52 protein-coding genes and 1 riboswitch (2 of these 53 only partly in view) are annotated in these 56781 nt (G+C 65.7%); of the genes, 25 read left to right on the forward strand and 27 right to left on the reverse strand.

From position 1 onward, the window contains the following. The 3 genes from QCE69_RS32755 to QCE69_RS32765 form a co-directional block, all read right to left on the reverse strand. A protein-coding gene (locus tag QCE69_RS32755) for a helix-turn-helix transcriptional regulator (protein ID WP_309935074.1) crosses the window boundary here: on the reverse strand, positions 1-125 show its 5' portion. It extends 139 nt beyond the left edge of the window; the window shows 125 of its 264 coding nt (coding positions 1-125); the start codon lies at positions 123-125; the stop codon falls past the left edge of the window. Between the two features lie 133 nt (positions 126-258). Further along, positions 259-1833 carry an aldehyde dehydrogenase (NADP(+)) gene (locus QCE69_RS32760; protein ID WP_309935075.1) on the reverse strand — a complete coding sequence of 525 codons (1575 nt, stop codon included), beginning with the start codon at positions 1831-1833 and terminating at the stop codon, positions 259-261. Positions 1834-2043: 210 nt separating this feature from the next. Next, positions 2044-3564, reverse strand: coding sequence for an MFS transporter (locus QCE69_RS32765; RefSeq protein WP_309927543.1), 1521 nt, complete (start codon positions 3562-3564; stop codon positions 2044-2046). Positions 3565-3852: 288 nt separating this feature from the next. Here QCE69_RS32765 and QCE69_RS32770 point away from each other — a divergent pair, with 288 nt between their 5' ends. The 3 genes from QCE69_RS32770 (at position 3853) to QCE69_RS32780 (ending at position 6585) form a co-directional block, all read left to right on the forward strand. Next, entirely contained in the window at positions 3853-4338 is a 486-nt protein-coding gene (locus QCE69_RS32770; RefSeq protein WP_309926814.1) for a universal stress protein, read from the forward strand. A gap of 102 nt (positions 4339-4440) precedes the next feature. Further along, the gene (locus QCE69_RS32775; RefSeq protein ID WP_309935077.1) at positions 4441-5160 is read left to right on the forward strand and encodes a helix-turn-helix domain-containing protein; all 720 of its coding nucleotides are present in this window, start codon (positions 4441-4443) and stop codon (positions 5158-5160) included. Positions 5161-5298: 138 nt separating this feature from the next. Beyond that, the gene (locus tag QCE69_RS32780; protein ID WP_309926820.1) at positions 5299-6585 is read left to right on the forward strand and encodes an SUMF1/EgtB/PvdO family nonheme iron enzyme; all 1287 of its coding nucleotides are present in this window, start codon (positions 5299-5301) and stop codon (positions 6583-6585) included. An 18-nt stretch (positions 6586-6603) separates the two neighbouring features. Here the strand turns inward: QCE69_RS32780 and QCE69_RS32785 are convergent, their stop codons facing one another. Beyond that, the gene (locus QCE69_RS32785) at positions 6604-7458 is read right to left on the reverse strand and encodes an NAD(P)-dependent oxidoreductase (protein ID WP_309935079.1); all 855 of its coding nucleotides are present in this window, start codon (positions 7456-7458) and stop codon (positions 6604-6606) included. An 86-nt stretch (positions 7459-7544) separates the two neighbouring features. Here QCE69_RS32785 and QCE69_RS32790 point away from each other — a divergent pair, with 86 nt between their 5' ends. Beyond that, a complete protein-coding gene (locus QCE69_RS32790) occupies positions 7545-8144 on the forward strand; it encodes a TetR/AcrR family transcriptional regulator (protein ID WP_309935081.1) in 600 nt (199 codons plus the stop codon). Positions 8145-8161: 17 nt separating this feature from the next. Here the strand turns inward: QCE69_RS32790 and QCE69_RS32795 are convergent, their stop codons facing one another. Then, complete coding sequence (locus tag QCE69_RS32795) at positions 8162-8950, reverse strand: alpha/beta hydrolase (RefSeq protein WP_309935083.1); 789 nt, start codon at positions 8948-8950, stop codon at positions 8162-8164. Between the two features lie 113 nt (positions 8951-9063). Between QCE69_RS32795 and QCE69_RS32800 the strand changes: the two genes are divergently transcribed. Beyond that, positions 9064-9960, forward strand: coding sequence for a LysR family transcriptional regulator (locus tag QCE69_RS32800; protein ID WP_309935085.1), 897 nt, complete (start codon positions 9064-9066; stop codon positions 9958-9960). Between the two features lie 3 nt (positions 9961-9963). Here the strand turns inward: QCE69_RS32800 and QCE69_RS32805 are convergent, their stop codons facing one another. Next, the gene (locus tag QCE69_RS32805) at positions 9964-10878 is read right to left on the reverse strand and encodes a LysR family transcriptional regulator (protein WP_309935087.1); all 915 of its coding nucleotides are present in this window, start codon (positions 10876-10878) and stop codon (positions 9964-9966) included. A 121-nt stretch (positions 10879-10999) separates the two neighbouring features. Between QCE69_RS32805 and QCE69_RS32810 the strand changes: the two genes are divergently transcribed. From QCE69_RS32810 to QCE69_RS32820, 3 genes are read left to right on the forward strand one after another with little or no spacing between them, the layout of a single operon-like run. Continuing rightward, positions 11000-12427 (forward strand): M20 family metallopeptidase, encoded by a 1428-nt coding sequence (locus QCE69_RS32810; protein WP_309935089.1) that lies wholly within the window; start codon positions 11000-11002, stop codon positions 12425-12427. Between the two features lie 9 nt (positions 12428-12436). Beyond that, on the forward strand, positions 12437-13729 hold the full coding sequence (locus QCE69_RS32815; RefSeq protein WP_309935090.1) for an MFS transporter: 1293 nt from the start codon (positions 12437-12439) through the stop codon (positions 13727-13729). Between the two features lie 20 nt (positions 13730-13749). Continuing rightward, positions 13750-14805 (forward strand): serine hydrolase, encoded by a 1056-nt coding sequence (locus QCE69_RS32820; protein ID WP_309935091.1) that lies wholly within the window; start codon positions 13750-13752, stop codon positions 14803-14805. A 4-nt stretch (positions 14806-14809) separates the two neighbouring features. Here QCE69_RS32820 and QCE69_RS32825 read toward each other — a convergent pair whose 3' ends face one another. The 4 genes from QCE69_RS32825 to QCE69_RS32840 are packed head-to-tail and all read right to left on the reverse strand — an operon-like array spanning position 14810 to position 19397. Further along, positions 14810-15976, reverse strand: coding sequence for an ATP-binding protein (locus QCE69_RS32825; RefSeq protein WP_309935093.1), 1167 nt, complete (start codon positions 15974-15976; stop codon positions 14810-14812). A gap of 24 nt (positions 15977-16000) precedes the next feature. Beyond that, a complete protein-coding gene (locus tag QCE69_RS32830; protein WP_309935095.1) occupies positions 16001-17011 on the reverse strand; it encodes a GAF domain-containing protein in 1011 nt (336 codons plus the stop codon). A gap of 23 nt (positions 17012-17034) precedes the next feature. Beyond that, positions 17035-18000 (reverse strand): 2-hydroxyacid dehydrogenase, encoded by a 966-nt coding sequence (locus QCE69_RS32835; protein ID WP_309935097.1) that lies wholly within the window; start codon positions 17998-18000, stop codon positions 17035-17037. Positions 18001-18041: 41 nt separating this feature from the next. Continuing rightward, on the reverse strand, positions 18042-19397 hold the full coding sequence (locus QCE69_RS32840; RefSeq protein WP_309935099.1) for an MFS transporter: 1356 nt from the start codon (positions 19395-19397) through the stop codon (positions 18042-18044). Between the two features lie 134 nt (positions 19398-19531). Between QCE69_RS32840 and QCE69_RS32845 the strand changes: the two genes are divergently transcribed. After that, complete coding sequence (locus QCE69_RS32845) at positions 19532-20683, forward strand: citrate synthase family protein (RefSeq protein ID WP_309935100.1); 1152 nt, start codon at positions 19532-19534, stop codon at positions 20681-20683. Positions 20684-20776: 93 nt separating this feature from the next. Here the strand turns inward: QCE69_RS32845 and QCE69_RS32850 are convergent, their stop codons facing one another. The 4 genes from QCE69_RS32850 to QCE69_RS32865 form a co-directional block, all read right to left on the reverse strand. Further along, positions 20777-22990: a TonB-dependent receptor gene (locus QCE69_RS32850; protein WP_409021253.1), complete on the reverse strand. Its 2214-nt coding sequence runs from the start codon at positions 22988-22990 to the stop codon at positions 20777-20779. A gap of 276 nt (positions 22991-23266) precedes the next feature. Then, the gene (locus QCE69_RS32855) at positions 23267-24490 is read right to left on the reverse strand and encodes a PepSY-associated TM helix domain-containing protein (RefSeq protein WP_309935102.1); all 1224 of its coding nucleotides are present in this window, start codon (positions 24488-24490) and stop codon (positions 23267-23269) included. Positions 24491-24677: 187 nt separating this feature from the next. Beyond that, complete coding sequence (locus QCE69_RS32860; protein WP_309935104.1) at positions 24678-25052, reverse strand: H-NS histone family protein; 375 nt, start codon at positions 25050-25052, stop codon at positions 24678-24680. 105 nt (positions 25053-25157) lie between these two features. After that, positions 25158-26030, reverse strand: coding sequence for a LysR family transcriptional regulator (locus QCE69_RS32865; RefSeq protein ID WP_309926853.1), 873 nt, complete (start codon positions 26028-26030; stop codon positions 25158-25160). A 138-nt stretch (positions 26031-26168) separates the two neighbouring features. Here QCE69_RS32865 and QCE69_RS32870 point away from each other — a divergent pair, with 138 nt between their 5' ends. After that, entirely contained in the window at positions 26169-27413 is a 1245-nt protein-coding gene (locus tag QCE69_RS32870; RefSeq protein WP_309935105.1) for an MFS transporter, read from the forward strand. A gap of 10 nt (positions 27414-27423) precedes the next feature. Here QCE69_RS32870 and QCE69_RS32875 read toward each other — a convergent pair whose 3' ends face one another. Together QCE69_RS32875 and QCE69_RS32880 are read right to left on the reverse strand one after the other, a co-directional pair. Further along, positions 27424-27900, reverse strand: a complete 477-nt coding sequence (locus QCE69_RS32875) for a YbaK/prolyl-tRNA synthetase associated domain-containing protein (RefSeq protein WP_309927546.1) — start codon at positions 27898-27900, stop codon at positions 27424-27426. 14 nt (positions 27901-27914) lie between these two features. Beyond that, complete coding sequence (locus QCE69_RS32880) at positions 27915-28883, reverse strand: threo-3-hydroxy-L-aspartate ammonia-lyase (RefSeq protein WP_309935106.1); 969 nt, start codon at positions 28881-28883, stop codon at positions 27915-27917. 193 nt (positions 28884-29076) lie between these two features. Between QCE69_RS32880 and QCE69_RS32885 the strand changes: the two genes are divergently transcribed. Further along, positions 29077-29709 (forward strand): PAS domain-containing protein, encoded by a 633-nt coding sequence (locus QCE69_RS32885; RefSeq protein WP_309926858.1) that lies wholly within the window; start codon positions 29077-29079, stop codon positions 29707-29709. A gap of 14 nt (positions 29710-29723) precedes the next feature. Here QCE69_RS32885 and QCE69_RS32890 read toward each other — a convergent pair whose 3' ends face one another. Continuing rightward, positions 29724-30608, reverse strand: coding sequence for an NAD(P)H-binding protein (locus tag QCE69_RS32890; protein ID WP_309935108.1), 885 nt, complete (start codon positions 30606-30608; stop codon positions 29724-29726). Between the two features lie 105 nt (positions 30609-30713). Here QCE69_RS32890 and QCE69_RS32895 point away from each other — a divergent pair, with 105 nt between their 5' ends. Next, positions 30714-31145 (forward strand): helix-turn-helix domain-containing protein, encoded by a 432-nt coding sequence (locus QCE69_RS32895; protein WP_309926861.1) that lies wholly within the window; start codon positions 30714-30716, stop codon positions 31143-31145. A 7-nt stretch (positions 31146-31152) separates the two neighbouring features. On the opposite strand, the gene crcB is transcribed toward QCE69_RS32895, so the two are convergent. Then, on the reverse strand, positions 31153-31545 hold the full coding sequence (crcB, locus tag QCE69_RS32900) for a fluoride efflux transporter CrcB (protein ID WP_309935110.1): 393 nt from the start codon (positions 31543-31545) through the stop codon (positions 31153-31155). A 57-nt stretch (positions 31546-31602) separates the two neighbouring features. Next, positions 31603-31664, reverse strand: a riboswitch (Fluoride riboswitch). Positions 31665-31871: 207 nt separating this feature from the next. On the opposite strand from crcB, the gene QCE69_RS32905 reads away from it, so the two are divergent. Then, positions 31872-32783, forward strand: a complete 912-nt coding sequence (locus tag QCE69_RS32905) for a sterol desaturase family protein (RefSeq protein ID WP_309935111.1) — start codon at positions 31872-31874, stop codon at positions 32781-32783. Positions 32784-32853: 70 nt separating this feature from the next. Here QCE69_RS32905 and QCE69_RS32910 read toward each other — a convergent pair whose 3' ends face one another. Beyond that, on the reverse strand, positions 32854-33051 hold the full coding sequence (locus QCE69_RS32910; RefSeq protein ID WP_309935112.1) for a hypothetical protein: 198 nt from the start codon (positions 33049-33051) through the stop codon (positions 32854-32856). Between the two features lie 274 nt (positions 33052-33325). Then, the gene (locus tag QCE69_RS32915; protein ID WP_309935113.1) at positions 33326-34828 is read right to left on the reverse strand and encodes an MFS transporter; all 1503 of its coding nucleotides are present in this window, start codon (positions 34826-34828) and stop codon (positions 33326-33328) included. 167 nt (positions 34829-34995) lie between these two features. Between QCE69_RS32915 and QCE69_RS32920 the strand changes: the two genes are divergently transcribed. Beyond that, positions 34996-35487: a hypothetical protein gene (locus QCE69_RS32920; protein WP_309935114.1), complete on the forward strand. Its 492-nt coding sequence runs from the start codon at positions 34996-34998 to the stop codon at positions 35485-35487. A gap of 29 nt (positions 35488-35516) precedes the next feature. Then, positions 35517-36140 carry a superoxide dismutase gene (locus QCE69_RS32925; protein WP_309935115.1) on the forward strand — a complete coding sequence of 208 codons (624 nt, stop codon included), beginning with the start codon at positions 35517-35519 and terminating at the stop codon, positions 36138-36140. Positions 36141-36183: 43 nt separating this feature from the next. Here the strand turns inward: QCE69_RS32925 and QCE69_RS32930 are convergent, their stop codons facing one another. Next, positions 36184-36624 (reverse strand): hypothetical protein, encoded by a 441-nt coding sequence (locus QCE69_RS32930; protein WP_309935116.1) that lies wholly within the window; start codon positions 36622-36624, stop codon positions 36184-36186. Between the two features lie 172 nt (positions 36625-36796). Next, on the reverse strand, positions 36797-37420 hold the full coding sequence (locus tag QCE69_RS32935; protein ID WP_309926872.1) for a TetR/AcrR family transcriptional regulator: 624 nt from the start codon (positions 37418-37420) through the stop codon (positions 36797-36799). A 285-nt stretch (positions 37421-37705) separates the two neighbouring features. Here QCE69_RS32935 and QCE69_RS32940 point away from each other — a divergent pair, with 285 nt between their 5' ends. The 4 genes from QCE69_RS32940 to QCE69_RS32955 all read left to right on the forward strand — a co-directional run bounded on the left by QCE69_RS32940 (position 37706) and on the right by QCE69_RS32955 (position 45081). Continuing rightward, positions 37706-38824: an efflux RND transporter periplasmic adaptor subunit gene (locus QCE69_RS32940; RefSeq protein ID WP_309926875.1), complete on the forward strand. Its 1119-nt coding sequence runs from the start codon at positions 37706-37708 to the stop codon at positions 38822-38824. Further along, a complete protein-coding gene (locus QCE69_RS32945) occupies positions 38821-41952 on the forward strand; it encodes an efflux RND transporter permease subunit (protein WP_309935117.1) in 3132 nt (1043 codons plus the stop codon). The genes QCE69_RS32940 and QCE69_RS32945 overlap by 4 nt, the downstream gene beginning before the upstream one ends. Beyond that, positions 41949-43436, forward strand: coding sequence for an efflux transporter outer membrane subunit (locus tag QCE69_RS32950; RefSeq protein WP_309935119.1), 1488 nt, complete (start codon positions 41949-41951; stop codon positions 43434-43436). The genes QCE69_RS32945 and QCE69_RS32950 overlap by 4 nt, the downstream gene beginning before the upstream one ends. Before the next feature lie 70 nt (positions 43437-43506). Next, complete coding sequence (locus QCE69_RS32955; RefSeq protein WP_309935120.1) at positions 43507-45081, forward strand: methyl-accepting chemotaxis protein; 1575 nt, start codon at positions 43507-43509, stop codon at positions 45079-45081. On the opposite strand, the gene QCE69_RS32960 is transcribed toward QCE69_RS32955, so the two are convergent. Then, complete coding sequence (locus QCE69_RS32960; RefSeq protein WP_309935122.1) at positions 45078-46397, reverse strand: chloride channel protein; 1320 nt, start codon at positions 46395-46397, stop codon at positions 45078-45080. The two genes, QCE69_RS32955 and QCE69_RS32960, sit on opposite strands and share 4 nt — an antisense overlap. 183 nt (positions 46398-46580) lie before the next feature. On the opposite strand from QCE69_RS32960, the gene QCE69_RS32965 reads away from it, so the two are divergent. Both QCE69_RS32965 and QCE69_RS32970 read left to right on the forward strand, forming a co-directional pair. Continuing rightward, the gene (locus QCE69_RS32965; RefSeq protein ID WP_309926883.1) at positions 46581-47087 is read left to right on the forward strand and encodes an AraC family transcriptional regulator; all 507 of its coding nucleotides are present in this window, start codon (positions 46581-46583) and stop codon (positions 47085-47087) included. Further along, positions 47084-47500 (forward strand): VOC family protein, encoded by a 417-nt coding sequence (locus tag QCE69_RS32970; protein WP_309926884.1) that lies wholly within the window; start codon positions 47084-47086, stop codon positions 47498-47500. Before QCE69_RS32965 ends, QCE69_RS32970 begins: the two co-directional genes overlap by 4 nt. A gap of 18 nt (positions 47501-47518) precedes the next feature. On the opposite strand, the gene QCE69_RS32975 is transcribed toward QCE69_RS32970, so the two are convergent. Together QCE69_RS32975 and QCE69_RS32980 are read right to left on the reverse strand one after the other, a co-directional pair. Next, on the reverse strand, positions 47519-48541 hold the full coding sequence (locus tag QCE69_RS32975) for a sulfate ABC transporter substrate-binding protein (protein ID WP_309935124.1): 1023 nt from the start codon (positions 48539-48541) through the stop codon (positions 47519-47521). Positions 48542-48631: 90 nt separating this feature from the next. Then, positions 48632-49264, reverse strand: a complete 633-nt coding sequence (locus tag QCE69_RS32980) for an alpha/beta hydrolase (protein WP_309935125.1) — start codon at positions 49262-49264, stop codon at positions 48632-48634. A gap of 178 nt (positions 49265-49442) precedes the next feature. On the opposite strand from QCE69_RS32980, the gene QCE69_RS32985 reads away from it, so the two are divergent. After that, positions 49443-50222 (forward strand): GntR family transcriptional regulator, encoded by a 780-nt coding sequence (locus QCE69_RS32985; protein WP_309935126.1) that lies wholly within the window; start codon positions 49443-49445, stop codon positions 50220-50222. Between the two features lie 9 nt (positions 50223-50231). Here QCE69_RS32985 and QCE69_RS32990 read toward each other — a convergent pair whose 3' ends face one another. Further along, on the reverse strand, positions 50232-52055 hold the full coding sequence (locus tag QCE69_RS32990; RefSeq protein ID WP_309935128.1) for an ATP-dependent DNA helicase RecQ: 1824 nt from the start codon (positions 52053-52055) through the stop codon (positions 50232-50234). Positions 52056-52199: 144 nt separating this feature from the next. Further along, positions 52200-54059: a dihydroxy-acid dehydratase gene (ilvD, locus tag QCE69_RS32995; protein WP_309926893.1), complete on the reverse strand. Its 1860-nt coding sequence runs from the start codon at positions 54057-54059 to the stop codon at positions 52200-52202. A 308-nt stretch (positions 54060-54367) separates the two neighbouring features. Here ilvD and QCE69_RS33000 point away from each other — a divergent pair, with 308 nt between their 5' ends. The 3 genes in view from QCE69_RS33000 to QCE69_RS33010 are tightly spaced (at most 43 nt apart) and all read left to right on the forward strand, a layout consistent with a single transcriptional unit that may run on beyond the window. Next, a complete protein-coding gene (locus QCE69_RS33000; protein ID WP_309935129.1) occupies positions 54368-55498 on the forward strand; it encodes a hybrid-cluster NAD(P)-dependent oxidoreductase in 1131 nt (376 codons plus the stop codon). A gap of 43 nt (positions 55499-55541) precedes the next feature. Continuing rightward, positions 55542-56726 carry a Xaa-Pro peptidase family protein gene (locus QCE69_RS33005; protein WP_309935130.1) on the forward strand — a complete coding sequence of 395 codons (1185 nt, stop codon included), beginning with the start codon at positions 55542-55544 and terminating at the stop codon, positions 56724-56726. A 12-nt stretch (positions 56727-56738) separates the two neighbouring features. Beyond that, positions 56739-56781 carry the 5' end (the start) of a dimethylsulfoniopropionate lyase gene (locus QCE69_RS33010; RefSeq protein ID WP_309935131.1) on the forward strand. The gene runs 548 nt beyond the window's last position, so only the first 43 of its 591 coding nucleotides appear in the window; its start codon is at positions 56739-56741; the stop codon falls past the right edge of the window.

Genomic DNA, 56781 nt, shown 5'->3' on the forward strand with positions numbered 1-56781 from the left:
GTCGATACCCGGCTCTGGCTGATGCCCAGGCGCGCCGCCGCTTGCGCCTGCGTCAGGCCGGCGCGCCTGCGGCCGGCAGCGAGCACATGGCCCATGTGTCCCACGGTTGCAATGACTTGATGCATGGCGGGCAATATCTGCGAGAAGAATAAACGCATTTTATGCGTCACGCAGATATGCGTCAAACCGCGCTGATTATCTGTGTCGCGCATAAACGTCGTTTATTCTCGACACAGATAATCGCCCGCTAGCCTCGCTTTAGTTCGGCCCGAGCTCGCCGTCCCTGAGCCGCCACAACGAGAGTGGATTGTCATCCGCGAGCGCGGCCGGCAGCAGCGCCGCAGGCAGATCCTGATAGCACACCGGGCGCAGGAAACGCTCGATCGCCATCGCGCCGACCGACGTCGAACGGCTGTCCGAGGTCGCCGGAAACGGGCCGCCATGCACCATCGCGTACGACACCTCGACGCCGGTCGGGAAGCCGTTCGCCAGGATGCGCCCGGCCTTGCGTTCCAGCACCGGCAACAGCCGCCGCGCGAGGTCGATGTCCTCCTTGTCCATCAGCAGCGTCACGGTCAACTGGCCTTCGAGATGGCGCGCAACGGCGCTCATCTCCGCTTCGTCGCGGCACACGACGATCACCGAGGTCGGCCCGAAGATCTCCTCGGCCAGTTGCGGCCGCGCGAGAAACTCGTCCGCGCTCACGCGATACAGCGCCGGCAACGCGCCGCTGTGCGCCTCGCTCTGCGTGCCCGTGGCAATGCGCGTGGCGCTTTCGTCGCGCTTGCCGACGCCGTCCGCATAAGCCGCCGCGATGCCCGCGGTGAGCATGGTCTGCGTGCCCTTCTTCTCCAGCGCGGCCGAGGCACTGTCGATGAAGTCGTCGAGACCGGGGCTGTCGAGGCCGATCACGAGGCCCGGATTGGTGCAGAACTGGCCGACGCCGAGCGTGACCGAATCGATGAAGGCGGCCGCCAGCGTGGTGCCGCGCGCGTCGAGCGCGGCGGGCAGCGCGAACAGCGGATTGACGCTGCTCATCTCGGCGAAGACGGGAATGGGCACGGGACGCTTCGCCGCGATATCGACGAGCGCCAGCCCGCCGCGCCGCGAACCGGTGAAGCCGACCGCCTGAATGGCCGGATGCGCGACGAGCGCCTCGCCGATCGCATTGCCTTCGCCGACCACCAGCGAAAACACGCCTTCGGGCAGGCCGCTGTCGGCGACCGCCTTCTGCACCGCGCGCCCGACGAGTTCGGCGGTGCCCAGATGCGCCGGATGCGACTTCACGACAACGGGACAGCCCGCCGCGAACGCCGACGCGGTGTCGCCGCCCGCCACCGAGAACGCCAGCGGGAAGTTGCTGGCGCCGAACACGGCAACCGGTCCGACGGGAATCTTTTGCAAACGCAGGTCGGAACGGGGCAAGGGCTTGCGCTCGGGCTGGGGGGAATCGAGCGTCGCGCAGAGCCAGCGGCCCTCGCGCACGAGCGATGCAAACAGGCGCAACTGCCCGACCGTGCGGGCCCGTTCGCCTTCGAGACGCGCCTTCGGCAGCGCGGATTCGGCCATGGCGCGCTCGATCAGCGGATCGCCGAGCGCGATGATGTTGTCCGCAATCGCCTCCAGGAACTGCGCACGCGTTTCGAACGGGGCGTTGCGGTAGGCGTCGAAGGCGGCGTCCGCGAGTTCGCAGGCGCGCGCGACTTCCGCCGCGCCGCCGCCGCCGAAGGTCGGCTCCAGGTCCGCGTTGCGCGCGGGGTCGAACGCGCGGAGCGTGGCGTCGGTGCCCCGCACGGCCGATGCGCCGATCAGCATCTCTCCGGTGATCTTCATGTCAGCTCCTCATGGTGATGGCAGGGGGAGCGGCCAGCCTTGCGCTCGCGCCGCCCGCTAATGCGAAGACTCGCGGGTTGCGCCAAGCGTTCCATGCAATCCGCGATGGAAAGGGGTGAAGCAAACGCGATGCACGGTCGCGGCGGCCAGACGTGCACACCTGCACCAGGCAGAAGCTACAGGCCCTGAGAACGGCGCGTCAATGCGGGCTCAGGCCTTCGCCGCCGGCTTGCGGAACGTGATGTGCGCGATGCGCCGCACCAGCAGCACCGCGACCAGCGCGGCGACGGCCGTCAGCATCACGCCGATGTGAATCGACTGCACGAGGGCGTCGCGGGCGGCGTCGAACAGCGCAGGCGCGTCCAGGCCGGCCGCGTTGAGTTCGCCGAGCAGATGTTCGCGCAGCGCTTCGTCGACGAGAATGCGCGGATCGGCCATGCGCGGCAGCCACTGTGCCGAAACCTGCGGACCGAGTACGCTGACCGTGCGCTCGACGACGCTCGCGTAATGATGCGCGACGATCGTCCCGACAATGCTCGTGCCCATCATGCCGCCGACCATGCGGGTCGATTGCAGCAGCGCCGTGGTGATGCCGAAGCGCTCGCGGCCCGCGATCTCCTGCCCGAAGATGTTCATGTTGTTGAGGATGAAGCCCAGGCCGATGCCGATGGCGGCCATCGGCAGTTCGATCCAGACATGGGGCGTCGAGATGCGGGCGAACGCCAGCGCAGCGGACGCGACCAGCAGCAGCGTAAAGCCGATCGACAGGATGTTCACCGGCTTCTTCATGTGAATCACGATGCGCGTGTTGATGAAGCTGCCTAGCGCGATGCACGCGGCGATGGGCGTCGCGAGCAGGCCCGCCTGCTGCGGCGACAGGCCGAAACCGCCCTGCAGCAGCAGCGGCGCGAAGAAGATCAGCGAGAACATCACGAAGCCCGCCAGGAACGACAGCGTGAAGAGCGTGTTGAGCTGGGCGTCGCGGAAGATGTCGAGCGGGATGATCGGATGCGTCGCGCGCCGCTCGCAGATCAGCAGCGCCGCCGCGCAGACCGCCACGCCCGCGCCCAGCGCGATGTTGCCGGTCGTAAAGCCGTCCTTCGGCAGCGCCTCGATCAGCGCCTGGAAGCCGCCGAGCACGAGTCCGACGAGCGCCGCGCCAGTCCAGTCGATCTTCACGCCGCCCGCGCGCGGCCGGTGCAGGTTCGGCAGGTGCGACCAGATGAAGTACAGCGCCGCGATGCCGACCGGCAGATTGACGAGGAAGGTCGAGCGCCAGCCCCAGTGCTCGCTCATCCAGCCGCCCAGCGAAGGCCCGGCCGCCGTGCCGATGCCATACGCCGCCGCGAGCACCACCTGCCAGCGCACGCGGGTGCGCGGATCGGGGAACAAGTCGGGAATCGATGCGAACGCCGTGCCCACCATCATGCCGCCGCCCACGCCTTGCAGGCCGCGCGCGAGCACGAGGAACAGCATGTTCGGCGCGAGTCCGCACAAGACGGAGGCCAGCGTGAACACGATCACCGCCGCCACCACGAAGCGCTTGCGCCCGAAGTAGTCGCCGAGCCGTCCAAACACCGGCACCGTCACCACCGACGCCAGCAGATAGGCGCTTGCGATCCACGCGTAGAACTCGAAGCCGTGCAGCTCGGCCACGATCGACGGCAAGGCCGTGCTGACCACGGTCTGGTCGAGCGCGACCAGCATGTTGACGAGGCCGATGCCGAGCATCGCGTAGAGGGCGGTTCTGAAAGCGAGGGCGGGTGCGGCGGGCGGCGTCTGGGTCACGGTGAGTCAGGCAGGCAGGCGGAAGAAATGCTACAAGGAGATCGCGGCCGCCGAATTAAGCGGCCGCTGATGCCGAGAAGGACGAATTGTACGGCCTGCCTTGCGCGGGATCGACCTTTCGCCAAAAAGCCGCACGGCACGGCAAGACGCGCGCCTTATCATCCGAAGGCACGGCGGGACACACGCATCGCCCGCCGTACGCCACTCGATCGTCTTCAGGGGGAAATCGTCATGTTCCAACGCATTCTCGTCGCCATCGACGGCAGCCGCACCTCGCAACACGCGTTCGAGGCCGCGCTCGATCTCGCCGCCACGCATCACGCGGTCATGCAGCCGTACTACGTCGTCGAGACGGGCCCCATGTACATGGACGTGCCCGGTTACGATCCGACCTCGCTGCAAAAGAGCCTGATGGAGCAAAGCGCGGAACTGGCGCGCGACACCACCGCCGCCATGCAGGCGCGCGGGATTGCCGGCGATGTGGTGACGGTGGAGGCCACCGCCAGCGATGACGTCGCGACGCTCATCATCCAGGCGGCCGCGGCCTTCAACGCCGACCTGCTGATCATGGGCACGCACGGCCGCAAGGGCTTCCGGCGGCTGATCCTCGGCAGCGTGGCCGAACGCTGCCTGCGCCAGGCGACGCTGCCGGTCTTGCTGATTCCATCCGCCGCGGGAGCCGACGAGGAAGCCGACGAGAAAGCCGCGGACGCCTGATGTAAAAATTGCTGTACGGGTTGCAGCCTGCGTCAATTTTCCACGCTGGGGGCGGAAAGCAGCGTGGGAAAATCGTTTGTCTTTCATCAATAAACGAAGCCCATGAGCGCACTGTCCGACACCCACCGCGCGCGGCGCAACGCGGCAAATTGCTCCACCTGCGCCATGCGTCATCTCTGCATGCCTGAAGGACTCTGCACCAGCGACGTCGCCAAGCTGGAAAACATCATCTCCGTCACGCGCAAGGTCAAACGGGGCGAAGCGCTGTTTCGCGCCGGCGACCGTTTCGACGCCCTGTTCGCGCTGCGCGCCGGCTCGCTCAAGAAGGTTGTCGCGCAGGACGGCGGCCGCGAACAGGTCACCGGCCTGCTGCTGGCCGGTGACGCGGTCGGCTTCGAGAGCATCGAGGAAGGCGTGCATACCTGCGACGCCGTCGCGCTGGAGGACAGCACCGTGTGCGTGGTGCCCTACCCGCTGTTCGAGCGCATGTGCCGCGAGACCGACGCCTTGCAGAAGCGCCTGCACCGCATGATGAGTCACGCGCTGAACCGGGAAGTGAATCACGTCGTCAGGCTCGGCATGCTGCGCGCCGACGAACGCGTCGCGCGCCTGCTGCTCGACATTTCCTCGCGACTTTCGCGGCGGGGTTATGCGGCGTCCGAGTTCACGCTGCGCATGACGCGCGACGACATGGGCAGCTATCTCGGCATGACGCTCGAAACCGTGAGCCGCACGCTGTCGCGCTTCGACCGCTCGGGGCTGATCGAAACGCAGGGCAAATTCATCCGCATCCGCGACTTCGACGGCCTGCGCGCCGTCTGATCTCCGCCCCGCCTGGCGCGGATCCGCCGCCGATTGTTTCCAGAGTGAGAATAATCGGCGCTCATTTTTCAGTTGGCACGCTGCTCGCTACGCATTAGGCTCTTTAGCCTAGCTGGCCTGCCAAGGAGAATGAGCGAGATGAATCGCGAACCTTCACTGCGTCACCCTCTGCTCGAACGCCTCGCCGAGGCCCGACGCGTCACCGACGAACTTTTCGGCGTCGTCAAGCCCGAACATCTGTATGACAGGCCGATTGCCGAGCGGCATCGGATCGTGTTCTACATCGGGCATCTGGAAGCCTTCGACCGCAATCTGTTCGACCAGCGCCTGTTCGACCTGCCGAGCCCGAATCCCGCCTACGACCAGCTGTTCGCGTTCGGCATCGATCCGGTGGACGGCGGCCTGCCCACCGATCAACCCGCCGACTGGCCCACGCTCGACGAAGTGCGCGCCTATCGCGACACGGTACGGGCGGCGATCGACGCCTGTTTCGATCCGGTCGAACTGGCGGCAGCCCCGCTTTCTCCGGACGAATCACCCGCGCAACTGCTCGAAGTCGCCATCGAGCATCGTCTGATGCATGCGGAAACGCTCGCGTACATGCTGCATCAATTGCCGGTCGATAGAAAAATTGCGCCGTCCGATGCGTTGTCGGACCGCAGCTCGGACCGTCCGCTCGCGCACGAGAGCGTGCGCGTGCCGGCCGGTACGGTGACGCTGGGTCTGGCGCGCGACAGCGGCCTGTTCGGCTGGGACAACGAATTCGGTGAACAGCGCGTCGACGTGCCCGCGTTCGAGATCGACCGCCACATGGTCACGAACGGCGACTGGCTGCGTTTCATCGAGGCCGGCGGTTATTCGAACCGCGCCGTCTGGGACGATGCCGACTGGGCATGGAAGGAAGAACAGCGCATCGCGCATCCGGCCTTCTGGATTCCGTCGGGCGCCGCGTGGACGCTTCGCACGATGTTCGACGAGATCGCGCTGCCGCTCGACTGGCCGGTGTTCGTGAGTCATGCCGAGGCGAAGGCTTATGCCCGCTGGGCTGGCAAGAAGCTGCCGAGCGAGGCGCAATGGCAGCGCGCGGCCTCGGGTGCGCCGCATGTCGCGGAAGGCAACTTCGATTTCCGCCGCTGGGATCCGTCGCCGGTACAGGCGCATCCGGACAACCGCAGCGAATTCGGCGTGGAAGGCCAGTTCGGCAATGGCTGGGAATGGACCTCGACGGAATTCGCGCCGCTGGACGGCTTCGAACCGTTTCCGTTCTACCTGGGCTATTCGGCCAACTTCTTCGACGGCAAGCACTTCGTCATCAAGGGCGGCTCGCCGCGCACGGCCGCCTGCATGCTGCGGCCGAGCTTCCGCAACTGGTTCCAGGGGCATTACCAGTATGTGTACGCCGGGTTCAGGTGCGTCAACGCGTGATCAGCGCAGCCGCTTCGATCACTTCCCCGGCGCGGCAATCGTGAATGCCGCCATGGCAGACCAGTCCCGTTCGCCGAAGCCCGCCTCGACGGTTTCGCGCATGCGGCCATGCACGGCGGACAGCATCGGCAGGATGCGGCCGGCATCGTCCGCGGCTTCCGATGCAAGCCGCAAGTCCTTCAGCCCGAGCGTCGCCTTGAAGCCGGGCTCGTAGTTTTCGTTCGCGATGTTCGCCGAATAGACCTGATACGAACGGCTGCCGAACAGCGTGTTCAGGATCACGTCGAAGAAGCGTTCGCGCGGCAGCCCGTTCGCCTCGGTCAGCACCACGGCTTCGGCCATCGCTTCGATCGCCATCGTGATCATCATGTTGCAGGCGATCTTCGCGGCGTTCGCAGTCGGCGCATGATCGCCCATGTCCCAGATGCGTCCGCCGATCACTTCAAGCAGCGGACGCACCTTCGCCAATGCATCGGGCGGTCCTCCTGCCAGCACGTTGAGTTCGCCTTTCGCCGCTACGTCGGGGCGTCCGAGCACCGGCGCGGAAACATACGCGATGCCCGCCGCCTCGTGCGCCGCGACCAGCTCGCGCGCGAACGCCACCGAGATCGTCGATGAAAGCACGTGCACCAATCCGGGTCTTGCGTGAGCGAGCACGTTGGGGACGAGCAACGTCGAGCGAATGGCGTCGTCGTCTGCGAGCATGGTGAAGACCGCGTCGCTCTGAAAAGCTTCAGCGGGCGATGCCACCATCGTGACGCCTTCAACCGATCCGCCCGAACGGTTCCATGCCTTCACCGTATGTCCCGCGCGCGCCAGATTGCGCGCCATGGCGCGTCCCATCGCGCCCAGTCCGATCATGCCGATTTCCATGGCCTCGCTCCTGTCGGTCAAGCAGCTTGAATTAAACTAGTGGCCACTATATATTTCCGGAAACCGGGCCGCAAGGAGTTTTGATAGTGACCGCTATTTTAAAAAGGGAAGCGAAGCCGGGGCGCGGGCGTCCACGCGCCTTCGATCCCGACGCGGCGCTCGCAATCGGCCAGCGCATGTTCCATGCGGCCGGCTACGATGCCGTGGGCCTGAGCGCGCTCACGGATGCGCTCGGCGTCACGCCGCCGAGTTTCTACACGGCGTTCGGCAGCAAGGCGGCGTTTTTCGAGCACGTGCTGGCGCGCTATACGGGCAGCGAACTTGCGCTGACGGAGATCCTGCGTGAGGATCGACCGCCTGTCGAAGCCCTTGCGGATCTGCTCGAACGCGCGGCCCGGCGTTATGCACGCGATCCCGAATGCACCGGCTGCCTCGTGCTGGAAAGCGCGCGCGGCAACGGCGACAGTGAAAGTGCTTCACTCGCGCGACAAGCTGCTGAACGTCGTCGGGCGCAGATCCGCAAATTCGTCGCGAAGACGCATCCGCGTCAGGCGAACGGCGCGACGGACTATGTGTCGGTGGTGATGTCCGGCTTGTCGGGCTGCGCGCGCGAGGGCATGAGCGCGGCGCGGCTCGTGAAGGTCGCGAAGGCCGCTGCGACGGGACTGCGCGAGTTGCTCGCATAACCTTACCTGCGCTTGCGCTAACGGCCGTCCCCGACCGCTTCCGCAAAGCGCGCAATGATGGCCGCCAGTTCGCCGGGCGCTTCCAGCGGCGAAAGATGGCCCGTGCCCGGCAGGATGTGCATCGTCGCTTGCAGAATGCGGTGCATCAGTTCCGCGCGCAGCGTGTCGGGCGGGTCCACTTGATCGAGTTCGCCGGAGACGACGATCACCGGCACGTCGATCGCGCCCGCCGTCACACCGATGTCTTCGCGCATCGCCACGTTCGGCCACGCCAGCTTCGCCTGCGGCGCGCCTTTCAGACTGTCCTCGATGACCTGCTCACGCCGCGCGGCATCGAGCGGTCTTGCGGTCAGCACGTGATCGATGACGAACTCCACCGCTTCGCGCGACTGATACGCGCCGGCCAGAGTCTCGCGCTGTTCATCGGGAAGGAGGGTCGGCGTCGGCGGAGAAGGCGCGACGAGCACCAGACCTGCGAGCCCGCGCGGCCTGCGCGATGCAATCAATTGCGCGACCTTGCCGCCCATCGAATGGCCGACGATCACATAGCGTTGCAGGCGCAGCGCGTCGATGACACCTTCGGCGTCGGCGGCGAGATCGGCGATGCGATAGCCATCGGCGGGCGCGCTGGAAGCGCCCCAGCCGCGATGATCCGTCGCCACGGTTCGGAAGCGCTTGCTCAGATCGCCGGCAACCGCATTCCAGGTGCGCGACGAGCCGCCGTAGTAGTGCAGGAACACCAAGGCGAGCCCGCCGCTACCCCGTTCCTCGACGTGTATCCGCACGCCGTTCGTATCGATGTCCATGATCCGAGCCCTTTTTCGGAGGTTGAGTTTGCATTCTGGAATCAATCGCCCGGATTGATAATTGCCGCTTTCCTATTGACAGTCGATAATCAGATTATCGAATGGGAGGGCGTATGGACCGGCTCATGAGCCTCAGCGTGTTCGTCGCCGCAGTGGAGGAAGGCAGCTTCGCAGCGGCTGCGCGCCGTTTCGGCTTGTCGGCGGCGATGGCGGGCAAGCACGTCAGCGCCATCGAAGCCGAACTGAACGCGCGCCTGCTGCAACGGACCACCCGGCGCCTGAGCCTGACCGACATCGGCCAGACCTACTACGAGCGTGCCCGGCGCATTCTCGAGGCCTATGACGAGGCGAATCGCGAGGCCAGCGACGCTCAAGGCACCGCGCGCGGCGTGTTGCGCGTGGCCGCGCCCGTGAGCTTCGGCGCGCTGCATCTGGGCGGCGTGCTGGCGCGCTTTCTGGAGACGCATCCGCATGTCAACGTGGAAGTGCAGCTAGCCGATCGCTACATCGATCTGATCGAGGCGGGCGTGGACGTTGCCATCCGCATCGGACGCCTGCAAGATCCGCAGCTCGTGACGCGCAAGCTTGCCCCATGCCGAATGGTGGTGTGTGCATCGCCGGCCTGGCTGAAGCAGTACGGCACGCCGCGCCATCCCGACGATCTGCGGCAAGCGCCGCGCCTTGCCTTCAGCGAAGCCGTGTCGGCAAACGACTGGACACTGCTCGACGCGGACCAGCGCGCGCATGTCATCGACGGCCCGTGCCGCATGGCCGCCAACGACATGCAGATACTGCTGGCCGCCGCCCTTGCCGGTGCGGGCATCGCATATGGTCCCGCCTTCGTGTTCGGCGATGCGATTGCGCGCGGCGATCTGATCGCGCTGCTGCCGGACTATCGCGCGGCCGACCTCACGATTCAAGCCGTCTATCCGAGCACGAGGCACATACCGGTCAAGGTCAGGCGTTTTGTCGACTGTCTTGCTGAAACGCCGTGGGAACGGTGGGCGTGACGCTCACGACCCCGGCTCCATCACCTCCGGCTTGTCGATCGCCTCCTTCAGCAACTCGACGAACGCCTGCACCGGCTGCGGCAGAAGCCGCCCCGCCATCGTCTGCACTTGCAGGCTGCGCTGATGCAGTTCGGGATTGCTCAACGAAATCGCCGCGAGCCCGTCGGTATCGAGCCGGCCGCGCACGGTGACATAGCCGGTCAGCGTGATCGCATCGGTACGCCGCACGAAGCTCTGTAGCGCCACGTGGTAGTTGCTCGTGAACACTGGCTCGAACACCAGTCCTTCGAGACTGCATGCAATGTCGAACAGTTGCCGCAGCGTCACGCCCTGACTGTGCATCGCAAGCGGCCACTTCAGGAGATCGGCGAGCGACAGCATCGATTGCGAAGCCAGCGGATGACCCCGCCGCATCAGCGCATAAACCGGCGCGCGCTGAGCATAGTGAACCTGCACGTTTTCTTCAGGCGCCATGCTGAAGCACACGGCAATGTCGTGTGTGCCGTCGCGCACGCGCTGGGTCGCGATGGACGGCGCCGAGACATCGAGCGCGAAATGCGCGCGCGGATGCGTGCTGCGAAAATGCGCGAACAGCTGCGGCAGGAAGTCCGGCGCGACGCCCTCCGAAGCCGCGATACGGATGGTCGCGCGGCCGCTGGCGCTGAGTCCCATGATCTCCTCGACCACGCGCTCTTCCTCCAACTGGCTGCGCCGCGCGTGATTCGCGAGCAAACGTCCTGCGTCGGTGAGCACCATGCCGCGCGGACGCCGCTCGAACAGCGGCGTGCCCACCTGTTCTTCCAGCTTGCCGATCTGCCGGCTCAACGCCGAGGTCGCCACGAACAAGCGCTCGGACGCCTTGCTCAGCGAACCGCTTTTGACGACTTCAAGGAAATAGCGCAAAGCGGTCTGATCCATGAGCTTTCAGAACGTAATCACCTTGCCGAAATGGCAACGGTCGCAGTGAAATATTGTAATTGTTCAGAAATATCGGCGAGGTCAGCATGGGTCGTCATCGAACCTACTGGACAGAGACGACGTGAGCCGCGATACCGCCATTCAGCTTGCCGCCCGCCATTTCGACTCGGGCGCGTTCCTCGAAGACCTGCAGCGCCGCGTCGCGCATCGCACGGACAGTCAGGAGGCCGACAGCGGCGCGCGCCTGCGCGCCTATCTCACCGACGACCTGATGCCGACGCTCGACGCATGGGGCTTCACCTGCCGCATCGCCGAGAATCCGCACGAGGGCGCCGGGCCGTTCCTGATCGCGCACCGGCACGAGAGCGACGACCTGCCGACGGTGCTGAGCTACGGTCACGGCGACGTCGTGCGCGGCTACGATGCGCAATGGCGCACGGGCCTCTCGCCGTGGAAAGTAAAGGTGGAAGGCGAGCGCTGGTACGGACGCGGCACCGCCGACAACAAAGGCCAGCACAGCATCAATCTCGCCGCGTTGAAGGCCGTGCTCGACGCGCGCGGCGGCAAGCTCGGCTTCAATCTGAAGCTCTTGTTCGAGACCGGCGAGGAAGTCGGCTCGCCAGGGCTGTGGGCGATCTGCGAGCAGTTGCGCGATGAACTCGCGGCCGACGTGCTGATCGCCTCCGACGGTCCGCGTCTCGCCGCACATCGTCCGACGCTGTTCCTCGGCTCGCGCGGCGTCCTCAATTTCCGGCTCGACGTGAAGCTGCGCGACGGCGCGCATCATTCGGGCAACTGGGGTGGCCTGCTGCGCAATCCGGCCGTGGTGCTCGCCAACGCCATCGCCTCGATGGTCGATGCACGCGGCAAGATCCTGATCGATGGACTGCGTCCGCCGCCGATTCCGGATTCGGTGCGGCGCGCGCTGCAGGACATCGAAGTGGGCGGCAATCCGGGCGAGCCGGAAGTCGATGCCGATTACGGCGAGCCCGGACTCACGCCCGCCGAACGCGTGTTCGGCTGGAACAACATCGAAGTGCTGGCCTTCAAGACCGGCAACCCCGAGAAGCCCGTCAACGCGATTCCCGACCGCGCCTTCGCGCACATGCAGATCCGCTTTGTCGTCGGCACGGACTGGCTCAATCTGCGCGACATCGTGCGCCGCCATCTCGATGCGCACGGCTTTCCGCTGGTCGAGGTCGAGATCGAACGCGGCATGCCGGCCACGCGGGTCGATCCCGACAATCCCTGGGTCCAATGGGCGTTGCGCTCGCTCACCGAGACCACGGGTGCTACGCCCGTGCTGCTGCCCAATCTCGGCGGCACGCTGCCTAACGACGTCTTCGCCGACATTCTCGGCATGCCCACGCTCTGGGTGCCGCATTCGTATCCCGGCTGTTCGCAGCATGCGCCGGACGAGCATCTGCTCGGGCCTGTCGTCTCCGAAGGCCTGCGCATCATGGCCGGCCTGTTCTGGGATCTCGGCGCGCGCGAAGGCGACGCAGCCGCGATCAATCCCGCGTTTCATCTTCCCCGCCAAGCGAAGTGAGGCTTCTTCATGAGCACTGATTCCGTCGGCATGACCCAGGCCGCCTCCGGGCAGGCCGAGCAGAGCAAGATTGCGCGGCTCATCGTCGCGACCTCGATCGGCAATGCGCTGGAGTTCTACGACCTCGTCGTGTACGGCTACTTCGCCGGGATTCTCTCGAAGCTGTTCTTCCCAGCGCAGGACCATACGGTCTCGCTGCTGCTGACGCTCGGCACCTTCGCGCTGTCGTATCTCGCGCGGCCCGTCGGCGCGCTCGTGCTCGGCTCGTACGGCGACCGACACGGCCGCAAGGCCGCGCTGACACTGTCCATCGCGATGATGACCATCGGCACCGGCATCGTCGCGCTGATGCCGCCGTATGCGACCATCGGCATCGCGGCGCCGATCCTCATATTCGCGTCGCGCCTGCTGCAAGGCTTCTCGGCGGGCGGCGAGTTCGGCAGCTCGACAGCCTTCCTCGTCGAGCACAAGCCGGAACGCAGCGGCTTCATGTCGAGCTGGCAGTTCTCCAGTCAGGGCGCGAGCACGCTGCTCGCCTCGCTGTTCGGCGCGGTCCTCACGAGCACGCTGACGCCCGCACAACTCGAAGGCTGGGGCTGGCGCATCCCGTTCCTGTTCGGCATGCTGATCGGGCCGATCGGGCTGTATATCCGCCGCCGCATGGACGAGACGCCGGAGTTCGAGCACGCAGAGAAGCTCGCCTCGCCCGTGCGTGTGATGCTCGCCACGCAGAAGGAACGGCTGCTGGTCTCCATCGGCTCGCTGATCCTCACGACCACGGCCAACTACATGCTGCTCTACATGCCGACCTACGCCACGCGGCAACTCGGGCTGTCGCCTTCGTCGGGCTTCATCGCGACGCTTTCGGCGGGCTTCATCATGATGGTGCTCGTGCCGGTGGTCGGGCATCTGTCGGACAAGTACGGGCGTTATCGCATCATGATCACGACCGGCGTGGTGTTCTTCCTGACCGTGTATCCGGCCTTCATGTTCATGAACGCGCATCCTTCGCTGCCGACGCTCATTGCGGCCGTCGTCTGGGTCGCGTTGCTCAAGGCCACCTACTTCGCGCCCATTCCCGCGCTGATGGCCGAGCTGTTCCCCACCGCCACCCGCACGACCGGCATGGCCTTCGGCTATAACATCGGCACCACGGTGTTCGGCGGCTTCACGCCGCTCGCCGTGGCGTCGCTGATCGCCGTCACGCACAACAATCTCGCGCCCGGCCTGTATCTGATGATCGCGGCCGTCCTGAGCCTGTTCACCCTGGTGTGGGCAAAGCGGCGCCTGAACATTCGTTGAGTACCGAAGGAGTCAGCAGCATGAATGAGGCTTTGCAGCGCGCGATCCGCTTTTCGATCGACCATGAATCCGCCTGGGATCGCAAGGTCGACGGCAACTGGGGCGTGCATGTCAACGATCCGCCGCCGTGGAACCGGCTGCTCGGTCCCGTCCATGATCGCGGCGGCGTGTCGGGGGCCATCGCTCTCGATGGCAAGCTCATCGCCAGTTGGGGCGAGCCGGACCGCGCGGATCTCACGTTCAGCATCGCCAAGACGTATCTCGCGCTGCTTGCGGGCGTCGCGTTCGATCGCGGCCTGCTGCCCGATCCCGACGAACCCGTGCGCGAACGCATTCGCGGCATCGGCTTCGACGATGCGCACAACGCGCAGGTCACCTGGACGCAATTGCTGCAGCAGACGAGCGAATGGACCGGCGAATGCTTCGGTCTTCCGGATCAGGCGGACCACTATCGCGCGGTCACGTTCGGCGACCCGCCCGCCGGCAAGAAGGGCGAGCGCCGGCCTTTGAACACGCCCGGCACGTACTGGGAATACAACGACGTGCGCATCAACCAGCTTTCGCTGGCGCTGCTGCATCTGTTTCGCGAGCCGCTGCCGGAAGTCTTCCGCACGGCCATCGCGGAGCCTTGCGGCCTCTCCGGCAACTGGAACTGGGCGGGCTATGACCACACGTGGACCGAGATCGACGGCAAGCGCATGCAGTCCGTGCCCGGCGGCACGCATTGGGGCGCGGGCATGTCGATCAGCGCGAACGATCAGTTGAAGATCGCGCAGATGCTGCTCGACGAAGGCGTCTCGAACGGGCGGCGCGTGCTGTCGGCGGAATGGATCGCGCGCATGCGCACGCCGGTGGCGCTCGCGCCTTACTACGGCTATCTCGTGTGGCTCAACAGCGGACAGAAGATGTTCCCGCGCGTGCCGGCATCGAGCTATTTCGGCGTGGGCGCGGGCAGCTCGTTCATGTGGATCGAGCCGCAAAGCCGCCTCGCGCTGATCGTGCGCTGGCTCGACTCCGCTTACGCCGGCGAATTCTTCGGCCTAGTGCATGAGGCGCTGGAACCGCTGCGCCGATGACGCTTCAGTGCGCAACCTCGCGGACCGGGCAACGCGGGATGTCGAAGAAAAGGCGGGCGCCTTCCTGGCAGTCTTCCGCGCCGATCATGCCGTCGTGTTCCTGGACGATGGACCGGCAGATGGACAGACCGAGGCCGATGCCTTCGGGTTCGGTCGTGAAGAAGGGTTCGAAGAGATGCTGCCTCGCATCCACCGAGAGCCCCGCGCCCGAATCCGTGACGGCCACCCTGAAGTAGCTGTCGCCGACGGTATCCACCGTGATCAGGATGTCCTTCCGTTCGCCCGACGCACGCTGGATCGAGCGTATGGCATTCGTGATGAGGTTCATCAGGACCTGCTGCATCTGGAGGTTGTCGGCGCAGACCATCGGAGCAGGCGATGCAATGGCGGTGCGCAGCGTGATGGCGTGACGATCCAGTTCCTGACGCACGAGGGGCAGCACTTCGTAGAGGGTGTCGGCGAGATCGATCATCTTGCGTTCCGCGCGGCTCTTGCGGGCAAACGAACGAATGCGGTTGATGACGTCGTTGGTGCGCTGCGCCGACTTGACGATTTCATCGAAGCTGCGGCTCGCGTCGCCGACTGAAGGCGAGCGCCGGTCGAGCCAGCGCAAGCCCGCCTCGCCATTCGCGATGATGCTCGCGAGAAGCTGCTTCATCTCGTCGGCGATGCTGGCCGTCAGTTCCGTCAGCACCGAGAGGCGGGTCACGTGAGTGAGGTTGGTCTGTGCTTCCATCAGCGCGTTCTGCGCGTTGCGGGAGTCGGTGACGTCGGCCAGCGCTCCCACATATTCGACCGCCCCGCTCGTGGCTCGGATCGATCGCGCGACCATGCGCAGATAGCGCAGTGCGCCTGATTTCGCCGTCAGCCGGAACTCCTGCTGGATCGCGTCGTCGCTGGGTTTGTTGCGGAAGAACGCGGCGGCGACGCTTTCGACGTCATCGGCGTGGATCCTCGCGAGAATGTCCTCGATCTCGATGTCGGCGGTGTCGTCCGCGTCGAGAATGCGGCGGCACTGCGCGGAACAGTGCAGGATGCGTGAATCGATCATCCAGCTCAAGCTGCCGATGTTGCTCAGGCGCAGGGCCTCGGAGAGATGCGCCTCGCTGCGTCTGAGCGCGTCTCCCGACAGCCGCCGTTCGGTGACATCCGCCGTGGTGCCGATATACAACCGCGGACGCTCGCCGGGCCGGCTTCATGGCCGCAACACGATCTGCAGGCGGCGCCATGCGCCGTCGGGCCGGTCGATCGAAAATTCAGTCGTGAAGATCTCGTCCTTCACATCGCTGATGATGGCCAGCCCATGCAGGCCGATGACCCGCTCACGGTCGGTCGCATGCACGTGTTGCATCAGCGCGTCGAAGGTGGGAATGCCGTTGGCTACGCGCAAGCCCCAGATGTCGTACACCTGCTCCGACCACTGCATGTCGCCGGAATCGGCGTTCCAGGTCCACGCGCCCGTCTTGCTGATCCGCTGGCCCTCGGCGAGCAGCGCCTCGCTGCGCCGCAAGCGTTCCGCGGTCAGCGTGCGCTCGCGATTCTCTTGTTTGAGCGCGTCGTAGAGCCGGGCGTTTTCCATCGACACCGCAGTCTGCGCCGCCAGGATTTCGACGAGCGAGATCTTCGCGCGGTCGATCGGCGTGGATGTCGAACGGTTCTCCGCGTACAAAATGCCAGCCAGGCGGTCCTGTCTCAGTACAGGGAGAAACAGGCCCGACTTCGGACGATGAGCATGCACATACGGATCGTCCGGAAAGGCTTCGGGTTGATCGATCAGCAACCGCTCACGGCTGTTCATGACCGTATGAGCGATCGTCATCGGCAGCAAGGCACTGAAGATTTCGTTCGCGCGACAGCTGACTTCCACGCGCTGCGGCGAGGCCACGGCCTCCGCCACCACTTCGGCAATACCGTCGATCAACAGGATCAGGACCGCCCGTTCCACGCCCAGTTGCGTCACCGCGATCCGCATGAACTTCTTGATGAGCTGCGCCCGGTTCAGTTCGCACGACAGCTCGCGCGACATCAGGATGGCTTCGGCATCGGCGCAATCCCGGGGCACGGGAATCGATTCCACCAAGTCAGGGTTCGTCAGGGCGTCTGGCGTGACGAAGCCGGCGAGCAGCGTCGATACGGCGCGGGCGATGTCAGGCAACCCGCATGTTAGGGCGAACGCCGCACGCCTTCTTTCGAAAGCGCACGGCATTTGCGGACGGACACGGAGCAGCGTTACGTGTACTGGAGTGAAGCGGTGCCCGTCGCGCGGGTGCGCGGACCGTCGATGTCGAAATGCCTGGCGAGCGCATCCACGACGTGTTCCGCCATCGCGTGACGCGTTTCGTGCGTGCCCGACCCGATATGCGGCGTCAGCACCAGCCTGCGATCGCGCAGCAGCGCCTCGGGAACCTCGGGCTCATGCTCGAAGACATCGAGCGCGGCGCCCGCCAGTCCGTCCGCCGCCAGCGCCGTGACCAGCGCGCGTTCATCCACCACCGGACCGCGCGCGATATTCACGAGGAAACCAGCCGGCCCGAGCGCGCGAATCACGTCCGCATTCACGAGATGATGCGTCGCGGGCGAAAGCGGGCACGTGAGGATCAGCATGTCGCTGTCGTGCGCGAGCCGGGTCACGCCGTCGTACCAGGGCAGCTCGACATTCTTGCGGCTCGGCCCGAAATACGCGACGGTCGAACCGAAGGCATGCAGGCGCTTCGCGATCGCCGAGCCGATCGTCCCCAGCCCGACAATGCCAACCTTCATCCGCGAAATCGAGCGTCCCAGCCGGTACTGGCTCTGCGTGAGCCATTGGCCCGAGCGCACGAAGGCATCGGCGTTCAAGAAGTCGCGCGTGAGCGCCAGCGCAAGACCCACCGCCGCATTCGCCACGTCTTCCGCCAGGATGTGCGAGGTGTTTTCGATGCTCACTCCACGCGCACGCACCGCGCCGATGTCCACGTTGTCCAGTCCCGCGCTGTAACTCGAGATGATTTCCAGCGCGGGAAGCGCATCGAGGAAGGCGGCATCGATCTTCGTCTTGCGCAGCGCAATGCCGCGGATCCTGCTGCCCTGCTCTTGCAGGAACGCGTGCGCGGCGGCGGGATCGTCGGGCAGGTCGAGCACCGTGAAGTGCGTTCTCAACTCCTCGTGAGTCCACTCGGGCAGGTCGGCCGCATTGAGAATGATAGGTCGGGTCATGGTTCGGAATGAATGTTGAAGGCGCTGCCTGCCAAGGCGATTCAGGCCATTTTCACGCGCTCGATCTTGCCCATGAAGAACAGGTAGACCATCGCGGCAACGAGGCAATGTGCGGCGACGAAGTATAGTCCGGCCGTATAGCCGCCCGTCGCCTGCACGATGTAGCCGAAGACGATGGGCGTGACGATGCCGCCGATATTGCCGATGCAGTTGAAGATCGCACCGGCGAGGCCTACGGCTTCGCGCGGCGCGGTGTCGCTGACCACGGCCCAGGTGCCCGCGCCCGCCGCCGCGCCCTTGCCGAAGAAGGCCAGCGTCATCAGCAGGACGATCACGGCATTGCTTTCGACCACCGCGGACAACACGAGACTGCACCCCAGCCCCATGCCGACGATATACGGCGTCTTGCGCGCCCACGAGCCGCTCCAGCCGCGCCGGATCAGCCAGTCCGAGATCGTGCCGCCCGCAATGCCGCCGACGAAGCCCGCGATGGCCGGAACCATCGTCGCGAAGCCGGCCTGCATGACGTTCATGCCGCGCGCCTGCACGAGGTAGATGGGAAACCAGGTGATGAAGAAATAGCTCAGCGCGATGGTGCAATACTGCCCGACATACGCGCACCACAGCATGCGATTGCCGAGCAGCATGCGCATGACGCCACGCGAGAGCGGCGGACGCGCCTTGAGCGACTGCTTCGAATCGATATCGATCATCGCGCCGCCCGCGATGATGTGCTCGAGTTCGCCGCTGGACACGCGCGGATGATTGCGCGGCTCATGCATGACGACGGCCCATGCGCCCGCCGCCGCGATCCCGATCACGCCGAGCGCGATGAACGGCGCGGGCCAGCCGAACTGCGACGTGAGCCAGCCGGCGAACGGCGAGAAGATCGCCACCGCGAAATACGAAGCCGATGCGAACAGCGACGTCGCCAGCCCGCGTTCCTCCTTCGGAAACCACATGACCGCGACGCGGCCGTTGGCGGGAAAGCTGGGCGCCTCGATCAGCCCGAGTGCGAAACGCAGCGCGAACAGCAGGCTCAGCGCGATCGAGAGATCCGATGTGAAGTTGCCGATGAACCCGACCAGCATCGTGGCGATGGACCACAGGATCAGCGTCGTGCCGTACATGGTCTTGGTGCCGAAGCGGTCGAGCAGCAGGCCGCCGGGAATCTGCCCGACGACATAGGCCCAGCTGAACGCGGACAGCACGTAGCCCAGCTGCACGTGATTCAGGCCGAATTCCTTCGAGATGCCGGGGCCTGCAATCGAGAGGATCGCGCGGTCCGCGTAGGCGACGGTCGCCAGCAGCAGGATCATCGCGAGAATCGAGTAACGCGTGCGCGTCGTGCGGGCCGTCGTGCCCGCTATATACTGGGTCGTCCGATCTGTTGCCACTGTCATCTCCTGTTTCCATGTCCCTGAAGCGGTCGCTTTAGCGCGCCGCCCGATGCCCTTGTTCGAACTGCCGGGTCTTCCTTCGGGGTGGTGTGTTTAGCCGATTAAACCGGCGTGGTGCATGAGCGTCAATCTTGATTGATTCGATCAACGTGAAGAACTGGATCACGCAGGAAGAAGCCTGCGAAGCCCTCGGCGTGCGCAAGCAGACGCTGTACGCCTATGTCAGCCGCGGCCAGATCGAGGTGCGGGACGACCCGCAGCAGGCGAACCGCAACCTCTATCGCGCGACGGATATCGCCGGGTTGCTGAAGAAGCGCAGCCTCGGACGCGGCCGCAAGAAAATCGCGGCCAGCACGATGGCCTGGGGCGAACCGATCATCGATACGCGCATCTCCACCATTGCGCGCGGCACGCTCTATTACCGCGGCAGGGATGCGGTGCATCTGGCGGCATCGGCGAGTTTCGAGGACGCCGCGCAGCTGCTGTGGGACACGTCCGGGCCGCCGCACTTTCCCTCGTTCGAGCCGGTCGCATTCGACGGGCCCGCCGAAGCGCGGGTCTATGCGGCGCTGGCGCACGACGCCGCCCGTCCCTCGCGCGACCACGCCGACCGCTTCGGCGAAGCCGCGCGGCTCGTGGGATTGCTCGCGAGTCAGTTCTTCACATCGCGTTCGGATGAAGGGCCGCTGCACGCGCGCATCGCGGATGCGTGGGGCGTGCCGCGTCACGCCGATTTGTTGCGCCGCGTGCTGGTGCTGCTCGCGGATCAGGAGCTGACGAGTTCGTCGTTTGCGGCGCGCGTTGCGGCATCGACCGGGGCATCATTGGGCGCGAGCATGATCGCGGGACTGGCTGCGTTCTCGGGACCGATGCACGGCAACGCCATCGTGCGCGTGGGCGCCTTCATGGACGAAGCACGAAGCGTTGGAACCGGAAGGGCCGTAGAGGAACGCGTCGCGCGAGGCGAACCGCTGCCGGGCTTCGGCCACGAACTCTATCCGCAAGGCGATCCGCGCGCCGCCAATCTCCTCTCCGCCTTCGACGCGCCTCACGCCGCGCACGAGTTGATCGAATGCGTCGGGCGGCTGACGGGGACGCCGCCCGCCATCGACATCGCGCTCGCCGCGCTCGTCGAGCATTGCGCGTTGCCGGAAGGCGCGGCGTTCGCGCTGTTCTCAATTGCGCGCAGCGTCGGCTGGATGGCGCATGCCATCGAACAGATCGAGGAAGGCACGCTGCTGCGGCCGCGCGCGCATTACATCGGGCCTGCCGTCGTCGATTGAAGCGGACAACCCCGCGCCAATGAAAACACCCCGAACGCCGGATCGCCATCCGACATTCGGGGTGTGCTTTCAGCTTGCGTCTTCAGGCTACGTTCAGAAGTCCGTCGTCATCGAAAGCAGCAAGGTGCGCGGCGCGCCTTGCGTCAGATATCCGCCGATCGTCGAGGCCCAGTACGACTTGTTCGCCACGTTGAGCACGCTGGCGCGGAAGGTCGTCGGCTTGCCGAACACCACGGTCGCATAGCGCGCGCCCAGGTCGAAGCGGTTCCAGTGCGGAATCGACAGCGTGTTGGTCGTGTTCAGATACTGCGAACCCGTGTAGATCCAGCGCGCCGTCAGCGTGAGGCCTTGCAGCATCGGCACGTCGTATTCCGCGTTCACGTTGAACATGAAGGTCGGCACGCCGATCGGCTTGTTGCCGTCCGTCGTTCCGCTGCCGGTGTCGATCTGCGTCGCGTGGATATACGTGCCGCCGGCGATCAGGCGCACGCCCTTCACCGGCTCGCCGAACACCGACGCCTCGATGCCGCGATGGCGCTGCGTGCCGTCCGCGACGAAGAAGTTGGCCGCGTTCGTGTAGGTCAGCGGCTTCTCGATCTGGAATGCCGCGACCGTCGCGCCGTACTGGCCGTTGTCGTACTTCGCGCCGACTTCCCACTGCTTCGACTTCTCCGGCGGCAGCAGTTGTCCCGTGTTGGCCGCGGTGGACGGCGCCGAATCGCCGATCGTCAGCGCTTCGCTGCGGTTCGCGAACAAGGAGACGTTCTGCCACGGCTTCACGACGAGGCCGAACAACGGCGTCGTGACCGAATCGTTATAGGCTTCGGTCTGCTTGCCGGTGTAGTCGAAGTTGTTCGCGTGCAGGTCCTGATGACGCACGCCGACCGTGAACAGCACGCGGTCGTTCAGGAAGCCGAGCGTATCCGACACCGACACACTGCGCAGCAGGCTCAGCGAGACGGTCTGCGGGTCGCCGAGATCGCCTGCCGAACCGACGGTCGCCGGATACGGCACGCGCGGCGTGTCGTAGATGCTCGACGGGAACGAGCTGCTGTAGGTGTAGGCGGACATCGAGTCGACGCGCACGATCGACGCGCCCGCCGTCACGAAGTGCGACACAGGGCCCGTGTTGAAGCGGCCGCGCACGCCGGCTTCGGCGGAGCTGCCGTCTTCCTTGTGCGGCACGCCGAGGCGCGACTGCGTGATGCCGGTCGTGTTGATGCTCGGCGACGCATATTCGCCGTGCTCGTCCGTGTGGCGCATGCCGCCCGCGACATACGCGGTCCAGCCGGGCAGGAAGTCGTACTCGGCGCGCAGGATGCCGACCGTGTCCTCGATCGAGCTGTAGCCCCACGACTGGCCGTAGTTGTAGGTCGCGGCGGGCGGCGCCGGGACATAGTTGGCGTAGTCATAGACGGTCGAACGTCCGCCGTTGATGCGCTGCCGCTGATACAGGAAGTCGGCGTACAGACGCAGCTTGTCGCCGCGCCAGTCGAGCGAGACGGCCGTGGTGTTGTCGCGCTTGTGCTCGCCGTCGATCGCCGTTTCACCATCGTGATTCGCCTGATTCACGCGAATGCCGAACTGGCCTTCGCTGCCGAATCGACGGCCCACGTCCACGTGCGCGCCGATCATGCCGGACGCTTCGCCGTCCACGGTCACGCGGGTGAGCGGCTTGTCGTCGGCACGCTTCAGTTGCAGGTTGATGCCGCCGCCCACTGCCGAGCCGTTCGGCGACGCGCCGTTCAGGAACGCATTGGCGCCCTTGAACAGGTCGACGCGTTCGAGCGCATCCGTGGCCACGAGCTGACGCGGCGTGATGCCGTACAGGCCGTTCAGCGAGATGTCGTCGCCCTGGAGTTCGAAGCCGCGGATCACGTAGGTTTCGGCGAAGTTGCCGAAGCCGAACGCCGTCCGCACCGACGGATCGTTCGCCAGCACGTCGCCGATCGTGCGCGCCTGCTGGTCCTCGATCAGCTTCGATGTGTAGGTTGTCATGCTGAACGGCATGTCGAGGTTCTTCTGCTTGCCGAGCACGCCGTAATCGGCGCCGCGCGCGACCTGGCCGCCCGCGAAGGTCGGCGAGAGATCGCCGGGCAGTTGTTCCTTGCTCGCCTGCACCTTGACGGCCGGCAGCGCGCTGTCCTGGGGCGCGGCAGCCGCCGTGCCGGTACTGCCGGTATTGCTCGTATCAGCCGATTGCGCGTGAGCCGACAGGGAAAAAACCATCGCCACCGCGGCGACGATCGCGGCGCGCTGCGCCAGCACAGGCATGGCCTGCGAGGTGTAAGAACGGAATGCGGACATGAATCAGGAAAGGGCGTCGGTGATGGTCGGTCTTCCGTCCCGGGGCATCGTCTGGAATCCGGGCGGCATTGTTCTGCGTCGCAAGACCGGGCGCGCACGAGGCGCGACGGATGAGACTGGCGTTGTGCGCCGGATTATAGAGTGAATGCGAGTCGTTATCATTTATTGATTGCGCGATTTGCATCCGCGCAACATCCCACCCGGCAGGAACTACCGCGTCGAGCTTTATTCGAGGGATGGGCGCTGGCTTGAAGAGTGTCGCCAGCGCTCAACACGCTAGGAAGCGATGGAACGGCCGCGCGCCGCCCTTTCGCTTGAGGCCGCCGCCGATTGCCGGCGTGCGGCGCGCTTGCGAATCCAGATCATCAGGCCGGTAATGCTCAGCACCGCCACCGCGATGCCCACCGCGCTCACGAGAATGCGCCCGCCAATGCCCACGATGCGCCCTGAATGCAGTGGAAACTGCGCCTGCATGAAGATGTCGCCGGCCGAGCCGCGTCCGGGAATGGTCGAACCGGCCAGCGCGCCGGTCTGCGCGTTGTAGTAGAGCCAGGCGTTGCCGAGGCCCATGTCGCCGTGATCGTGGCCCGGCGCGAAGAAGCCGACGCCGTAGGCCTTGAACATCGGCGCGTAGTAGAGCGCGCCCATCGGCTGGGTGAGGTTCTGACGTTGCGCGTCTTGCGCGGCTTTCTGAAGAATCTCCTCGCGCGTGGCCAGCGGCTGGCCGGGCGGTCCGGCGCGCACCAGCGCGGGGTTGTCGAGGAAGGACGGCGAGAGCTTCGAGAACGCCGAGACAACCGGGCGCACCACCGGTTCGGAGAGGTTCATCGAAATGGATGTGAGGGCCATCATCAGCAGCAGGCCCCAGATCCAGACGCCGCCGGAGCGATGCAGGTCGAAGGTCAGCGCGTAGCCGCCGCGCTTCACGCGAAACGCAAACGACTTGCGCCACGCCTTCACGCTCGGGAACGACAGGATCAGCGCGATGCCACTGTCGAAGAACCACAGGATCCCGACGATGCCGAGCAGCCAGGTGCCCACGTCGATTCCGCCGACGAACGGCAGATGCAGCGTGTAATGCAGCTTGTAGAGGAACGGCATCAGGTCGATGCGCGCGAGCGACACGGCGCCCCACATGCGCTGCGCCTGCACCTGGCCGGTCGCGGGATCGACGGCGATCTGGTTGTACGCGACCTCGAACGGCGCGTTGGTGGCCGGATTCGTGCGCGGCATGACCATCATCTGCGCGGTGTGGCCCGGCTCGACGCCGAGCGGCATGTAGGTCACTTCCACGCGCGGGTCGGCGGCTTCGATACGGCGCGCGAGTTCGAGCGGCGGCAGCGCAGGGCCGTCCGTGCGGGCGTGGAAGAACGCGGGATTGAGCCACGCGTCGATCTCGTGATCCCACGCGATGATAGCGCCCGTGAGGCCCGAGACGAACAGGAACAACGCTGTGGCGACGCCAAGCCAGCGATGCAGGCGAACCATGACCGGCCTCATGCCTGCGGGTCCTCGGAACAACGGTCGTGCGCGACGGGTTTCATCGAAATCTTGCGACGTAAATAGGAATTGTTCGCAAGTTTATCGACGGCAAGCCTGATTCACAAGGCTTTCGTAAGGTACTGAAGAAGTTTCGAGAGGTATGCAGCGCTCGGTGCGTGAAACGAGCCTTGCGCCGCCCGATGCCTCAATGACCTTCCGGGAACAGCGCTGCCTGAACCATCGCGCGGGCGGCGGCGTGCCGGTCCGCCAGGAATTCGTCGCGATTCTTGCCCGCGATCCACGTCGGGGCGCGGCCACGGCCGCTCCAGGTGGCGCCGCTGACCGGGTCGCGATATTTCACCGCGGATTCGGACGCCGGGGTCTGCGCGCTTTGCCCGGACGATTCCGACACCGTCTTGCGGCCCATCAGTTCGGCCAGCGAGATGCCGTACTCGCGCATTTTTTGCACGATTTCGCGCAGCACATGCTGGGTTTCCTTTTCTTTCGCTTCGGCCAGTTGTTTGTCCAGGGCTTCTTGCTGCGCCCTCAGTTTGGCGATTTCAACGCTTTGATATGCCATGGTCTTCTTGAAGATTCGCCGCGATCCGGCGACTGTTGTGTTGTGTTCGGCGTTCGAAATTCTACGACATTCGCGAATGGACTTCGAACACCCCTCCGGCGTTCCTCAGGCGAGTTCGAGAAAGTTGCGCACGACGGACGACGGATCGTCGCGCCGGGACGCAATGGCCAGCCGCGCGCGCAAGCCACGCGCCAGCAGCGGCCGATACACCACGCCCCGCACGCGCACCTGCGTGATCGACTTCGGCACGATGGAAATGCCCAGCCCCGCCGCCACCAGCGTCACCGCCGACGCCATCTGCGGCGCGGGCTGCGCCAGTTGCGGCTGGAACCCGGCGGCGGCGCACGCGGCGACGATGTCGTCGAACAGCGTGCCGCCCGCCACGCGCGGCACCTGCACGAAGGGTTCGTCGGCGAGATCGGCCAGCGCAATGCGTGTCTTCGACGCCAGCCGGTGCGCGACCGGCAGCGCCACCAGCATGGGTTCCTCGCGCCAGTCGCTTTGCAGCAGCGCATCGGCGACACGCCGCACCGGCCGGATGATTCCCACGTCCAGCTGGCCCGCTTCGAGCAGGTCCAGCAGCACGCCCGAGGCCGCCTCGTGCAGCGCCAGCTCGGCTTCGGGATAGCGTTCGCGAAAGCGCCGGATCAGACCCGAGACGTGTTCATTGAACGCAGCGGTGCCGGTGAAACCGACCCGCAGATGTCCGGTCTCCCCGCGTGCGGCACGCTGCGCCGCCCGCGCCGCGCGCTGGGCGTCGTCGAGCACGCGCCGCGCCTCATCTGCGAAGACTTTTCCGGCCTGTGTGAGTTCGGCGCCCCGCGCGCTGCGTCTGAACAGTTCCACGTCGAGTTCCTGCTCGAGCGCCTTGATCTGCTGGCTGAGCGGCGGCTGGCCGATGCCCAGCTGCTCGGCCGCCTTGGTGAAGTTCGACGTCTCGGCGACGGCGAGGAAATAGCGCAAGTGGCGAAGCTCCATCCTTTTTAATCCCCGATGCCGCTCAACATTCGAAAAGGCCAGTGCTGAAACATATCGCTGCCCATGTTTTCATATATTGGACATATGGCTCGACATTGGCAAGAATGAAGTCAACTTTCTTCTTCAGTCAATCAGGCGATGTCCTCCCCTTCCCTCACATCCCCGGTGGATGGCACGCGGCGCGACGCGCCCTCGAACGGCGTCCTGCCCAGTTCGTCCGCCTACCGGCGCATCGCGCTCGCGCTGTTTCTCGCCGGTTTCTCCACGTTCTCGCTCCTGTACTGCGTGCAACCGTTGCTGCCTGCGTTCTCGCGTGAATTCGGCATCGGCGCGGCGGCGAGTTCGTTATCGCTGTCGCTCTCGACCGGCTTCCTCGCGGTCTCCATCCTGTGCGCCGGCGCGCTGTCCGAACGCGTCGGACGGCGCGGACTGATGTTTGCATCGATGACCTCGGCGGCGCTGTTCAACCTGCTGGCCGCCAGCGCGTCGAGCTGGGACCTGATGCTCGTCTGGCGCGCGCTGGAAGGCTTCACGCTCGGCGGCGTGCCGGCTGTCGCCATGGCCTATCTCGCGGAGGAAATCGCGCCCGAAGGACTCGGCCTCTCGATGGGTCTCTATGTGGGCGGCACGGCGTTCGGCGGGATGATCGGACGGATCGGCATGAGCGCGCTGGAGCAGTATTTTTCGTGGCGCACGGCGATGTCGACGATCGGCGTGATCGATCTCATCGCGGCTCTCGCTTTCGTGATGCTGCTGCCGCCTTCACGACGCTTCGTCAGGCGCACCGACCTGACGCTGCGCCATCACCTGCGGCTGTGGCAGGCGCAACTGCTGCACACGCGTCTTCCGTTCGTCTTCACGATCGGCTTTCTCGTGATGGGCGCGTTCGTGACGGTCTACAACTACGCCGGTTTCCGCCTCATCGCCCCGCCCTTCAATCTCGATTCGACCCAGTGCGGGCTCATCTTCGGCGCGTATCTGTTCGGGATGGTGTCGTCGTCGAGCGCGGGCGCGCTGGCCGACAAGCTGGGCCGCGCGCCGGTGCTCATCAGCGGCGTCGTGGTGCTCGCCGCCGGTCTCGCGCTGACGCTATCCGCATCGCTCGTGGCGGTGATCGCGGGCATCGTGCTCGTGACGATCGGCTTCTTCATCGCGCATTCGGTCGCGAGCGGCTGGGTCGGAAGGCTGGCCGGTTCGGCCAAGGGTCACGCGGCCTCGCTCTATCTGCTCGCGTATTACCTCGGGTCGAGCGTGCTCGGGTCGATTGGCGGCGCATTCTGGCAGCACGGCGCGTGGCCCGCCGTGGCGGCCTACGTCGCCGTACTGCTCGTGCTGTGCCTTTGCGTGGCGCTGCGCGTCATTCGACAGCCCGCCGAAGCGTGATTGATGCGCATCATGCGCACAACGGACTGACAAGCGGCCGGGCGATGCGCAGATAATCGTCCGACGCGAGCAGCATCGAGCGATCGAGCCGGCCCGCATTGAACGCGATTTCGTCGAAGCGTTCGATCAGTTCCGGATCCACGATCAACTTCACCGCGGGCGAGAACGAAAACGGCGGAATTGCGCCGATCACGCAGCCGGTCTCGCGCTGCGCTTCTTCCGGGGTGGCGAGTGTGGCCTTCCTGATGCCCGCTGCCTTGGCGACCTTCTTGAAGTCCAGTTTCCTGTCGCCGGGAAGAATGGCCAGGATCATCTGGCCGTCCGCGTCCTTGCTCTTGCAGAGCATCGCCTTGGCGCCCTGTCCGGGTTCCGTGCCGCGCAACGCCGCCACCAGATCGCAACGACCTTCCTCCGGATGCTCGAGCACGCGATAGCGCGCGCCTTCCCGCTCCAGCGCGTCGATCAGCTGATCGAACGGCGTGTTCATGGCGGACGTGACCATCACACCGCCGCCAGCGAGCAGAAGCGTTCCAGGTCGATGTTGCCGCCACTGATGATCACGCCCACGCGCTTGCCCGCCAGTTGCTCGCGCAGGTTCAGCGCAGCGGCAAGGCCGAGACAGCCGGTGGGCTCCACCAGCATCTTCATGCGTGTCGCGAAGAACTTCATGGCTTCGACCAGATCGGCATCGGATGCGGTGAGGATGTCGTTCACATCGCGCTTGATGATCCCGAAGGTGATGTGCCCGAGATGCTGAGTCTGCGCGCCGTCGGCGATGGTCACCGGCGTATCGATATGCACGATTTCGCCCGTGCGGAACGAGCGCTGGCCGTCATCGCCCGCTTCGGGCTCGACACCATGCAGCACGCATTGCGGCGCCAGCGCACGCGTGGCCAGCGCCGTGCCGGACAGCAGCCCGCCGCCGCCGAGCGGCACGAACAGGTGATCCAGCGCACCGGTTTCCTCGAACAGTTCCCGGGCCGCCGTGCCCTGGCCCGACAGGATGTCCGGGTGATCGTATGGCGGAATCAGCGTGAGACCGTTTTCCTCCGCGAGACGGCGGCCGATCGCTTCGCGGTCTTCCTTGTAGCGGTCGTAGACAACGACTTGCGCGCCGTAGCCCTTGGTGGCGGCGACCTTCGCGGCGGGTGCATCGTGCGGCATGACGATGGTGGCCGGAATGTTCAACAGCTGTGCCGACAGCGCGATGCCCTGTGCGTGATTGCCGGACGAGAACGCCACCACGCCGGCCTTGCGCTGCTCGGCCGAAAACTTCGACAGCGCATTGAACGCACCGCGAAACTTGAACGCGCCCATGCGCTGGAAGTTCTCGCACTTGAAGAAGAACTCGGCGCCGGTCAGCGCATCGAGCGTGCTGGAAGTCAGAACCGGCGTGCGATGCGCGACGCCCGCAATGCGCGAGGCGGCAGCCTCGACGTCGGCGTAGGTGGGGAGGCTTGGAGTCGTCATGTCGGACATGCCGTGAGAAGGGTTGGCCAGGGTCACACTGCGCATGGCACGTCACGATTCCGTGCACTGGACGCGTCGCGCATTTTCAACATTATGTCTATTTTTGTACAAAAAATCAATGCGCGCGACGGCTTGAGATGGCATGCTTTGTACTCGTTGACGCAACCCGACGCGACCGACCCGTCCAGACACCATGACCCAAGCCAAGCTCACCGTCGAACAGCGGACCATTCTCGAACAGGTCAAGCAGATCGCCGCGGGTCTGGGCGAAACACTGGCGCCGTTCACGGAGGTCGTCGTGCATGACCTGCGCTCGCCGAAACACGCGGTGCTTGCCATTCACAACAATCTGTCGGGCCGCAAGGTCGGCGATCCGGCAACGGAACTCGGCCTGGCCCGCATCGCAGACGACGCCTATCCGCAGATCCTCGCGAACTACGCCAACCGTTTCGCGGACGGCCGGCAGGCGAAGAGCACATCGATCGGGATCAAGGATTCGGACGGCCGCTATATCGCGGCGCTCTGCCTGAATGTCGATGTCACGCTGTTCCGCAGCCTGACCAATATGCTCGAGCAGTTTTCGTCGCTGGGTACGGACGGCGTGCGGGAATCGCTGGATCCGTCGAGTGCGGATTCGCTGCGTGAGCGCATCGACCGCTTCGCCGTGAGTCAGGCGACCACGCCGCAGGCCCTGCGCGCCGACCAGCGCCGCGCGCTGATGCAGGCGCTGAAACAGGAGGGCTTCCTGGATTTGCGGCGCTCGATGGAAACGGTCGCGCAACATCTCGGCGTGTCGCGCGCGACCGTTTATAACGACGCCAAGTAAAGCCACTGCGCGCGTCAGCCCGCGTATCCGGCGCCGGCTTCTTCGAGATGACGCGCCAGCCGCCGCGGCGCGCGGCCGATCAGCGATTCGAGATGATCGGTCACGATGGAAAGATTGCCCGCGCGGGTTTCCACATCGGCCGAGACGAGGACATCGACGAATACATCCGGCACACCGGCCGCTTTCAAGCCCGCTGCGAGCTGTTCGTCCGTTACTTCCACGAGCGCCAGCGGCTTGCCCGTCGCCCGCCGCGCGAGTTCAGCGATCTCTTCGCGGTTCAGCGCTTCCGCGCCCGTCAGCGTGTATGTGTGGCGCCCGGCGTCCGGCGTGGCGAGCGCGGCCGCGATGGCCTCGGCGATATCCTCCCGCGCCACATAGGACGTTCTGCCACCGCGCGCAGCCGAATGCCATGTGCCGCTCGCAAACGCGCCGGGCAATGCCCTGTGCAGGTTTTCCTGATACCAGCCGTTGCGGAAAATCGCGTACGGCAGGCCGGTCTGCTTGATGGCCCGTTCGGTGCCGAGGTGATCCGGCGCGAAGCTCAACAGCGAGCTGTCCGGATTGGGAAGCGACGTATAGGCAAGCCGTCCGGCACCTGCTTCTACCGCCGCCGCCACCGCATTGCGATGTTGCTTGAGGCGCGTATCGGCGCCGTCGAGCGCATCCGTCGAGATGATGAGCACGGTGCCGGCGCCTTTGAAGGCATCGGTCCGTGCGGCGGGATCGTCGAAGTCGGCGCGGCGCACGTCGATGCCCCGCGCGGCGAGATCGGCGAGCTTGTCCGGGCTGCGGCTGCCCGCGATGATGCGCCTTGGCCCGACGCCGCGCGCCAGCAAATGCTTGATGACCAGCCGCCCAAGTTGACCGGCTGCACCGGTCACGAAAATCGTATCGCTCATAGTCCTGCCTCATTCCGGGTGATACTCTCAATTTGAGAGCGCCTCGATGATCGGGCGTCGATCGTCTTCCGTAAAGAAGGCAGTTTTTCAGGAGATAGGCACCGAATGGGAACCACCAAGGTCAGTTCCAAGGCCGCGCCCAGCGCAGTCAAGACGATGCTGGATGCCGCGCGGACGAAGTTTGGTGATGTATCGAACTGTCCGGTGCGCGATGTCATCGACGTGATCGACGGACGATGGACTTCGCTGCTGATGATGGCGCTGGCCGAGCAGCCGTATCGGTTTGGCGAACTGCGGCGGCTCGTGCCGGACATCTCGCAGCGCATGCTGACGCAGACGTTGCACGAGCTTCAGCGCGACGGCTATGTCCACCGTGAGGTGTTTCCGACCAAGCCGCCCGGCGTTGAATACAGCCTGACCGATCTGGGCCGCTCAATGTACGCCGCGCTGCACGTGCTGCTGCGCTGGGCCGACGAGAATCATGCGGCGGTCAAGGCGGCACGCGAAGTGTTCGATGCGGCGAGGCAGTCCGCGTAACGGCACTTCACGCACCCAAGGCTGCGCGTGCGAGCGCCAGCCCGCCGAATATCCCGACGAAGCCGAGCAGCAGCGTGCCGCCGACATAGAACATGACGGACAGCACGTCGCCGCGCTCCCAGAGCAGCGCGGTCTCGAGCGAGAACGTGGAATAGGTGGTGAAGCCGCCGATGATGCCCGTGGTCAGGAACAGGCGCACGCTCTGGTCGGCGTGGCCGCGCAGCGCGAACCAGCCGGCCACCATGCCCATGGCGAACGAGCCGAGGACGTTGATGCCGAGCGTTCCATAGGGAAATGACGGACCGAAGAGCGCGAGGGACGCTCGCCCGGCCAGGTGACGCGCCATCGAGCCGAGGCCGCCGCCGACAAAAACCAGAACGAAGGAAAGAAACGATTGCACGAGGAAACTCCTGTCGGACGTGCGCGCACCCTTGCAGGCAACGAGGTCGCGCAACGCAATTCAACAGGAGTCATCAGCCGGACGGCGGTTATCGGGGGCACCCCATCCCCATCGAGCAAGACTTTAGCATCTCTTCCGGCGACGGCGCATCTTCGCTTGCCGCGCCTGAACCTTCGTGACATGACTCGCCGCAAACGCTTGTCCCACAAGGCACGCGGGATCGAACGGACGCGCTGACATGAGATGAAATAGTTTGCGCGTGGATTTCGACCGGGCCGCTCGCCACAATGGGTTCATTCGCAATCCACCCACCAAGGCGAACCATCATGGAACTGGAACTGCTTGGAAAAATCTCGCTGTACGCGATGGGCATCGTGCTCACCGCATCGCTGATCGAAGCGCTCGTCCTGCACTTCAAACACAAAGGCACCGACCGCGCCTTCGACTGGCATGAAGCCTGGATCTCTCTTGCCGATCTCGTCGGCCGCAAGCTGCTCGCATTCGTGCCGATCTCGCTGGCCACGCCGGTCTTCAACTTCGCATGGGAGCACCGGATCCACACGGTCACGAGCAACACGGCGCTCACGATCTTCTTGCTCTTCCTGGGACAGGAGTTCTGCTACTACTGGTATCACCGCGCCTCGCACACGATCCGCTTCTTCTGGGCGAATCACGCCGTGCATCATTCGCCGAACCAGTTGACGCTGTCTTCCGCCTACCGTCTTGGCTGGCTGACCAAGCTTGCCGGTTCGGCGCTGTTCTTCACCCCGCTCGTGTGGTTCGGCGTGAAGCCCGACGTGGTGCTGGCGGTGGTGTCCATCAACCTGCTCTATCAGTTCTGGCTGCACGCCACCTGGATTCCGAAACTCGGCTGGCTCGAATATGTGCTCAACACGCCTTCGGCGCACCGCGTTCATCACGCCTCGAATGCCACCTATCTCGATGCCAACTTCGGCGGCGTGCTGATTGTCTTCGACCGGCTGTTCGGCACCTATGTGGAGGAACGCGCTGAAGAGCCCTGCGTCTACGGCCTCACGACGCCGACAACTTCGCATAATCCGGTGGTCGTGGAACTGGAGCATTGGGCGAGTCTCGTGAAGGATGTGGTGCGGGCGAAGAGCGTCTCCGATGCAATCGGCTTCGTGCTGCGTCCTCCCGGCTGGCTGCCGAACGGCGAGGGACACACAACCGAAGCACTTCAGAAGCGCGCCAAAACGTTGGAACACAAGAACGCCTGAGCGAGCGCGGGACCGAAACAACGTGGGCGGAACGCATGTTCCGCCCACGTTGCATCTTGGCGGGCGAAGCTTAGAACGTGACCGACTGGCTGATCACTTCCTTGCCGTTGACGAAGATGGTCGAGCTTGCGCTGCCGGTCGTGCCCGTGGTCGGCGTAGTGGTGGAACTGGGAACGCCGGGCACTTCGATGATGGTCGTGGTCGACTGCTTCCTCGCGCCGCCGGCAACGTGGGACACACCCAGAGCGCTTCTTTCGATCTTGATCATGTTGTTCTACTCCTTAGTCAGATAAAAACGGCCGATCAGCCGTTGACCCGAAACTCGGGATCTTTGCCTCTACATTCCCAATTATTCAGTAACTCGAAACATCAGGAATGTGAAGCCATTGTAAAGTTGAAGTTGGGCGTTCAACTTCGTGAAAACTCTCAAAACACCGGGTGGTTGTATGTCATTTCGTTATCCCATGCAATTTACGCAGTGGTCGGAAACCGCCTATTGTTCTCGCCGTTCGACTCTGCTAAATCACGTCGACCCGGCGCATTCAAGCGTGTTTTCGTATCGTTGCCGCCGCAACGCCGGATGCCGCGAATGCGCACAGCGCGGAGAGCAACGCAACGGCACGCAGGCCTGCGGCAATGGCGCCGGCCTCCGCGCCCCCGGCGCGCAACACGGCGTCGTGCGACCATACGAACGCAATGCCCAGCACGGCAATCGCCAGCAGGCCCGCCACGCGCGCCACCGCGTTGTTGATGCCTGAAGCAATGCCCGCGCGCGCGCCCGGCACCGACGCCATCACGGTCGTCGTCAGCGGCGCGACGGTGATTGTCATGCCGAGGCCGAGGACCACGAGTGCCGGAAGGAACCCCAGCCAATAGCTGGCCGGCGCGACACGCAGCGCCAGCATCACGAACCCGATGCCGGCGATGCCCGGCCCCACGGTAAGCAGGGCCCGCGCGCCGTACCGGCCCGTCAGTCCACCTGTGAAGCGCGACAGCAGGCCGATGATGAGCGGCATCGGCAGAAGGGCGGCCCCGGCCTGTGCCGCGTTGAATCCATAAGCGCGAATCAGCGTGAACGGCAGGAAGAACAGCACCCCGCCCAGCCCGAAGTACAGCAGCAAGGTGACCACGTTGGCGCCGGTGAAGTCGCGGGAATGGAAGATGTCGAGGGGAATCATCGGATCGCGGCTCCTGGCCTCGATGACCAGGAACATGGCAAGCAACAGCACGCCCGCGCCGATCATGCCGAGCACCCGCGTAGCGCCGAAACCGTGCGCAGGCGCTTCGGTCAGCCCGTAGGTCAGTGCAGCAAGTCCGGCGGCGGCGCTCACCGCTCCGGGCCAGTCCAGCGTCGACGGCGCGTCGGCCTTCTGGCTGTCGGGCACCGAGAGCAGCGCCAGCAGGATCGTCACGGCGGCCAGCGGCACGTTGAGGAAGAAGATGGCGCGCCAGGAGAACGCATCGACGAGCCAGCCGCCCGCCGCCGGTCCCACCGACGACGTGATCGCCCCCACGCCCGCCCACGTGCCGATGGCCCGGCCGCGCTCGGCGCCGTCGAACACCGCGCCGATGATCGCGAGGCTGCTCGGCACCAGCAGCGCTGCGCCGATGCCCTGCACCGCGCGCGCCGCGATGAGCCAGCCGGTGTCCGGCGCGAAGCCGCACGCCGCCGACGCCGCCGTGAACAGCGCAATGCCGGCGACGAAGATCGTGCGCCGTCCGAGCTTGTCGCCGAGCGATCCGCCGACCAGCACGAGCGCGCCGAGAAACAGCAGGTAGGCGTTCACGACCCACTGCATCGCCGCGATGCTCGCGCCCAGTTCGCTCTGGATCGACGGCAAGGCGACGTTCACGACCGAGCCGTCGATGAACGCCATGCTCGAACCGAGAATCGTCGCGGACAAGGCGAGCCGCTTGCGGGTACACGGCGCGTCGTTGGCGCACGGCTGCACGCGGATGATGCCTTCGTCGCAAGGGCTCGCCTGCGCCGCGACCGCATGCGGGCGTTCACGGAGTTCGCGGCTTTCGGTGGATGCGCTGGCCAAGATGCCTTCCCCGTCTTGTGGACACCGCTCCAGTAGAGGCCAAAGCCGCGCGTATGTCCACGTCGGGAACGGGGTTGGCAAGGCCAAATGATAATGGTTATCATTGACTCACCCGAGTACGCAGACGCCAGGTCGACGCAAAGGGCGATGGAACAGGAGCCCTCGCCATGCATCAGCAGATTGCCGACCTCTCATCGGACACGTCCGTTCCCTGCCAGCCGACCCTCGCGTTGTGGGAAGCCGAAATGCGTCAGGCCGTCCAGGACGAACGCGACGGACGCGCCGCGCTGGCGCTCGCCGGTTATGAGCGGGCGTTGTCGATCGCGCATCGGTTGATCGACGCGCCGCCCGCCGGCCGCGCCGACGATTGCCTCGCCGCGCTGGTGGTCGCGCATCACAATCTCGCGGACCTGCATGTCGCGCAGGGCGCACCCGATCGCGCGGCGCCCTGGTTGTGCCGCGCGCACGCGACCCTGATCGCACTGACGCAAGCCGCCGACCGGCCCGCAACGCTGCGCCAGGCCGCCTTGCGCCACAGCCGCGAAACCTATGTCGCGCTGATTCGCCATCTCGCCCGTCACGGGCCGCATCCGCTCATTGCACACGCCATCGCCGACGGCGACGCCGCGCTTCACCCCAGCCACACCGCGCGGCACTGATCCCCACTTCGAACCGAAAGGAGCATTCGATGCCTTACACCCTGCCTCCCCTGCCTTATGCCTTCGACGCACTGGAACCGAACATCGACGCCCGCACGATGGAGGTCCATCACACGAAGCATCACCAGACTTACGTGAACAACCTCAACGCGGCGCTGGAGAAGTCCGACCGCAAGGACGAGCCGGTCGAGAGCCTGATCGTGAATATCGATGCGTTGCCCGAAGCGCTGCGCGCGCCCGTGCGCAACAACGGCGGCGGCCACGCGAATCACAGCCTGTTCTGGACCGTGATGTCGCCGGAGGGTGGCGGCCAGCCGGACGGCGAACTGGCCCGGGCGATCGACTCGGATCTGGGCGGTTTCGATGCCTTCAAGGATGCGTTCACGAAGGCCGCGCTGACGCGCTTCGGCAGCGGCTGGGCGTGGCTCGAAGTCGACAAGCAAGGCAAGCTCGCGGTCAGCAGCACGGCGAATCAGGACAATCCGCTGATGAGCGGCATCGCATCGGGCAATAAGCCGATTCTCGGCCTCGACGTCTGGGAGCACGCCTATTACCTGAAATACGAGAATCGCCGGCCGGAATACATTGCGGCTTTCTATAACGTGATCAACTGGCCCGAGGTTGCGCGGCGCTATGCCGAAGCGCGCGGCTGATAGCCGCTTCTTTCAGGAAGATTGACGCCGGGAATGCAGAGAATCAAAAGCCCCGGCGCATCAGGAAGGTCAATCCTTTCTCGTGCTCATGATTCACGCCGAGTTGCGGATTCGCCTGAAAATGCCAGTCGTCTTCATCGCTGGCGAAATCGCTACGCGTTTTACCGGAATTGCCGAGCGAATAGGCAGGCAATGCCTGCGGATATTGCCGACCCGCCGTATTCGGATCGGCGAGACTGACACCGGCGCCGGACAAGGGCGCCGTGCCTGCATGTTTCTCGGAAACCCCATATGAGAAGCGTGCATGCACGGTTCGAACGGTGCGCACGCCGGCCGTTGAAACCACGGCCGGATAAGGAAAGAACACCATGCCTGCGGCGGCTCGTTCCAGAGGAAACAAGCGGGCCTGCTCATTGGCTGAAACCAGACTGCTGGCTATCATCACGACGCCGGCAATCCAGATGTTCCGGATAACGCGTGTCATCGAATGCCTGTGAAAGGCTGAGAATGGGATCCCGCACTCGGGTTCCGATGATACGTCCATCAGCAGTACGGATACTGTCGATGATTACCCTCGTGGTAAATCAGCCACTTATCGGAATGGCAGGCTGCGCGGATGCGAATTGAAGGCGAAAGCCCGCTGCAAAGTTATGGCGTTATTCCGTGCCGCCATTCAGCGCGACGCGCCGGAAGAAATGCCCGAGCACGCTTTGGGCAAACTCCGCCGGCACGGATTGCGGATCCGACGAATAGAAGAATTGCACGCCGTCGCACAAGGCAATCAGCCCGAGCGCCATTTGCCCGGCGGGCATGCTCAACGGCGTGCCCACCCGCTCTGAAAACGCCTCGATATAGTCCGTCGTGGTCTGCCTGAGCTCACGCATCAGCGCGTTGAAGCTGGTGCGAAAAGCGGCGTCGCGGCTCGCGTGCAGCTTCGCCTCGACCCACAGCAGGAAGCAGGCATTGTCCTGGTAACACTCGCTGTAGTACTGGAGCACGCGCGCTTCGAGATCAGCGCGCGAGGCCTCGCCGTCCTCGAAGATGGTCGAGAGGTGCTCCATGGTCATGTCGTGATCGCGCTTGAGCACTTCGAGCAGCAACTGCGCCTTGCTGTCGAAGTTCGAATAGAACGCGCCACGCGTATAACCCGCCTCGGCGGCCACGTCCTCGACGCTCGCCGCGCCGAAACCCTTCCTCATGAAAACGGCTTGCGCAGCATCGAGCAAACGCTGGCGCGTCTGGTCACGGCTCTGTTCACGGGTCAGTCGTACGGGTTTCATGGGCCGAAGTGTAGCATCGGCCAGCTTGCACATTCTGCTTTGCATTCGGATACAGGTGTGTATTAGAATCCACCGCAGTTTCTTTTCGGAATGACCGAAGCCCTTTGCGGGCGGGCCTGACAGACGCATGGAATAAGCCATCCGTCGCGCCAGGTCTCACGGACATCCCCGGTTTCAGCGGCTCTTTCCGGTTTTGCTTCGCCACCAAGCGGCGCGCTTCGTTCGTTGCGGCACGCGCGCACTCATGCCCCGACGGGCGCCGAGGTTCCTGTGAAGCGCTTTTCCTTGACCACGCCAGCCTTCTCGCGCGCGGCAGCCATTCCGATCATCTGCACGACCCTCTGCGTCGCGCTCGCCGCCTGTCAGCGCCATGAGGCTGCCGCGCCCGCGCCCCGTCCCGTTGTCGCGGTCGAAGCCAAAGCGGATAACGCTGCACCGCTTGCCACGCTGCCCGGTCAAGTGCAGGCGCGTTATTCGACGCCGCTGTCCTTTCGCATCAACGGCAAGATTCTCGAGCGGCGCGTGCGCATCGGCGATACGGTGAAGGCGGGACAGACCGTCGCCCGACTCGATCCCGCCGATGTCGAAAAGAACAGCGCCAGCGCTCGCGCGCAACTCGACGCCGCCTCGCATCAACTCGTCTACGCCCAGCAGCAGCTCGACCGCGACCGCGCCCAGGCCGCCGAAAACCTGATCGCGCCCGCGCAGCTCGAACAGACGCAGAACGCCTATGCGTCGGCGCTGGCGCAGCGCAATCAGGCGCAACAGCAGGCTGCGCTTGCCGGCGACCAGCTGCGCTATGCGACGCTCGCCGCCGATCACGCCGGCGTCATCACCGCCGAGCAAGCCGACACCGGCCAGAACGTCAACGCGGGTCAGGCCGTCTACACGCTGGCGTGGAGCGGCGACATCGACGTGATCTGCGACGTGCCCGAGTCTTCGCTCGGCGCCTTCGCGGTCGGTCATGAAGCGGACGTGAAGCTCACCGCCCTTCCCGCGCGCACCTTCAAGGCGCGCGTGCGCGAACTCTCCCCGGCCGCCGACACGCAGAGCCACACCTGGCGCGCGAAGCTCACGCTCGAAGCGCCGACGCCCGAAGTCCGGCTCGGCATGACGGCCGACATCGCGTTCACCCCGGTGCAGACGGCCGGCGGCGCGTTCACGCTGCCGTCGACGGCCCTGTTCCACGACAACGGCCACCCTGCCGTATGGGTCGTGACGAAACCCGGCGATGCACTCGAACTGCGGCGCGTGGAGATCGCGCGCTTCGGCGAGCGCACCGTGACGGTGGCGAGCGGCCTCCAGGCGGGAGACCGCGTCGTGTGGCAAGGCGTGCATACCGTCTCGGCGGGCGAAAAGGTGCGCGTGGTCGCGCCCTTGCATCCCGAGGACTTCGCTTCATGAGCGCGCGCGATTCCACGTCCGGCGAAGACGCCGCGCAGCGTCACGAGGAAGGCCGCTTCAACCTGTCGGCATGGGCGCTGCGGCATCGCGCGCTGGTGATCTTCCTGATCGCGATGGCGACGATCTTCGGCATCCTTTCGTACACGCGCCTCGCGCAGTCGGAAGACCCGCCGTTCACGTTCCGCGTGATGGTCATCCGCACCTTCTGGCCGGGCGCAACCGCGCGTCAGGTGCAGGAGGAAGTGACCGACCGCATCGCGCGCAAGCTGCAGGAGACGCCGTACACGGACTTCATGCGCAGCTACTCGCGCCCGGGCGAATCGCTGCTGTTCTTCCAGATGAAGGACTCGGCGCCCGCGAAGGATGTGCCGGAAGAGTGGTATCAGATTCGCAAGAAGGTCGGCGATATCGCCGCGACGCTGCCGCCCGGCGTGCAGGGCCCGTTCTTCAATGACGAGTTCGGCGACGTCTACACCAACATCTTCGCGCTCGAAGGCGACGGCTTCTCGCCCGCGCAACTGCACGACTACGCCGATTCGCTGCGCACCGTGCTGTTGCGCGTGCCGGGTGTCGCGAAGGTGGATTATTTCGGCGACCAGGAAGAACGCATCTATATCGAGAGTCCCAACACGACGCTCACGCGCCTGTCCCTTTCGCCGCAGCAGATCGCGCAGGCCATCGACGGACAGAACGCCGTCGCGCCCGCCGGCGTGATGAACACGCCGAACGACCGCGTGTTCGTGCGCCCGAGCGGCCAGTTCAAGAGCATCGACGCGCTCGCCGATACGCTCATCGCCGTGAATGGCCGCTCGTTCCGGCTCGGCGACATCGCGAAGATCACGCGCGGCTACGTGGATCCGCCCGCCACGCAAATGCGCTCGGCCGGTGCGCCGGTGCTGGGCATCGGCGTGACGATGCAGCCCGGCGAGGACGTCGTGCGTCTCGGCAAGTCGCTCGATGCCGAGATGACCAGGTTGCGTGCGCAACTACCCGCGGGCCTGAAGCTCACCGAAGTCTCCAGCATGCCGCATGCGGTGTCGCATTCCGTCGATGACTTCCTCGAAGCCGTCGCGGAAGCGGTCATCATCGTGCTGATCGTGAGCCTGGTGTCGCTCGGCGTGCGCACGGGCATGGTCGTCGTGATCTCGATTCCCATCGTGCTCGCCGTCACCGCGCTCTTCATGTATCTGTTCGACATCGGCCTGCACAAGGTGTCGCTGGGCACGCTGATCCTGGCGCTCGGCCTGCTCGTGGACGACGCGATCATCGCCGTCGAGATGATGGCCGTAAAGCTCGAGCAGGGCTGGAACCGCACGCACGCGGCGGCCTATGCCTACACCAGCACCGCGTTCCCGATGCTGACCGGCACCCTCGTCACGGTCGCCGGCTTCCTGCCGATCGCGCTCGCCAAGTCGAGCACCGGCGAGTACACGCGTTCGATCTTCGAAGTTTCGGCCATTGCGCTGATCGCGTCGTGGCTCGCGGCAGTCGTGCTGATTCCGCTGCTGGGCTACAAGCTGTTGCCCGAGCGCAAGAAGGAAGCGCATCTGCCCGACGATCACGAACACGACATCTACGACACGAAGTTCTATGGCCGCCTGCGCCGCTGGGTGGGCTGGTGCGTGCGGCGGCGTTTCGTGGTGCTGGCCGTCACGGTGGTCCTGTTCGTCATCGCGATGGCGGGCTTCACGCTCGTGCCGCAGCAGTTCTTCCCGAGCTCGGATCGCCCCGAGTTGCTGATCGACGTGCGCCTGCAGGAAGGCGCGTCGTTCGACGCCACCTTGCGCGAAGCGAAGCGCCTCGAAACCGCGCTGAAGGGCCGCGTGGAAATCGATCATGTCGTAAGCTTCGTCGGCACCGGCGCGCCGCGCTTCTACCTGCCGCTCGACCAGCAACTGCCAACGCCGAACTTCGCCCAATTCGTCGTCACGGCGAAGTCGGTGGAGGCGCGCGAACAACTGGCGCGCTGGCTCGATCCGATGCTGCGCGAACGCTTTCCCGCCGTGCGCACGCGTCTGTCGCGCCTGGAAAACGGGCCGCCGGTCGGCTATCCGGTGCAGTTCCGCGTCAGTGGCGACGATATCGGCACGGTGCGGCACATCGCCGAGCAGGTCGCCGCCGACATGCGCGCCGACACGCGCACCACCAATGTCCAGTTCGACTGGGACGAGCCGTCGGAACGCTCGGTGCGCTTCGAAGTGGATCAGCAGAAGGCGCGCGCGGCGGGCGTCACGTCGCAGGACATCGCCAGCTTTCTCGCGATGACGCAAAGCGGCACGACCGTCACGCAGTATCGCGAGCGCGACAAGCTGATCGGCGTCGATCTGCGCGCGCCACGCGCGGAACGCGTGGATCCGGCGCGCCTCGCCACGCTCGCGATGCCCACGCCGAACGGTCCGGTGCCGCTGGGCGCGCTGGGGCGCGTCGTCGATACGCTCGAATACGGCGTGATCTGGGAACGCGACCGGCAGCCGACCCTGACCGTGCAGTCCGATGTCACGGGCAATGCGCAGGGCATTGACGTGACGAAGGCCATCGACGGCAAGCTCGATGCCATTCGCCGCGCGCTGCCGGTGGGCTATCGCATCGAGGTGGGCGGACCGGTGGAGGAAAGCGGCAAGGGCCAGGCGTCGATCAACGCGCAGATTCCGGTGATGGTGATCGTCGTGCTGACGCTGCTGATGATCCAGTTGCAGAGCTTCTCGCGCGTGATGATGGTCGTGCTCACCGCGCCGCTCGGGCTGATCGGCGTGGTCGTCACGCTGCTGGCCTTCGGCAAGCCGTTCGGCTTCGTCGCGATGCTCGGCGTGATCGCCATGTTCGGCATCATCATGCGCAACTCGGTGATCCTCGTCGACCAGATCGAGCAGGACATCGCCTCCGGCCACAAGCGATTCGACGCCATCATCGGCGCAACGGTCCGACGCTTCCGCCCGATCACGCTGACCGCCGCGGCCGCCGTGCTCGCGCTGATCCCGCTTCTGCGCAGCAACTTCTTCGGCCCGATGGCCACCGCGCTGATGGGCGGCATCACGAGCGCGACCGTGCTCACCCTGTTCTACCTGCCCGCGCTCTATGCCGCGTGGTTCCGCGTGAAGCTCGACGAACGCGAGGGAGCCTCGTCATGAACCGCACTCGTACGCTGATCTTCGCCGCGAGCGCCGTGCTCGCCGGCTGTGCGTTCGGCCCGGATGGCAAGCCGCCCGCGATGCCCACGCCCGCGCACTACGGCGCGCAGCCGCAAGCCGACGCCACCGTCACCGCCGAGGGCGCATCGCAACGTTTCGTCGGCGGTGCGCATGCGGTGCCCGAGTGGTGGAAGGCGTATCGCTCGGACACGCTGAACGCGCTCGTCGATGAAGGCCTGCGCAACAGCCCGGATCTCGCCGCCGCGGACAAGACGCTCGTCGCCGCACGCGAGCAATTGCGCGCACAGGTGGGCTCGTCGCTGTTGCCGTCCATCGACGCGGGCGCACAGACCACTCGCCAGCGCGCCCTCACCATCCCCGACTTCGGCCCGCCGACCGCGCTGTACAACCTCTTCGTCGGACAGATCCAGGCGCAATACACCTTCGACCTGTTCGGCGCAGCGCGCTTCGCGAACGCGTCGCTGGCGGCGCAGGTCGATCAGCAGGCCTTCCAGCTCGACGCCGCACGGCGCGCGCTCGCGGCGAACATCGTGACGGGCGCGCTCGGCGCGGCTTCTCTGCATGCGCAGATCGACATCACGGAACGGCTCATCGCGCTCGCGGGCGACGACGCCCATGACACCGAACGCCGCTATGCGCTCGGTTCGGCGTCGCGCGCCGACATGCTCACGGCCCAGCAGAACGCGGCCTCGCTTGCGGCGCAACTGCCCGGCTTGCGCGCGCAATGGCTCGCGAACCGTCATGCGCTGGCCGTGCTGCTCGGTCGCACGCCCGACCAGGCTCCCGACGATCTCGAGCTCGCGAGCCTCACCGTGCCGCCCGACGTGCCGCTCGTGCTGCCGTCGGAGCTGCTGCAGACGCGCCCCGACATCCAGGCCGCCGACGCCGCATTGAAGGCCGCCGCCGCGCAAGTGGGCGTCGCGACGGCGCAGTTGTTCCCGAGCCTGTCGATATCGGCATCGATGGGCCGGGGCGGCTTCAGCTGGCCGACGGCGCTGTCCGGCGCGGGCGCGTTGTGGAGCATCGGCGCTTCGCTGTCGGCGCCGATCTTCCACGGCGGCGCGTTGTTCGCGCAGCGGCGCGCGGCCATCGCCACGTACGACGCCGCCGTCGAGCAATACAAGCAGACGGTGCTGGCGGCCTTCCGCAACGTCGCGGATACGCTGGCGTCGCTGGAAAACGACGCCGAGGCGCTCGCCTTCGCGGACAGCGCGAGCAGCAAGGCGCGCGATGCCTCGGCCGATGCGCTCGCGCGCGTAAGGCTCGGCGCCATTCCGCCGCGCGCCGCGCGTAGCAGCGAGCAGCAGTCGCTGAACGCACGCCTGACCGCGATCCGCGCCGGCAGCGCGCGCATGAGCGACACGGCCGCGCTGTTCCAGGCGATGGGCTCACCGCTCGCCGCCGCGCAAAACGTGACGAATGCGGATTCAACCGGTCTAAAGCAAAACGAATCTTCTCCGTAAACAGTTTGAAAGAATAGGATTTGCTCTTGCGCGCAAATCTGCGTCAAACCGTCCACGGAGAAGTCAATACATGAAGGTCGTCACCAAGCTCAGTCTGGGCTTTGGCATCGTGCTGTCGATGCTGCTCGCCGTGCTCGCCTACGGACTCTTCAGCATGGCGCAGATCCAGGCGCGCTTCGACGAAGTAGTCGAGGTCAACAATGAGGAAGCCCGGCTCGCACACGCGCTGACGCTCTCGATCAGCGACCGCATGATCGCGCTGCGCAACGTCGCGCTGATGAGCGACATCGCTGCGATCGAAACCGAGAAACAACGCATCCGCACGCAGGCGCAGGGTTATGCGGAAGCCTTCGACGCGCTCGGCAAGCGTTTCGCGCAGAACGACCACACCGAAGCCCGCGAACGCGCGCTGTTCGACACCTTGCGCACGAACGCGGCCGCTGCCGCGCCGATCATCGAGCGCGCAGTGACGCTCGCCGAGGCACGCGACCAGCAGGGCGCGACGCGTGTGCTGATCGACGAACTGCGTCCCGTGCAGCGCAGCTGGATGAACGCCGCGAAAGAGATGGTGGCGTTGCAGGACCAGCAGAACGCGAGCGCCAATCGCGATGCCGACGCCGCCTACGCGCGCGCGAAAGCCATCATGATCGCGCTCGGCGTGCTGGCCACGCTGAGCGGCGCAGCAGCGGCGCTGCTCATCACACGCGCGCTGACCCGTGCCCTCGGCGGCGAGCCGGACGAAGCCAAGGCGCTGGCGGCGCGGATCGCGCAAGGCAATCTGCGCGAGCCGGTCGCGACCGCGCATCGTCATCCCGACAGCCTGATGGTCTCGCTCGAAAGCATGCGCGCACGCCTCAATGCGATCGTGCTGGGCATTCAGTCGTCGAGCGTCACGATTGCCGGCGCGGCGCGCGAGATCGCACAGGGCACCGTGGATCTGTCGCGGCGTACCGAATCGCAGGCGGCTTCGCTCGAAGAAACCGCAGCGAGCATGGAGGAACTGGCCAGCACCGTCGCGAAGAACGCCGACAACGCCGCCCAGGGCACGCACGCCGCCACCCAGGCGTGCGGCGACGCCACGCAGGGCGGCGCGAACGTCAACGAGGTCGTCGCGACCATGCGCGGCATCGCGCAGGGCTCGTCGCACATGGCGGACATCATCGGCGTGATCGAGGGCATCGCCTTCCAGACCAACATTCTCGCGCTCAACGCCGCAGTGGAAGCCGCCCGCGCCGGCGATCAGGGACGCGGCTTCGCGGTCGTCGCCGGCGAGGTGCGCGCGCTGGCCCAGCGCAGCGCCGTGGCCGCGAAGGAGATCAAGACCCTCATCGACGATTCCACCACGCGCGTGGCCAGCGGCTCGGCGCTCGTCGAGCATGCGGGCAGCGCAATCGAAGGACTGGTGGCTTCCGTGAACCGCGTGACGGTCATCATGAGCGAAGTGGCCGCCGCATCCGGGGAGCAGCGCACGGGCATCGATCAGGTCAATGTGGCGGTGGCCCAGATGGACGAAGTCACGCAGCAGAACGCGGCGCTCGTCGAACAGGCTTCGGCGGCCGCGCAGTCGCTCGCCGAACAGGCTGAGTCGCTGCGTGAAGCGGTGTCGGTGTTCCAGGTCGAGCGCAACGCGCTTCACCATGCCTAATCCGACACCCCGTGCAGTCCCTGCGCGGGCGCAGGAGCCGGCGCGGTCGCAGGCGCAAGCGCCGACGCCGGACGCGTCTCGCCCAGCGCGCGGAAGGTCATCATGGCGCCCGCGATCGCCAGCGCCAGCGGAATCAGGAAGCCCTGCTCGATGTTCGTGAACTCGAGCGTCAGCACCAGCGCGGTCAGGGGCATCTGCATCGCCGAGGCCAGGAAGGCCGCCGCGCCGATCACCGCGAACGCCCCCAACGGCGTGCCCGGCCAGAACCCATTCCAGACGCTGCCGAGCACCACGCCGAGCAGCGCGCCGTTCGTCAGGCTCGGCGTCATCAAGCCGCCTTGCGCGCCCGCGCGCAGCGAGCTCACCTCGATGATCACCTTCAGCACCAGCAGCACGCCGGCGAGCGCAGACCCGAGATGGTCCTCGAAGGACAGCCCGGCGGCGCTCTTGCCGTTGCCCGCAAGCTGCGGGTAATAGATCACCAAAGCGCCGACGAGCATGAAGTTCAGGATCAGCAGCACGGGCAGCGACGTGCCGCGCGCCGCGTTCGCGCGCGCCGCCTTGGTGAACTTCACGAAGAGCCGCGCGGCCGCGCCGAACAGCGGACTCGTGACGACGGCCCAGACGATCAGCTGCGCATCGAGCGAATAGACCGGCAGACGATAAGTCTGCGCATCGCCCAGTCCGATCCAGGCGACGAACGCGCCGATAGCCGACGTCAGCAGCGCGGCGACGACGATGCGTGCTTCGAACGTGGCGAGCAGCACTTCCAGCACGAACACCGCGCCGCCGAGCGGCACGTTGTAGACCGCCGCGAGCCCCGCGCCCGCGCCGCACGCCATCATGATCCGCGCTTGCGCCGGCGTGAGCTTCGCGTAGTGCGCGAGCCAGCCGGCCCACAGCGCGCCGATTTCGCGCGGCGCAACCTCGCGGCCGAGCGGCGAGCCCATCGCGACGGTCACGATCTGCAGCAGCGAATTGGCGACGGTGCTGGCGGGCGGCATGCGCGGACCGTCGGCCTTGATGGCGTCCGCGACGCTGACGAGCGGCTTGCCGAAGCGATACAGGAGCCACCAGCCCCCGCCCCCGATCACGCCGCACAGCGTCAGGACGATGAAGCGGCGTTGCGGCGACGCGCTGCTGATGCCTTGAAGGAAGCTTTCCTTGCCGGGCAACGAATCGACGCTGTAGCCAAACGCGACATGCTGCACCGCATGCAGCAGCAGCGCGAGCAACATGCCGCCGAGCCCCGCGCCCACGCCGACGAGCACGGTAACGACGACGAGTTTCGCGGCCGGATTCGAAGTCGTGGACATCGCGTTCACCTTGTGAACAGAAGAATGGACAGGGATCAGCCTGAGGTCACGCGGGCGGGTGCTGCTTCGTGCGCTGCTTCGCACACATGCCATGCTTGCGGAATCGCACGGATTCGTGCACATGCTTATACGACGCCGCGTTCGCGCCTACACTAAACGAAATTTGCCTGCCGTTCCGGATTCATGCCACCTCGCCCGCTTCCCTCCGCCGCTCCGCTCGAAGATCCCGCCCTGCTGCGCCGCCTGCTGCGCGCGAAGGACCGCATGGACGCCGCCTCGCACGAGGCCTGGCCGGTCGCCCGGCTGGCCAACGTGAGCGGCGTCTCCGAAGCGCATTTCGCGCGGTCCTTCAAGCGCGCGTTCGGGCTACCGCCGCATCGCTATCTGCTGACGCGGCGCATCGAGCAAGCCACCAGCCTGCTGCGCGATACCGAACTGAGCATTACCGAGATCGCCTTCGCCACCGGCTGGGAAAGCCTCGGCACGTTCGGCCGCGTGTTCCGCGACATCAAGGGCAGCAGCCCCGGCGCCGTGCGCAGCGCGCTGCGCGCCGCAGACAGTCCGCTGCGGCAGGTGCCCGCCTGTGTCCTGAAGGCCGCGCTGCGTCCCGATCTGACGATGGCAGTTTTGGAGAAGCGCCGCCGTTCGGCCACGGCTACAGTGCGCTCATCAACGCAGGAGGAAACATGAGCGACGGTATCAATGTGGTGGGCGTGTATGTCGACGATCAGGACGCAGCGCTGGATTTCTACGTCGACAAGCTGGGATTCCGCGTTCATACGGACGTGCGCAACGGCGACTATCGCTGGCTCACGGTGCAGCATCCGGACCAGCCGGCGTTCCAGCTGGGGCTGTTCGCGCCCGGCCCGCCGATTCACGACGACGCCACCGCGCAAACCCTGCGCGCGATGATCGCCAAGGGCGCGATGCCGCCGCTCGTGCTCGCGGTCGCCGATTGCCGCGCGGCTTACGCGCGGCTCAAGGCGCGCGGCGTGGAGTTCACGCAGGAGCCGGTGGAGCGCTACGGCAGCGTGGATGCGGGTTTTCGCGATCCCGCCGGCAACGGCTGGAAGATGATCCAGGCGCCGCGCGGCGGGCAGTAATCGCAAGTGCAGCCGCGCTCAGTTCTTGTCGGCGACGACCTGATCGAAGGTGCCGCCATCGGCGAAGTGAAGCTTCTGCGCGTTCTGCCAGTTGCCGAACAACTGCTCGACCGTGAAGGTCTTCAACGGCTTGAACTCGCTCGCATGTTTCGCCAGCACGCCGGGATCGCGCGGACGCAGATGATGCTGCGCGATGATCTCCTGCGCCGCCGGCGTGTACAGGAAGTCGAGATACGCCTGCGCCTGCTTGCGCGTGCCGCGCTTGTCCACCACCTTGTCGACAATGGACACCGGCGGCTCGGCCAGCAGGCTCACTGACGGATACACCGCCTCGAAGTCCTTCGCGCCCGGTCCCGCGCTCATCAGGCCCACTTCGTTTTCGAAGGTGACCAGTACGTCGCCGATGCCGCGCTGCGTGAAGGTGGTCGTCGCGCCGCGGCCGCCGGTGTCGAGCACCGGCACGTTCTTGAAGATGGCTTTTTCGAAGGCCTGCGCCTGCGCGTCGGTGGCGCCCTGCTGCTTCTTGTAGCCCCACGCCGCGAGATAGGTGTAGCGGCCATTGCCCGAAGTCTTCGGATTGGCGATGACCACCTGCACGCCGTTGCGCGCCAGATCGTTCCAGTCCTTGATGTTCTTCGGATTGCCCTTGTGGACGAGGAACACCATCGTCGTGGTGTAAGGCGCGCTGGCATCCGGCAGACGGCTGCGCCAGTTGGCGGGCACCAGTTGCCCGCGTTCGGCGAGCAGGTCGATGTCGTTCGGCTGGTTCATCGTCACGACGTCCGCCTGAAGACCCTGCGTCACCGAGAGCGCCTGCGCGCTCGAGGCACCATGCGACTGCCGCACCGAAACCGTCTCGCCGGTCTTCTTCTTGTAGTCCGCGATGAACGCGGAATCGATGTCCTTGTACAGCTCGCGCGTGACGTCGTAGGACACGTTGAGGAGCGTCGTGTCCGCATGCGCGACGCCGGTCATGCCGAGTGTGATACCGAGGGTGACACCAACCGCGGCTGCGATCAGCAGCTTCTTGTGTACCGCCATTCTTGTTCTCCAGTGACAGGGTTTCGATACTGCACAACAGCCGAAGGCCGCTCGAAGGCGGCCATTTTTATACGGCAGGATCAACAGCGCTTATCCGTACGCGCGCCGTTGCTCCGTCTCGTCTTCATGTTCGTGTTCGTCGCCGGACGGTGCGCGCCGCGCGAGCGTCTCGACGAAATGCTTCGCCAGCGGCCACGGTCCGAAACCCGCCGCCGTGTTCACGTGCCCCGCGTCGCCGAGATTGATGAACGCGCTGTTCCAGTGCTGCGCCAGCGTGCGTGCTTCGTCGAGCGGCATCCACGGATCGGTTTCGCTGCCCACCACGAGCGAAAGCGTGTCCAGACGCCGTGCGCTGAAGTTGCCGGCAAAGCGGAACTTCGCCGGACTCGCGGGCGCGACGAACAGCACGCCCTGCACTTGCGCGCCGGCAGGCTTCAGATGCGCAAGCGCATGCGCGGTCGCGAGACAGCCGAAGCTATGCGCCGCGATGACCACCGGACCGTCGAGGTCTGCCAGTTCGTCGCGTACCGCGTCGCTCCAGGTGTCGAGATGCGGCAAATCCCAGTTGCGTTGCTCGACGCGCCGCGCCGACGCCACCTCGCCTTCGAGCCAGCTCTGCCAGTGCGCGTCCTCGCTGCCGTACAGACCCGGCACGGTGACGAGCGTGACGGCCGCCCGCGAGACATCCGCTTCCCGTGTTCCACCCGCGCTGCGTTCGCTCATGTTCATCCTCGCTGCGACCCGAATCGATCAGGCCTCATTCTCAGCGAGCGCACCGCGTGGGCTAAGCAATTTTTCGTCATTTGTTTATGACCGGCGGGCCGCGCGGCAGGCATCGCTATAATCGCTGCACGCCGCGTCCGGTCGCGCACATGCGCCCGCCTTCTGCCCCGCCACCCTCATGCCCACCCGCCGATCCGCCGCTCCCCCCGCTGTTTTCCCGGACTCGCCGGTGCCGCTGTATGCGCAGATCAAGGACACGCTGCGCGCCGGGATTCTCGACGGACGCTATCCGCCGCACAGCCGCATGCCGTCGGAGAGCGAGCTCCAGGCGATGTTCGACGTAAGCCGCATCACCATCCGCCAGGCGCTCGGCGATCTGCAGAAGGAAGGCTTGATCTTCAAGGTACACGGCAAGGGCTCGTTCGTCTCCCAGCCGCGAGCGTTCCAGAACGTGACGTCGCTGCAGGGTTTTGCCGAGGCGATGTCGGAAGGCGGGCACGACATCCTCAACCGCGTGCTGAGCTTCGACATCGTGCCGGCGGCCGACGAAGTCGCCGCCCGGCTCGGTCTTGCGCCGGGCAGTCCGGTGGCGGAGATTCATCGCGTGAGGTTGCTGAATCGCGCGCCGGTTTCATACGAGATCAGCTTTCTCCCCGAGCACTTCGCGCGACCGCTCGCGCGCGCGGACCTCGTGACGCGCGACATCTTCCTGATCCTCGAGAACGATTGCGCCGTGCCGCTCGGCCGCGCGGATCTCGCCATCGACGCCATCGCGGCGCCGGTTGAGATCGCGCAGTCGCTCGATGTGAAGAAAGGCGCGCCGCTGTTGCGCATCGAGCGTCTTACGCACGGGGCGGACGGCACGCCGGTCGATTTCGAGTACCTCTATTTTCGCGGCGACACGTTTCAATACCGGCTGTGCATCGACCGCGAGCGCCCGGCGAGCAAAGCCCGCTGAAGCCGTGCGTCAGGACGCCTTGCGTGCGCGCTTCACGTACTCGCCGATGAAGGTGCGCACAGCGTCGTCCGCGAAGCGCACCGCGACACGCTCGCCGCTGACCATCTCGACGACACCCTCGCCATAACGGCGCACGCGCACGCGATCGCCCTCCTTGAAGCGCGCTGCTTCCGGACGCGTCGACTCGCTCTGTTCCGCGCGTTCCTGTTCCCGCTGTTCGCGCGGACTCTCGCTCACTTGCGGCGGATGCAGGCAGTTGTCGCAGGTGCCGCAGCGCTCGCCGCCGAGCTCGTCCTCGGGCTTGCGATAGCGGATCTCGCTCGCCTGCCGCGGCGCCGCCGAACGCGTAGCCTCGATGTCTTCCGCGAAGTAGTCGAGCAGCGTGCGCCAGCGGCATTGCGCGCCCTGTGCATAGCCGATCATGCGTTCGAGCACGGCGCGATCGCGTTCCGAGCGCGCCGCATACTCTTCGGCGGCGGCATCGAGCCGGGATTCGTCGAAGTGTCCATCGCTCAGTTTGAGTCCGCCGCGTTGCGTGCGCCGCGTCATGCCGATATCGCCAAGCAGCGCCGTCGCGACCCGCAGCTTGTTCGCGCCGATATCCGGCAGCGCTTCACGCAGACGCGCGAGCGGTCTCTCCAGCGTCCCGCTTCCGCTTTCCTGCGCGAACTCATGCACTTTCGCCGCCACGCGCGCGATGGTCTCGCGGCTCGGATAGCGGCCGCTCATGAAGAACTGCTGCACGTGCCGGTCCTTCATCTCGAACAGCAGCGTGCAGCGCGCGGGTTGTTCATCGCGGCCGGCGCGGCCGGCTTCCTGATAGTAGGCATCGAGGCTGCCCGGCATCTGCGCATGGATCACGAAGCGGATATCGGGTTTGTCGATGCCCATGCCGAATGCGTTGGTCGCGACCATCACGCGCACGCGGTCTTCCATGAACGCGTCCTGCGACTCCGACCGCTCGGCCGACGACAGCTTGCCGTGATAGCGCCCCGCCTCGACACCGGCCTCGACGAGCGCGGCATGCAGCGCCTCGCATTCGGCGATGGTCGCGCAATAGACGATGCCGCTGCCCTGCGCCTCGCGCACGCATTCGATCGCGCGCCGCCGCTTGTCTCCCGGATTGGTCAGCTGTTCGACGCTGAAGTGCAGGTTGTCGCGATAGACGCCCGTATGGATCACGCGAGCGTGCCGCATCGCCAGTTCGCGCACGATGTCCTCGATGACGGCGGGGGTCGCCGTCGCGGTCAGCGCGAGCACGGGCGGCCGATCGAGCGCCTTGATGGCATGCACGAGTTCGACATAGGCCGGGCGGAAGTCGTGACCCCACTGCGAGATGCAATGCGCTTCGTCGATCACGACGAGCGCAATGGCCGGCATGCCGGGCGCGGCGAGCTCGGCGGTGAAGTCGGCGTTCGAGAGCCGCTCGGGCGTAACGAAGAGCATGCGCACCGCATGCCTGGCGACGGCTTCCATGGCCTCGCGCGCCTCGCGCGCCGTCAGCGTGCTGTTGAGCACCGCGGCCGCGATGCCGGCCTCTTCGAGCTTCGATGCCTGATCGCGCATCAGCGAGATGAGCGGCGAGACGATCACCGTCATGCCGTCGAACTGGAGCGCGGGCAATTGGTAGCACAGCGACTTGCCGGCGCCGGTGGGCATGACGGCGAGCGTGTCGTGGCCGTCAAGCACGCTGCGGATCACCTCGTCCTGGCCCGGCCGCAGGTTCGGAAAGCCGAAGACGCGGCGCAAGGCGCTTTCGAGTTCGTCGTCGAGCGGTTTGCGCTTTCGTGCGCTGCGTACGCTGTGTGCTTCGTGGGCGTGTGGGTCGTTCATGCGTGCGGCTCATATGCCCGTCCGCCGAGTGCGGCCAGTGCGCAAGGCTTCGAGCAAACCCCGTACCTCGACACACGCCGAAGCAGGCGAAAAAAAACCGCTCCCGAAGGAGCGGCCTGCGCGCCTGAACGCAGAGCGACACAATCAGTCGTCGAGCAGCGACAGATCGCGCACCGCGCCCTTGTCCGCCGACATCACGAGCTTCGCATACGCCTTCAGCGCCGCCGATACCTTGCGCGGACGCGGCTTCGCCGGCTTCCAGCCCTTGGCGTTCTGCTCCTCGCGGCGTTGCGCGAGTTCCTCGTCGGAGAGCAGCACGTCGATCCGGCGATTCGGAATGTCGATGCGAATGCGGTCGCCGTCGCGCACGAGGCCGATCGCGCCGCCCGCCGCCGCTTCCGGCGAGCAATGGCCGATCGACAGTCCCGACGTGCCGCCCGAAAAGCGGCCATCCGTCAGCAGCGCGCAGGACTTGCCCAAGCCCTTCGACTTGATGTAGCTCGTCGGGTAGAGCATTTCCTGCATGCCCGGGCCGCCCTTCGGACCTTCGTAGCGCACGATCACGATATCGCCCGCCTTCACTTTGTCGTTCAGGATGTTCTCCACGGCCTCGTCCTGCGATTCCGTGACGTGCGCGCTGCCTTCGAACACCAAAATGCTTTCATCGACGCCCGCGGTCTTCACCACGCAGCCATCCAGCGCGATGTTGCCCGTCAGCACCGCCAGACCGCCTTCCTTCGAGAACGCGTGCTCGTACGAGCGGATGCAGCCTTCCGCGCGGTCGCTGTCGAGGCTCGGCCAGCGCGTGTTCTGGCTGAACGCCACCTGCGTCGGAATGCCGGCCGGGCCCGCCATGTAGAAGGTCTTCACGGCTTCGTCGTCGGTACGCTTGATGTCCCACTGCGCGAGCGCGTCGCCCAGCGTGGGCGCGTGCACGGTCGGCACGTCCGTGTGCAGCTTGCCTGCGCGTTCCAGTTCGCCCAGGATGGCCATGATGCCGCCCGCGCGATGCACGTCCTCGATGTGGTACTTGTTCGTGTTCGGCGCGACCTTGCACAGCTGCGGCACCGTGCGCGACAGACGGTCGATGTCGGCCATCGTGAAGTCGATCTCGGCTTCCTGCGCAATCGCCAGCAAGTGCAGGATGGTGTTGGTCGAACCGCCCATCGCGATGTCGAGCGTCATCGCGTTCTCGAACGCCTTGAAGCCCACCGAACGCGGCAGCAGACGCGTTTCTTCCTCTTCGTAGTAACGCCGCGCCAGCCCGACAATCTCGCGTCCCGCGCGCTTGAAAAGCTGCTCGCGGTCGGCGTGCGTCGCGACCACGGTGCCGTTGCCCGGCAGCGAGAGGCCGAGCGCCTCGGTCAGGCAGTTCATCGAGTTGGCCGTGAACATGCCCGAGCACGAACCGCACGTCGGGCACGCGGAGCGTTCCACTTCAGCCACTTCGGCGTCCGAGTACTTCTGGTCCGCGGCGATCACCATGGCGTCGACGAGGTCGAGCTTCTTGAACTCCATGGCCTTCGTGACGGGATTCGCGAGGCGCGTCTTGCCGGCTTCCATCGGACCGCCGGACACGAAGATCACCGGGATGTTCAGGCGCATCGCAGCCATCAGCATGCCGGGGGTGATCTTGTCGCAATTGGAGATGCACACCATGGCGTCGGCGCAATGCGCGTTGACCATGTATTCCACCGAATCCGCGATGATCTCGCGGCTCGGCAGCGAGTACAGCATGCCGTCGTGACCCATGGCGATGCCGTCATCCACCGCGATGGTGTTGAATTCCTTGGCCACGCCGCCCGCGGCCTCGATCTCGCGCGCGACCAGCTGTCCCAGATCCTTCAGGTGCACGTGGCCGGGCACGAACTGGGTGAACGAATTGACCACCGCGATGATCGGCTTCGAGAAGTCTTCGTCTTTCATGCCGGTGGCGCGCCACAGCGAGCGCGCCCCCGCCATGTTGCGGCCGGCGGTGGAGGTTTTGGAACGGTAAGTGGGCATCGTGGGTGGCTTTGAAAATTGTCGCGAAAATGAAAGCGGGCCACGAGGATAAAGGCCCTTTGCCCTGCCTGAACGGTCTGCGGACAGCCTTTTGGGCGCCGCTTTTGAGCAAAGGCTGAATTATCCCACAGCGGCGCGCAGCGGCCCTGAGCCAACGCCGCGGACGCATAACCTCATGTAATGACAGCGCGAAATTAAAGCGCATTGACGCTGTCCGGGCGCAAATCGATACTCGATGCCAGCCCCTCCCGGCCCCGCGCCGCCCCGCAAACCCGCGCCAGACAAGGCGCTCCGACCGTTCCGACGCCATGAACATGCCCGAGAGAAGCCTTGCCCCCGCCCCGGACGCCGACAGCGTGTTTTCGAGTCCCGGCACCTGGGAGCGCGGCGGCGAGCCGTGGGCCGGCAGCGAGCAACGCACGCTGACGTGCTGCCGCGTCAGCGACGAGACCCACGACGTCAGGAGCTTCGAATTCCGCGTCGGCGATGGCGCGCCCGTGCGCTTCGAACCCGGCCAGTTCCTGACCATCCGGGCGAACGTCGCGGGCATGCCGGTGGAGCGCTGCTACACGATTTCCTCGCCGCCGACGCGTCCGTGGCTCGTCTCGATCACCGTGAAGCGCGTGCCGGGCGGGATCGTCTCGAACTGGCTGCACGACACGCTGAAGCCGGGCCACGCGTTGCGCGCCTACGGGCCGTCCGGAAGCTTCACCGCGACGGCCGCTGCGTCGCCCAAATCGCTCTATCTTTCCGCCGGGTCCGGTGTGACGCCCCTGATGTCGATGACCCGCGCCGCCCTCGATCTCGGACTCGACCGCGACGTGATCTTCATCCACAGCGCGCGAACCCCGGCCGACATCGTCTTCCGTGACGAACTGCGGCGCCTTGCCGTCCAGTCGCCGCGCCTGCGGACGTTCTTCGTGTGCGAGGGCAGCGGCGACGAAGCGGACTGGCGCGGCGCCATCGGCCGGCTGAGTCTGCGCTTGCTGTCCGAGTGGGCGCCCGACTACGCCGAGCGCGAAGTCTTCACCTGCGGTCCCGCCGGCTATATGAGCGCCGTGCGCGACCTGCTGCGCGAAGGCGGTCATGATCCTGCGCGCTATCACCAGGAAAGCTTCGATCTCGGCGCGGGTGTCGCGCCGGAGCCGGTAGACGATGCACCGTCGATTGCACAGGAAAGCTTCACGGTGAAGCTGTCCCGCTCGTCGAAGAGCTTCACGATGAACCCGTCCGAAACCGTGCTGGCGGCGGCGCGCAAGGCGGGCGTGGCGATCCCGTCGTCGTGCAGTCAGGGCGTATGCGGCACCTGCAAGACGAAACTGCTGGACGGCACGGTCGACATGAAGCACAACGGCGGCATTCGCGAGCGCGAGATCCAGAAGGGCTTCCGGCTGCTGTGCTGCAGCCGGCCGACCTCCGACCTGACGCTCGAACTCTGAAGCTGCGCCGCCATCCACGAATATTCTTTTGAGGAGCGACAGCATGGCGGTCGAAGCGAACATGCGCGACGTGCGGACCTACCGGTTCGCGCGCGTGCTGGAGCAGATGCGCGAACACGCGGTGCCCGCGCTGCTGCTGTATGACCCGGTGAACATCCGTTACGCGACGGATACCTCCAACATGCAGGTGTGGTGCGGCCGCAATCCGGCGCGCTACGTGATGATCTTCGCGGACGGCCGGATCGTCGCATGGGAATTCCACAGCAGCGAACATGTGTGGGACGGCATCGATCTCGACGTGGAGTGGCGCGGCGCCACCAGCTGGACCTTCTTCAATGCCGGTCACGAAGCCGAACGCCGCGCCGAGACCTGGGGCGCGGAGATCGTCGATGTGCTGCGCACCCATGCGCCGGGCGAGACGCGCCTTGCCGTCGATCGGCTCGATCCCTTCGGCACCGTTTATCTCGAGCAACACGGCATCGCGCTATTCGACGGCCAGCTTCTCATGGAAAGCGCGCGCCTCATCAAGTCGCCGGACGAACTCGTGCTGATCGGCACATCCTTGCGCACCGCCGAGCAAGGCATCCAACGCATGCGGGAAGCGCTTCGGCCAGGCATCACCGAAAACGAACTGTGGGCGCATCTGCATTTCGAGAACATCCGCCACGGCGGCGAGTGGATCGAAACACGGCTGCTCGCTTCCGGCGAGCGCACCAATCCGTGGATGCACGAATGCTCGGCGCGCGTGCTGCAAAACGGCGATCTCCTCGCCTTCGATACCGACATGGTCGGCCCGCACGGCTATTGCTCGGATATCTCGCGGACGTGGCTGGTCGGCGACGGACGCCCGTCCGGCGAACAGCGCGCCCTCTACGAACAGGCCTATGCGCAAGTCCACACCAACATGGATCTGCTGAAGCCCGGCATGACGTTTCGCGAGTTCTCCGAGAAGGCGTGGCGCATTCCCGAGCGCTTCATCAAGAACCGCTATTGCTGTCTGGCGCACGGCATCGGCATGGTGGATGAATATCCGTCGATCGCCCATCAGGTCGACTGGGACAGCGCGGGCTATGATGGCCGTTTCGAGCCGGGCATGACGGTGTGCGTCGAAAGCTATATCGGCGCCGAGGGCGGCACGCAGGGCGTCAAGCTCGAACAACAGGTCGTCCTGACGGAGCATGGCTGCGAGCCGCTCACGGCCTGCCCCTTCGAAACCGACTGGCTATAGCGCGAGCACACCATGACGAAGCGACCTGAAGCCGTATCGACCTTCATTGCCATCG

The sequence above is a fragment of the Caballeronia sp. LZ032 genome, assembly GCF_031451315.1.
Lineage (GTDB): Bacteria > Pseudomonadota > Gammaproteobacteria > Burkholderiales > Burkholderiaceae > Caballeronia.

Coding starts and splice junctions, on each gene's coding strand:
- QCE69_RS32820 (WP_309935091.1), top strand. CDS start 13,750: ATGAATGAGGCTTTGCAGCGCGCGATCCGCTTTTCGATCGACCATGAA.
- QCE69_RS32980 (WP_309935125.1), bottom strand. CDS start 49,264: ATGAGCGAACGCAGCGCGGGTGGAACACGGGAAGCGGATGTCTCGCGG.
- QCE69_RS32880 (WP_309935106.1), bottom strand. CDS start 28,883: ATGACGACTCCAAGCCTCCCCACCTACGCCGACGTCGAGGCTGCCGCC.
- QCE69_RS32890 (WP_309935108.1), bottom strand. CDS start 30,608: ATGAGCGATACGATTTTCGTGACCGGTGCAGCCGGTCAACTTGGGCGG.
- QCE69_RS32945 (WP_309935117.1), top strand. CDS start 38,821: ATGAGCGCGCGCGATTCCACGTCCGGCGAAGACGCCGCGCAGCGTCAC.
- QCE69_RS32960 (WP_309935122.1), bottom strand. CDS start 46,397: ATGTCCACGACTTCGAATCCGGCCGCGAAACTCGTCGTCGTTACCGTG.
- QCE69_RS32780 (WP_309926820.1), top strand. CDS start 5,299: ATGAATCGCGAACCTTCACTGCGTCACCCTCTGCTCGAACGCCTCGCC.
- QCE69_RS32860 (WP_309935104.1), bottom strand. CDS start 25,052: ATGGCATATCAAAGCGTTGAAATCGCCAAACTGAGGGCGCAGCAAGAA.
- QCE69_RS32875 (WP_309927546.1), bottom strand. CDS start 27,900: ATGAACACGCCGTTCGATCAGCTGATCGACGCGCTGGAGCGGGAAGGC.
- QCE69_RS32905 (WP_309935111.1), top strand. CDS start 31,872: ATGGAACTGGAACTGCTTGGAAAAATCTCGCTGTACGCGATGGGCATC.
- QCE69_RS32910 (WP_309935112.1), bottom strand. CDS start 33,051: ATGATCAAGATCGAAAGAAGCGCTCTGGGTGTGTCCCACGTTGCCGGC.
- QCE69_RS32760 (WP_309935075.1), bottom strand. CDS start 1,833: ATGAAGATCACCGGAGAGATGCTGATCGGCGCATCGGCCGTGCGGGGC.
- QCE69_RS32975 (WP_309935124.1), bottom strand. CDS start 48,541: ATGGCGGTACACAAGAAGCTGCTGATCGCAGCCGCGGTTGGTGTCACC.
- QCE69_RS32765 (WP_309927543.1), bottom strand. CDS start 3,564: ATGCTCGGCATCGGCCTCGTCAACATGCTGGTCGCGCTCGACCAGACC.
- QCE69_RS32990 (WP_309935128.1), bottom strand. CDS start 52,055: ATGAACGACCCACACGCCCACGAAGCACACAGCGTACGCAGCGCACGA.
- QCE69_RS32785 (WP_309935079.1), bottom strand. CDS start 7,458: ATGGAAATCGGCATGATCGGACTGGGCGCGATGGGACGCGCCATGGCG.
- ilvD (WP_309926893.1), bottom strand. CDS start 54,059: ATGCCCACTTACCGTTCCAAAACCTCCACCGCCGGCCGCAACATGGCG.
- QCE69_RS32850 (WP_409021253.1), bottom strand. CDS start 22,990: ATGTCCGCATTCCGTTCTTACACCTCGCAGGCCATGCCTGTGCTGGCG.
- QCE69_RS33000 (WP_309935129.1), top strand. CDS start 54,368: ATGAACATGCCCGAGAGAAGCCTTGCCCCCGCCCCGGACGCCGACAGC.
- QCE69_RS33005 (WP_309935130.1), top strand. CDS start 55,542: ATGGCGGTCGAAGCGAACATGCGCGACGTGCGGACCTACCGGTTCGCG.
- QCE69_RS32805 (WP_309935087.1), bottom strand. CDS start 10,878: ATGGATCAGACCGCTTTGCGCTATTTCCTTGAAGTCGTCAAAAGCGGT.
- QCE69_RS32920 (WP_309935114.1), top strand. CDS start 34,996: ATGCATCAGCAGATTGCCGACCTCTCATCGGACACGTCCGTTCCCTGC.
- QCE69_RS32985 (WP_309935126.1), top strand. CDS start 49,443: ATGCCCACCCGCCGATCCGCCGCTCCCCCCGCTGTTTTCCCGGACTCG.
- QCE69_RS32795 (WP_309935083.1), bottom strand. CDS start 8,950: ATGGACATCGATACGAACGGCGTGCGGATACACGTCGAGGAACGGGGT.
- QCE69_RS32970 (WP_309926884.1), top strand. CDS start 47,084: ATGAGCGACGGTATCAATGTGGTGGGCGTGTATGTCGACGATCAGGAC.
- QCE69_RS32935 (WP_309926872.1), bottom strand. CDS start 37,420: ATGAAACCCGTACGACTGACCCGTGAACAGAGCCGTGACCAGACGCGC.
- QCE69_RS32930 (WP_309935116.1), bottom strand. CDS start 36,624: ATGACACGCGTTATCCGGAACATCTGGATTGCCGGCGTCGTGATGATA.
- QCE69_RS32815 (WP_309935090.1), top strand. CDS start 12,437: ATGAGCACTGATTCCGTCGGCATGACCCAGGCCGCCTCCGGGCAGGCC.
- QCE69_RS32950 (WP_309935119.1), top strand. CDS start 41,949: ATGAACCGCACTCGTACGCTGATCTTCGCCGCGAGCGCCGTGCTCGCC.
- QCE69_RS32770 (WP_309926814.1), top strand. CDS start 3,853: ATGTTCCAACGCATTCTCGTCGCCATCGACGGCAGCCGCACCTCGCAA.
- QCE69_RS32835 (WP_309935097.1), bottom strand. CDS start 18,000: ATGACCCGACCTATCATTCTCAATGCGGCCGACCTGCCCGAGTGGACT.
- QCE69_RS32870 (WP_309935105.1), top strand. CDS start 26,169: ATGTCCTCCCCTTCCCTCACATCCCCGGTGGATGGCACGCGGCGCGAC.
- QCE69_RS32865 (WP_309926853.1), bottom strand. CDS start 26,030: ATGGAGCTTCGCCACTTGCGCTATTTCCTCGCCGTCGCCGAGACGTCG.
- QCE69_RS32830 (WP_309935095.1), bottom strand. CDS start 17,011: ATGCCGTGCGCTTTCGAAAGAAGGCGTGCGGCGTTCGCCCTAACATGC.
- QCE69_RS32775 (WP_309935077.1), top strand. CDS start 4,441: ATGAGCGCACTGTCCGACACCCACCGCGCGCGGCGCAACGCGGCAAAT.
- QCE69_RS32965 (WP_309926883.1), top strand. CDS start 46,581: ATGCCACCTCGCCCGCTTCCCTCCGCCGCTCCGCTCGAAGATCCCGCC.
- QCE69_RS32800 (WP_309935085.1), top strand. CDS start 9,064: ATGGACCGGCTCATGAGCCTCAGCGTGTTCGTCGCCGCAGTGGAGGAA.
- QCE69_RS32925 (WP_309935115.1), top strand. CDS start 35,517: ATGCCTTACACCCTGCCTCCCCTGCCTTATGCCTTCGACGCACTGGAA.
- QCE69_RS32895 (WP_309926861.1), top strand. CDS start 30,714: ATGGGAACCACCAAGGTCAGTTCCAAGGCCGCGCCCAGCGCAGTCAAG.
- QCE69_RS32955 (WP_309935120.1), top strand. CDS start 43,507: ATGAAGGTCGTCACCAAGCTCAGTCTGGGCTTTGGCATCGTGCTGTCG.
- QCE69_RS32885 (WP_309926858.1), top strand. CDS start 29,077: ATGACCCAAGCCAAGCTCACCGTCGAACAGCGGACCATTCTCGAACAG.
- QCE69_RS32855 (WP_309935102.1), bottom strand. CDS start 24,490: ATGAGGCCGGTCATGGTTCGCCTGCATCGCTGGCTTGGCGTCGCCACA.